This is a genomic window from Stenotrophomonas sp. TWI169 (genome assembly GCF_039674705.1).
Taxonomy (GTDB): domain Bacteria; phylum Pseudomonadota; class Gammaproteobacteria; order Xanthomonadales; family Xanthomonadaceae; genus Stenotrophomonas; species Stenotrophomonas maltophilia_P.
Genome location: NZ_JBDJOB010000022.1, coordinates 1 through 55,741 on the forward strand (window position 1 = coordinate 1; position 55,741 = coordinate 55,741).

Annotated in this window: 52 protein-coding genes and 1 pseudogene (1 of these 53 cut by a window edge); 32 read left to right on the forward strand and 21 right to left on the reverse strand. The window is 66.8% G+C overall.

What is annotated here, in order from left to right:
* The first annotated feature begins 191 nt into the window (after positions 1–191).
* Genes ABE543_RS15340 through ABE543_RS15365 form a run of 6 tightly spaced genes read left to right on the forward strand, consistent with a single transcriptional unit; the run spans position 192 to position 8,906 of the window.
* Positions 192–1,796, forward strand: a complete 1,605-nt coding sequence (locus ABE543_RS15340; RefSeq protein ID WP_053516886.1) for a glucoamylase family protein — start codon at positions 192–194, stop codon at positions 1,794–1,796.
* A 4-nt stretch (positions 1,797–1,800) separates the two neighbouring features.
* Positions 1,801–3,144, forward strand: a complete 1,344-nt coding sequence (locus ABE543_RS15345; protein WP_081279749.1) for a sugar ABC transporter substrate-binding protein — start codon at positions 1,801–1,803, stop codon at positions 3,142–3,144.
* Positions 3,141–4,022, forward strand: coding sequence for a sugar ABC transporter permease (locus ABE543_RS15350; RefSeq protein WP_065175483.1), 882 nt, complete (start codon positions 3,141–3,143; stop codon positions 4,020–4,022). The genes ABE543_RS15345 and ABE543_RS15350 overlap by 4 nt, the downstream gene beginning before the upstream one ends.
* The gene (locus ABE543_RS15355) at positions 4,019–4,855 is read left to right on the forward strand and encodes a carbohydrate ABC transporter permease (protein WP_053516890.1); all 837 of its coding nucleotides are present in this window, start codon (positions 4,019–4,021) and stop codon (positions 4,853–4,855) included. The genes ABE543_RS15350 and ABE543_RS15355 overlap by 4 nt, the downstream gene beginning before the upstream one ends.
* Positions 4,852–8,019, forward strand: coding sequence for a discoidin domain-containing protein (locus ABE543_RS15360; RefSeq protein WP_346475863.1), 3,168 nt, complete (start codon positions 4,852–4,854; stop codon positions 8,017–8,019). Before ABE543_RS15355 ends, ABE543_RS15360 begins: the two co-directional genes overlap by 4 nt.
* A 2-nt stretch (positions 8,020–8,021) precedes the next feature.
* Positions 8,022–8,906: an endonuclease/exonuclease/phosphatase family protein gene (locus tag ABE543_RS15365; RefSeq protein WP_346475864.1), complete on the forward strand. Its 885-nt coding sequence runs from the start codon at positions 8,022–8,024 to the stop codon at positions 8,904–8,906.
* Positions 8,907–9,017: 111 nt separating this feature from the next.
* Here the strand turns inward: ABE543_RS15365 and rne are convergent, their stop codons facing one another.
* Entirely contained in the window at positions 9,018–12,248 is a 3,231-nt protein-coding gene (gene rne, locus ABE543_RS15370) for a ribonuclease E (protein ID WP_277380879.1), read from the reverse strand.
* Between the two features lie 408 nt (positions 12,249–12,656).
* Here rne and ABE543_RS15375 point away from each other — a divergent pair, with 408 nt between their 5' ends.
* Complete coding sequence (locus ABE543_RS15375; RefSeq protein WP_065181953.1) at positions 12,657–13,631, forward strand: RluA family pseudouridine synthase; 975 nt, start codon at positions 12,657–12,659, stop codon at positions 13,629–13,631.
* A 147-nt stretch (positions 13,632–13,778) separates the two neighbouring features.
* Here ABE543_RS15375 and zupT read toward each other — a convergent pair whose 3' ends face one another.
* The 3 genes from zupT to ABE543_RS15390 all read right to left on the reverse strand — a co-directional run bounded on the left by zupT (position 13,779) and on the right by ABE543_RS15390 (position 15,445).
* The gene (gene zupT, locus ABE543_RS15380; RefSeq protein WP_111186415.1) at positions 13,779–14,588 is read right to left on the reverse strand and encodes a zinc transporter ZupT; all 810 of its coding nucleotides are present in this window, start codon (positions 14,586–14,588) and stop codon (positions 13,779–13,781) included.
* Between the two features lie 96 nt (positions 14,589–14,684).
* Complete coding sequence (locus ABE543_RS15385; RefSeq protein WP_053516898.1) at positions 14,685–15,098, reverse strand: energy transducer TonB; 414 nt, start codon at positions 15,096–15,098, stop codon at positions 14,685–14,687.
* Positions 15,095–15,445 carry a 4a-hydroxytetrahydrobiopterin dehydratase gene (locus ABE543_RS15390; protein ID WP_053516899.1) on the reverse strand — a complete coding sequence of 117 codons (351 nt, stop codon included), beginning with the start codon at positions 15,443–15,445 and terminating at the stop codon, positions 15,095–15,097. The genes ABE543_RS15385 and ABE543_RS15390 overlap by 4 nt, the downstream gene beginning before the upstream one ends.
* Before the next feature lie 90 nt (positions 15,446–15,535).
* Between ABE543_RS15390 and ABE543_RS15395 the strand changes: the two genes are divergently transcribed.
* Together ABE543_RS15395 and ABE543_RS15400 are read left to right on the forward strand one after the other, a co-directional pair.
* Positions 15,536–16,135 (forward strand): NfuA family Fe-S biogenesis protein, encoded by a 600-nt coding sequence (locus ABE543_RS15395; protein WP_065175480.1) that lies wholly within the window; start codon positions 15,536–15,538, stop codon positions 16,133–16,135.
* 10 nt (positions 16,136–16,145) lie between these two features.
* Positions 16,146–17,906 (forward strand): hypothetical protein, encoded by a 1,761-nt coding sequence (locus ABE543_RS15400; protein ID WP_346475865.1) that lies wholly within the window; start codon positions 16,146–16,148, stop codon positions 17,904–17,906.
* 121 nt (positions 17,907–18,027) lie between these two features.
* On the opposite strand, the gene ABE543_RS15405 is transcribed toward ABE543_RS15400, so the two are convergent.
* Together ABE543_RS15405 and ABE543_RS15410 are read right to left on the reverse strand one after the other, a co-directional pair.
* Positions 18,028–18,441, reverse strand: a complete 414-nt coding sequence (locus tag ABE543_RS15405; protein ID WP_065175478.1) for a barstar family protein — start codon at positions 18,439–18,441, stop codon at positions 18,028–18,030.
* Positions 18,438–18,896, reverse strand: coding sequence for a ribonuclease domain-containing protein (locus tag ABE543_RS15410; RefSeq protein WP_065175477.1), 459 nt, complete (start codon positions 18,894–18,896; stop codon positions 18,438–18,440). Before ABE543_RS15410 ends, ABE543_RS15405 begins: the two co-directional genes overlap by 4 nt.
* A 218-nt stretch (positions 18,897–19,114) precedes the next feature.
* Here ABE543_RS15410 and ABE543_RS15415 point away from each other — a divergent pair, with 218 nt between their 5' ends.
* Positions 19,115–19,726 carry a superoxide dismutase gene (locus ABE543_RS15415; protein ID WP_049458515.1) on the forward strand — a complete coding sequence of 204 codons (612 nt, stop codon included), beginning with the start codon at positions 19,115–19,117 and terminating at the stop codon, positions 19,724–19,726.
* A gap of 102 nt (positions 19,727–19,828) precedes the next feature.
* On the opposite strand, the gene ABE543_RS15420 is transcribed toward ABE543_RS15415, so the two are convergent.
* The gene (locus tag ABE543_RS15420; RefSeq protein WP_053516904.1) at positions 19,829–20,677 is read right to left on the reverse strand and encodes an endonuclease/exonuclease/phosphatase family protein; all 849 of its coding nucleotides are present in this window, start codon (positions 20,675–20,677) and stop codon (positions 19,829–19,831) included.
* Between the two features lie 164 nt (positions 20,678–20,841).
* Between ABE543_RS15420 and ABE543_RS15425 the strand changes: the two genes are divergently transcribed.
* Positions 20,842–22,407, forward strand: coding sequence for an oligopeptide:H+ symporter (locus ABE543_RS15425; protein ID WP_053516906.1), 1,566 nt, complete (start codon positions 20,842–20,844; stop codon positions 22,405–22,407).
* Between the two features lie 7 nt (positions 22,408–22,414).
* The gene (locus tag ABE543_RS15430; protein ID WP_053516907.1) at positions 22,415–23,041 is read left to right on the forward strand and encodes a rhomboid family intramembrane serine protease; all 627 of its coding nucleotides are present in this window, start codon (positions 22,415–22,417) and stop codon (positions 23,039–23,041) included.
* 55 nt (positions 23,042–23,096) lie between these two features.
* Here ABE543_RS15430 and ABE543_RS15435 read toward each other — a convergent pair whose 3' ends face one another.
* Positions 23,097–23,258 carry a hypothetical protein gene (locus tag ABE543_RS15435; RefSeq protein ID WP_164972342.1) on the reverse strand — a complete coding sequence of 54 codons (162 nt, stop codon included), beginning with the start codon at positions 23,256–23,258 and terminating at the stop codon, positions 23,097–23,099.
* A gap of 209 nt (positions 23,259–23,467) precedes the next feature.
* Between ABE543_RS15435 and ABE543_RS15440 the strand changes: the two genes are divergently transcribed.
* From ABE543_RS15440 to cfa, 3 genes are all read left to right on the forward strand, one after another.
* On the forward strand, positions 23,468–23,770 hold the full coding sequence (locus ABE543_RS15440) for a GNAT family N-acetyltransferase (protein ID WP_053516908.1): 303 nt from the start codon (positions 23,468–23,470) through the stop codon (positions 23,768–23,770).
* A 63-nt stretch (positions 23,771–23,833) separates the two neighbouring features.
* On the forward strand, positions 23,834–24,691 hold the full coding sequence (locus tag ABE543_RS15445; RefSeq protein WP_193396153.1) for a DUF3298 and DUF4163 domain-containing protein: 858 nt from the start codon (positions 23,834–23,836) through the stop codon (positions 24,689–24,691).
* A gap of 19 nt (positions 24,692–24,710) precedes the next feature.
* Positions 24,711–25,826: a cyclopropane fatty acyl phospholipid synthase gene (gene cfa, locus ABE543_RS15450; RefSeq protein WP_065175474.1), complete on the forward strand. Its 1,116-nt coding sequence runs from the start codon at positions 24,711–24,713 to the stop codon at positions 25,824–25,826.
* A gap of 111 nt (positions 25,827–25,937) precedes the next feature.
* Here the strand turns inward: cfa and ABE543_RS15455 are convergent, their stop codons facing one another.
* On the reverse strand, positions 25,938–28,106 hold the full coding sequence (locus ABE543_RS15455) for a M3 family metallopeptidase (protein ID WP_053516910.1): 2,169 nt from the start codon (positions 28,104–28,106) through the stop codon (positions 25,938–25,940).
* A gap of 117 nt (positions 28,107–28,223) precedes the next feature.
* Between ABE543_RS15455 and ABE543_RS15460 the strand changes: the two genes are divergently transcribed.
* Positions 28,224–28,715, forward strand: a complete 492-nt coding sequence (locus ABE543_RS15460; protein ID WP_346475866.1) for a glutathione peroxidase — start codon at positions 28,224–28,226, stop codon at positions 28,713–28,715.
* A 49-nt stretch (positions 28,716–28,764) separates the two neighbouring features.
* On the opposite strand, the gene ABE543_RS15465 is transcribed toward ABE543_RS15460, so the two are convergent.
* The 4 genes from ABE543_RS15465 to ABE543_RS15480 form a co-directional block, all read right to left on the reverse strand.
* A complete protein-coding gene (locus ABE543_RS15465) occupies positions 28,765–29,544 on the reverse strand; it encodes a ferredoxin--NADP reductase (protein ID WP_053516913.1) in 780 nt (259 codons plus the stop codon).
* A 79-nt stretch (positions 29,545–29,623) separates the two neighbouring features.
* Positions 29,624–31,474, reverse strand: a complete 1,851-nt coding sequence (locus ABE543_RS15470; RefSeq protein WP_346475867.1) for an ABC transporter ATP-binding protein — start codon at positions 31,472–31,474, stop codon at positions 29,624–29,626.
* A 120-nt stretch (positions 31,475–31,594) separates the two neighbouring features.
* Positions 31,595–32,044, reverse strand: a complete 450-nt coding sequence (locus tag ABE543_RS15475; protein ID WP_346475868.1) for a carboxymuconolactone decarboxylase family protein — start codon at positions 32,042–32,044, stop codon at positions 31,595–31,597.
* 36 nt (positions 32,045–32,080) lie between these two features.
* A complete protein-coding gene (locus ABE543_RS15480; protein ID WP_053516916.1) occupies positions 32,081–32,977 on the reverse strand; it encodes an RNA polymerase sigma-70 factor in 897 nt (298 codons plus the stop codon).
* A gap of 126 nt (positions 32,978–33,103) precedes the next feature.
* Here ABE543_RS15480 and ABE543_RS15485 point away from each other — a divergent pair, with 126 nt between their 5' ends.
* The 3 genes from ABE543_RS15485 (at position 33,104) to ABE543_RS15495 (ending at position 35,764) form a co-directional block, all read left to right on the forward strand.
* Positions 33,104–34,621 carry a fumarate hydratase gene (locus tag ABE543_RS15485; protein ID WP_065181962.1) on the forward strand — a complete coding sequence of 506 codons (1,518 nt, stop codon included), beginning with the start codon at positions 33,104–33,106 and terminating at the stop codon, positions 34,619–34,621.
* Between the two features lie 108 nt (positions 34,622–34,729).
* Positions 34,730–35,071, forward strand: a complete 342-nt coding sequence (locus tag ABE543_RS15490; protein ID WP_065181994.1) for a hypothetical protein — start codon at positions 34,730–34,732, stop codon at positions 35,069–35,071.
* Between the two features lie 57 nt (positions 35,072–35,128).
* Positions 35,129–35,764, forward strand: a complete 636-nt coding sequence (locus ABE543_RS15495) for a glutathione S-transferase family protein (RefSeq protein ID WP_065181963.1) — start codon at positions 35,129–35,131, stop codon at positions 35,762–35,764.
* A gap of 66 nt (positions 35,765–35,830) precedes the next feature.
* Here ABE543_RS15495 and arsC read toward each other — a convergent pair whose 3' ends face one another.
* From arsC to ABE543_RS15510, 3 genes are all read right to left on the reverse strand, one after another.
* Complete coding sequence (gene arsC, locus ABE543_RS15500; protein WP_111187118.1) at positions 35,831–36,172, reverse strand: arsenate reductase (glutaredoxin); 342 nt, start codon at positions 36,170–36,172, stop codon at positions 35,831–35,833.
* Positions 36,172–37,326 carry a phospholipase A gene (locus tag ABE543_RS15505; RefSeq protein WP_197600297.1) on the reverse strand — a complete coding sequence of 385 codons (1,155 nt, stop codon included), beginning with the start codon at positions 37,324–37,326 and terminating at the stop codon, positions 36,172–36,174. Before ABE543_RS15505 ends, arsC begins: the two co-directional genes overlap by 1 nt.
* Positions 37,327–37,446: 120 nt before the next feature.
* On the reverse strand, positions 37,447–37,932 hold the full coding sequence (locus tag ABE543_RS15510) for a DUF456 domain-containing protein (protein ID WP_193396158.1): 486 nt from the start codon (positions 37,930–37,932) through the stop codon (positions 37,447–37,449).
* A 236-nt stretch (positions 37,933–38,168) separates the two neighbouring features.
* Here ABE543_RS15510 and ABE543_RS15515 point away from each other — a divergent pair, with 236 nt between their 5' ends.
* Positions 38,169–38,378, forward strand: coding sequence for a cold-shock protein (locus tag ABE543_RS15515; protein WP_053516923.1), 210 nt, complete (start codon positions 38,169–38,171; stop codon positions 38,376–38,378).
* Positions 38,379–38,450: 72 nt separating this feature from the next.
* On the opposite strand, the gene ABE543_RS15520 is transcribed toward ABE543_RS15515, so the two are convergent.
* Positions 38,451–38,945 carry a glycine zipper 2TM domain-containing protein gene (locus ABE543_RS15520; protein WP_053516924.1) on the reverse strand — a complete coding sequence of 165 codons (495 nt, stop codon included), beginning with the start codon at positions 38,943–38,945 and terminating at the stop codon, positions 38,451–38,453.
* A 136-nt stretch (positions 38,946–39,081) separates the two neighbouring features.
* Entirely contained in the window at positions 39,082–39,516 is a 435-nt protein-coding gene (locus ABE543_RS15525; protein ID WP_065175471.1) for a hypothetical protein, read from the reverse strand.
* 79 nt (positions 39,517–39,595) lie between these two features.
* Between ABE543_RS15525 and ABE543_RS15530 the strand changes: the two genes are divergently transcribed.
* On the forward strand, positions 39,596–40,411 hold the full coding sequence (locus ABE543_RS15530) for a tRNA threonylcarbamoyladenosine dehydratase (protein WP_346475869.1): 816 nt from the start codon (positions 39,596–39,598) through the stop codon (positions 40,409–40,411).
* A gap of 35 nt (positions 40,412–40,446) precedes the next feature.
* Here the strand turns inward: ABE543_RS15530 and ABE543_RS15535 are convergent, their stop codons facing one another.
* Together ABE543_RS15535 and ABE543_RS15540 are read right to left on the reverse strand one after the other, a co-directional pair.
* A complete protein-coding gene (locus ABE543_RS15535; protein ID WP_065175469.1) occupies positions 40,447–41,220 on the reverse strand; it encodes a TatD family hydrolase in 774 nt (257 codons plus the stop codon).
* The gene (locus ABE543_RS15540) at positions 41,217–41,432 is read right to left on the reverse strand and encodes a DUF6116 family protein (RefSeq protein WP_053515346.1); all 216 of its coding nucleotides are present in this window, start codon (positions 41,430–41,432) and stop codon (positions 41,217–41,219) included. Before ABE543_RS15540 ends, ABE543_RS15535 begins: the two co-directional genes overlap by 4 nt.
* Before the next feature lie 162 nt (positions 41,433–41,594).
* Between ABE543_RS15540 and ABE543_RS15545 the strand changes: the two genes are divergently transcribed.
* From ABE543_RS15545 to ABE543_RS15595, 11 genes and pseudogenes are all read left to right on the forward strand, one after another.
* Positions 41,595–42,437 (forward strand): glycine zipper 2TM domain-containing protein, encoded by an 843-nt coding sequence (locus tag ABE543_RS15545; RefSeq protein WP_053515348.1) that lies wholly within the window; start codon positions 41,595–41,597, stop codon positions 42,435–42,437.
* A gap of 109 nt (positions 42,438–42,546) precedes the next feature.
* Complete coding sequence (locus tag ABE543_RS15550) at positions 42,547–43,089, forward strand: GNAT family N-acetyltransferase (RefSeq protein ID WP_053515349.1); 543 nt, start codon at positions 42,547–42,549, stop codon at positions 43,087–43,089.
* Positions 43,090–43,216: 127 nt separating this feature from the next.
* A pseudogene (locus tag ABE543_RS15555) lies at positions 43,217–43,846 on the forward strand (glutathione S-transferase family protein); the annotation flags it as partial.
* 117 nt (positions 43,847–43,963) lie between these two features.
* Positions 43,964–46,243, forward strand: coding sequence for a thiamine pyrophosphate-dependent enzyme (locus tag ABE543_RS15560; RefSeq protein WP_197600296.1), 2,280 nt, complete (start codon positions 43,964–43,966; stop codon positions 46,241–46,243).
* 3 nt (positions 46,244–46,246) lie between these two features.
* On the forward strand, positions 46,247–48,187 hold the full coding sequence (gene asnB, locus ABE543_RS15565; RefSeq protein ID WP_065181970.1) for an asparagine synthase (glutamine-hydrolyzing): 1,941 nt from the start codon (positions 46,247–46,249) through the stop codon (positions 48,185–48,187).
* Positions 48,188–48,252: 65 nt separating this feature from the next.
* Entirely contained in the window at positions 48,253–48,813 is a 561-nt protein-coding gene (locus ABE543_RS15570) for an NAD(P)H-dependent oxidoreductase (protein WP_053515357.1), read from the forward strand.
* A 348-nt stretch (positions 48,814–49,161) separates the two neighbouring features.
* A complete protein-coding gene (locus ABE543_RS15575) occupies positions 49,162–50,586 on the forward strand; it encodes a replicative DNA helicase (RefSeq protein ID WP_053515359.1) in 1,425 nt (474 codons plus the stop codon).
* Between the two features lie 219 nt (positions 50,587–50,805).
* A complete protein-coding gene (locus tag ABE543_RS15580; RefSeq protein ID WP_346475870.1) occupies positions 50,806–53,049 on the forward strand; it encodes a TonB-dependent receptor in 2,244 nt (747 codons plus the stop codon).
* Positions 53,049–54,638 carry an alkaline phosphatase D family protein gene (locus ABE543_RS15585; protein ID WP_346475871.1) on the forward strand — a complete coding sequence of 530 codons (1,590 nt, stop codon included), beginning with the start codon at positions 53,049–53,051 and terminating at the stop codon, positions 54,636–54,638. Before ABE543_RS15580 ends, ABE543_RS15585 begins: the two co-directional genes overlap by 1 nt.
* Positions 54,639–54,756: 118 nt before the next feature.
* A complete protein-coding gene (locus ABE543_RS15590) occupies positions 54,757–54,975 on the forward strand; it encodes a hypothetical protein (RefSeq protein WP_053515365.1) in 219 nt (72 codons plus the stop codon).
* On the forward strand, positions 54,975–55,232 hold the full coding sequence (locus ABE543_RS15595; RefSeq protein ID WP_346475872.1) for a hypothetical protein: 258 nt from the start codon (positions 54,975–54,977) through the stop codon (positions 55,230–55,232). The genes ABE543_RS15590 and ABE543_RS15595 overlap by 1 nt, the downstream gene beginning before the upstream one ends.
* A gap of 87 nt (positions 55,233–55,319) precedes the next feature.
* Here ABE543_RS15595 and lpdA read toward each other — a convergent pair whose 3' ends face one another.
* A protein-coding gene (lpdA, locus tag ABE543_RS15600; protein WP_053515369.1) for a dihydrolipoyl dehydrogenase crosses the window boundary here: on the reverse strand, positions 55,320–55,741 show its 3' portion. Its footprint extends 1,015 nt past the window's final position; only the last 422 of its 1,437 coding nucleotides appear in the window; the start codon falls outside the window, past its right edge; its stop codon occupies positions 55,320–55,322.

Here is a 55,741-nt window from a genome sequence, read left to right on the forward strand (position 1 = left end):
TCGCTTGTCGTCGGTGGGCGAGCGCGGACTGTGCAGGGCGCCCCTGCGCCCCCCCCCCCCCCCCCACTCCTGCGATGATCGCGCTGTCAGGCCACGTTCCCGTGGCTTTTTTAAATGTGTGGTTTGTAAACGATTTCAGATCATTGGACGTTATGCTTTCCCATCGATCAGTCCACCGGAGGAACCGCGCCATGCAGGCACGCCACCTGTTGTCCGCCGCAGCGATGACCCTGGCCATCGCCGCCTGCAAGCCGGCCCAGCAGGAGCCCGCCAAACCCCGGCCGCCGGTGATCCTGATCGAGGCCGATGCACCGCCGCGGCCGATGAAGCCGGAACTGCCGCCGCTGTTCGATGACATTGAACGCCGCACCTTCCAGTTCTTCTGGGACACCACCAATGAAGTGAACGGCCTGACACCGGACCGCTATCCGTCACGCCCGTTCGCCAGCATCGCCTCGGTCGGCTTCGCGCTCACCGCCTATCCGATCGGCATCGAGAATGGCTGGGTCAGCCGCAACCAGGCGATTGACCGCACGCTGACGACGCTGAAGTTCTTCCGTGACGTGCCGATGGGCCCGCAGCGCACCGGCAAGGCCGGCTACAAGGGCTTCTACTATCACTTCCTGGACATGCAGGAAGGCCGCCGCTACGACAGCTGGGTCGAACTGTCGTCGGTGGATACCGCGCTGCTGATGATGGGCGTGCTGTTCGCGCAGTCCTATTACGACGGCGATGATCCGCGCGAGAAGGAAATCCGGCAGATTGCCGATACCCTGTACAGGAAGATCGACTGGCCGTGGCTGCAGCAGCGCGCACCGCTGATCTCGATGGGCTGGTTCCCCGAAAGCGGCTTCATCGACCACGACTGGATGGGCTACAACGAGGCGATGATGGTGTACATCCTTGCCCTCGGCTCGCCCACCCATCCGGTCAGCCCCGACGCATGGACGGTGTGGACCCGGACCTACGACAACGACTGGGGCGTCTACCAGGGCCAGGAATACCTGTCCTTCGGGCCACTGTTCGGCCACCAGTACAGCCATGTCTGGATCGATTTCCGCGATATCCAGGATGCCTACATGCGCGAGCGCGGCAGCACCTACTTCCTCAACAGCCGCTCGGCCGCGTTGGCCCAGCGCGAGTACGCCATCGCCAACCCGATGCAGTGGAAGGAGTACGGTGAGAACGTGTGGGGACTGACCGCCAGCGATGGTCCGCAGAACACCACCCAGGAATATCGCGGCGAGCAGCGCCAGTTCCGCCACTACTCCTCGCGCGGCGCCGGCCTGCGCGAGAACTTCGACGACGGCACCATCGCGCCGACCGCGGCCGTGGCCTCGATCGTGTTCGCCCCGGAGCAGGTCATTCCGGCCACGCTGGAGATGCACAAGCGCTTCGGCGATTACATCTATTCCAGCTACGGCTTCCTGGATTCGTTCAATCCCAGCTTCAGCTACGACATTCCGATCAAGACCGGGCGCCTGGTGCCGGACCGTGGCTGGGTCGCCAGCGACTACATCGCCATCGACCAGGGCCCGATCCTGACCATGATCGCCAACTACCGCAACGACTTCGTGTGGGAAGTCATGAAGAAGAACCCCTACATCCGCAAGGGGCTGGAGCGCGCCGGATTCAGCGGCGGCTGGCTGGCCCCCGAGGGCTCGTTCCAGCCGCTGGAACTGCAGAAGGACGAGAAGGCTGCATCGGCGCGCGCGGTCGGCATCGCCGAGTCACGCGCGGCCGCCGCACAGGAACAGAAGAACAATGCCAACCGCACCACAGGCCAGGGAAAGTAACGCTGTGCAGAACTGGCTCCATCGCATGCGCCGCTGGGCGCTGCCGGCCCTGGCCGCGCTGGTCGTGGCGGGCTGCGCCCGTACCGAACCGGGCACCACCACCGTGCGCTTCTGGGCGATGGGGCGCGAAGCGGAAGTGGTCAGCGAGCTGATCCACGAATTCGAGGCCGAGAATCCCGGCATCAAGGTGGATGTGCAGAACATCCCATGGACCGCGGCGCACGAGAAGCTGCTCACCGCGTTCGCCGCCGATGGCCTGCCCGATGTCTGCCAGCTGGGCAACACCTGGGTTCCCGAATTCGCCGAGCTCGATGCGCTGACGCCGCTGCAACCGTTCGTGCAGCGCTCGGCGGTGGTCGACCCGAAGGATTACTTCCAGGGCATCTGGGACACCAACGTGATCCATGGCGAGCTGGTGGGCGTGCCGTGGTACGTCGATACCCGCCTGATCTATTACCGCAAGGACCTGCTGGCCAAGGCCGGTTACGACCACCCGCCGCGGACCTGGCAGGAGTGGAACGAACAGATGGCGGCGATCAAGCGGATGCAGGGGCCGAACCGCTATGCCGTGCTGATGCCGATCAACGAGTTCGAGCAGCAGCTGTCGCTGGCGCTGCAGCAACCCGATCCGCTGCTGCGCGACGACGATACCCGTGGCAACTTCTCAAGCCCGGGCTTCCGCCGCACGCTGGCTTTCTACGCCAACATGTTCGAGCAGGGCTGGGCGCCGAAGATGTCCGAGACGCAGATCTCCAATGTCTGGGATGAATTCTTCCGCGGCTTCAACGTGTTCTACATCTCCGGCCCCTGGAACATCCGCGAGTTCAAGAAGCTGCAGCCGAAGGCGCTGGAAGGGCAGTGGGGCACCGCGGCGTTGCCGGGCCCGGATGGCCCCGGTGCGGGCATCGCCGGCGGTACCAGCCTGGTGATCTTCCGCAAATCGCAGCAGAAGCAAGCCTCCTGGAAGCTGATCGAGTTCCTGTCGCGCCCGGAAATCCAGGCCCGTTTCCATTCGATCATCGGTGATCTGCCGCCGCGTCGCAGTGCCTGGGATGCACCGTCCCTGGCCGGTGATCCGCTGGCGGCGGCGTTCCGCGACCAGCTGGAGCGGGTCAGGCCGACGCCCAAGGTGCTTGAGTGGGAGCGCATCGTGCAGGAAATGCGCATCGTCACCGAAAAGGTGGTGCGCGGCGGGATGCCCCAGGACGACGCCGTGGCCGAGCTGGACCAGCGCGTGGACAAGGTGCTGGCCAAGCGTCGCTGGATGCATGAACAACAACGCCTGCAGGAGCGCGCGCCTTCGCCGACGCGCTCAAGCAGCACCCTGGCCGACGGGAGCGCGCAATGAAACGAACTTCGCTGGCCGGATGGATCTTCGCAGGCCCATCGCTGATCGTGCTGGGGGTGTTCTTCGGCCTGCCGGTCGCCTCGGCGCTGGCGCTCAGCGTCACCGACTTCGACCTGTACGCATTGGCCGACAGCAGCAACCTGCGTTTCGTCGGCCTCGGCAACTACATCGACCTGCTGCAGACGCCGATGTTCTGGAAGTCGCTGTGGAACACCAGCTACTTCGTGCTGATCGGTGTGCCGCTGTCGATCGGTGTGTCACTGGGCGCGGCGATGCTGCTGAACGCGCCTGCCGCGCGTTTCAAGGCGCTGTTCCGCACCGCGCTGTTCGCGCCGGTGGTGACCACGCTGGTGGCGGTGGCGGTGATCTGGCGCTACCTGTTCCATACCAGCTACGGCCTGGTCAACTACGGCCTGGGCCATCTGGGCATCAGCCCGATCGACTGGCTGGGCGATCCGAACTGGGCGATGCCCACCATCATGCTGTTCGCGGTGTGGAAGAACTTCGGCTACAACATGGTGATCTTCCTGGCCGGCCTGCAGGCGATCCCGCATGATCTGTACGAAGCGGCGCGGATCGACGGTGCCTCGCGCTGGAAGCAGTTCCTGCACATCACCCTGCCCATGCTCGGCCCGGTGCTGCTCGTGGTCGGAGTGATCACCGTCTCCGGCTACTTCCAGCTGTTCGCCGAGCCTTACGTGATGACGCGTGGCGACCCGCTGCAGAGCACGGTCAGCGTGCTGTATTTCATGTTCGAGGAAGGCTTCAAGTGGTGGAACCTGGGACGCGCCTCCGCGGTGGCATTCCTGCTGTTCCTGATCATCCTGGCGGTGACCACCGTGATGCTGCGCTTTGGCCGCAGGAGGCAGTTGGTATGAGTCGTGAAATCGGCCAGTCGCGCTGGCATCCGTGGTGGATCAACGGCGCGTTGCTGGTGCTGGCCCTGGTCAGCCTGGCGCCGCTGCTGTGGATGGTCTCGGTCTCGTTCATGCCGCAGGGCGAGGCCAGCCATTTCCCGCCTCCGCTGTTGCCCTCGCAGGTGACCACCCACAACTACCACGAGCTGTTCGCGCGTACCGGCATGGGCGGCAATTTCGCCAACAGCCTGCTGGTGTCGCTGGCGATCACGCTGGGTTCGCTGCTGCTCAATACGATGGCCGGCTATGCGTTCGCCAAGCTGAATTTCGTTGGCCGTGAGCGCCTGTTCCAGGTGTTGATGGCGGCGCTGGTCATTCCCGCCCAGGTGGCGATGCTGCCGCTGTTCCTGCTGATGAAGCAGCTGGGGCTGGTCAACAGCTTCGGTGGCGTGATCGTGCCGGCGCTGGCGAGCGTGTTCGGCATCTTCCTGGTGCGGCAGTACGCGCGGTCGATCCCGGACGAACTGCTGGAGGCCGCGCGCATCGACGGGGCAGGGGAGCTGCGCATCTTCTTCCAGATCGTGCTGCCGATGCTCAAGCCGGTGCTGGTGACCCTGGCGATCTTCACCTTCATGGGCGCATGGAACGATTTCATGTGGCCGCTGATCGTGTTGACCGATCAGGAGCACTACACTTTGCCGGTGGCCCTGGCCACCCTCTCGCGCGAACACATCATGGACGTGGAAATGATGATGGCCGGCGCGGTGGTTACCGTGGTTCCGGTGCTGGCACTGTTCCTGGTGCTGCAGCGGTACTACATCCAAGGATTGTTGCTGGGGAGCGTGAAGGGATGAAGGGTGCGATCGCCGTTGGACTGGGCCTGTTGTGGACCTCCCTGGCGATCGCCGCCCCTCCGGCGCTGCCGGCGCCGAAGGTGCTGGACGACTTCGACGATGTCAGTGCCTGGAAGCTGGTGCTGTCCGACCAGGTCAGCGGCTCGCTGCGCCCGGTCAGCGGCGCGGGTGGCGGCCGCGCGCTGTGCCTGGATTACGACTTCCACAACGTGTCGGGCTACGTCGGCATCCGTCGCGCGCTGGCGGTTGAGTATCCGGTCAACTACCGCTTCGGCTTCCAGCTGCGCGGTGATTCACCGGCCAATGATCTGCAGTTCAAGCTGATCGACGCCAGCGGTGACAACGTGTGGTGGGTCAACCGCCCCGGTTACAGTTTTCCCAGGTCGTGGACGCCGGTCGAGTACCGGCGTCGGCAGATCGACAAGGCGTGGGGGCCGTCGCCGGAGAAGGAAATGGCGCGCAGCGCCGCGGTCGAGTTCACGATCTACAGCAAGGTCGGCGGACGCGGCACGGTGTGCTTCGACAGACTGACCCTGCAGGGCCTGCCCGCACGGGACGAATCGCCGCTGCGGCCGGAGGTGATTGCCGACACCGCCACGGCGCTGCAGGACCGGATGGTGGACGGCAAGAGCGATACCTTCTGGATCAGCGGTGGGGTGAAGCAGCAGACCATCAGCCTGGACCTGCACAAGAGCCGCGAGATCGGCGGCGCGGTGATCGACTGGCTGCCGGACCTGCAGGCGACCCACTACACCGTGCGCACGTCCGTGGACGGACGCGACTGGCGCACGGTACGCGAGGTGACCGCCGGCGGCGGTGGCCGTGACTGGCTGGCGCTGCCGGAAACCGATGCGCGCTATGTGCGCTTCGACCTGCAGGGAGGTCCGAACTGGCGCTATGGCATTCGTGACATCACGCTCAAACCGCTGGACTTCGCAGCCACGCCCAATGCATTCCTGTCGTCGGTTGCCGCTGACCTCCCACGCGGTGCGGTACCGCGCGCGTTCGTGGGCGAACAGCCGTACTGGACCCTGCTGGGTCTGGATGGCGGCCAGCAACAGGCGCTGATCAGCGAAGACGGTGCGCTGGAGCCTGCCAAGGGCAGCTTCAGCATCGAGCCGTTCGTCCGCCTGGATGGCAAGCTGATCGCCTGGAGCGATGTGGCCATCACCCAGTCGCTGCAGGATCGCTACCTGCCCATCGCCAATGTCGACTGGGTGCATGAGAAGGTGGGGCTGGCGGTCACCGGATTCGTGCAGGGCACGCCCGAGCGTGCGCAGCTGATCGGTCGCTACCGCCTGAGCAATCCGGACAAGGTGGCCCACGAGTACACGCTGGCGTTGGCCATCCGCCCCTGGCAGGTCAATCCGCCAACCCAGTTCCTCAACACCACCGGCGGCTTCAGCCGCATCGACAGCCTCGACGTCGGCGAGCAGCTGGTCCGCATCAATGGCGAGCCACGCATCTACCCGCTGCAGGTACCTGATGCGCGTTTTGCCACCTCTTTCGATGGCAAGCTCGATGCCATGCACCTCGCCTCGGGCAAGCTGCCGGCGACGACCACGGTGAAGGACAGCACCGGCATGGCGTCGGGCGCGCTGCTGTACACGATCACCCTGGAACCCGGGCAAAGCCGCGAAGTGGCGGTGGTACTGCCGCAGACCGGTAGCTGGGCGCCGCAGGCCGTGGACGTGGCAAAGGCGCAGCAGCAGGTTGCCGACATGTGGCGTGCCAAGCTCGGCGTGGTGTCGCTGCAGGTTCCGAAGGCGGGCCAGCCGATGGTCGACACGCTGCGCACCGCGGTAGCGCACATGCTGATCTCGCGCGTCGGGCCAAGCCTGCAGCCGGGCACGCGCTCGTATGCGCGCAGCTGGATCCGCGACGGCGCGATGATCTCCGAAGGGTTGCTGCGCATGGGCCGCAGCGACGCGGTGCGTGACTACCTCAACTGGTATGCGCCGTTCCAGTTCGAGAATGGCAAGGTGCCGTGCTGCGTCGACGCACGTGGCAGCGACCCGGTGCCGGAGAACGACAGCCATGGTGAGTTGATCTACAACATCGCCGAGTATGGCCGCTACACCGGCGACAGCACGTTCATGGAACTGATGTGGCCGCATGTGCAGGGGGCCTATCAGTACATGGAGCAGCTGCGTGCCAGCGAGCGCACCGAGGAGAACCGTGCACGCAACCCGGCCTTCTACGGGATGATGCCGGCCTCGATCAGCCACGAAGGATACTCGGCCAAGCCGATGCATTCGTACTGGGACAACTTCTGGGCGCTGCGTGGCTACAAGGACGCTGCGCTGCTGGCGACCCAGCTGGGCAAGGTGGAGGCGATGCACATCGCCGAGTCACGCGATCAGTTCCGCGACGACCTGCAGGCATCGCTGCTGTCGGCCATGCAGCAGCACAACATCGATTACCTGCCGGGCTCGGCCGAGCTGGGCGATTTCGACGCGACATCGACGACCATCGCACTGGCGCCCGGGGGCGAGCAGGGCCGGCTGCCGCAGCAGGCCCTGGAAGCAACCTTCGAGCGTTACTGGAAGGAATTCGTCGCGCGTCGCGATGGCAAGCGCGAATGGAAGGACTACACGCCGTATGAGTGGCGCAACGTCGCCGCCTTCGTGCGCCTGGGCTGGCGCGACCGCGCCTGGCAGGCGACCGAGTTCTTCTTCAAGGACCGTGCCCCGCAGGCATGGAACCAATGGGCGGAAGTGGTCTCGCGGACACCGCGCAAGCCGTTCTTCGTCGGCGACCTGCCGCATGCATGGGTCGCGTCGGATTTCGTGCGCTCGGCGCTGGACATGTTCGCCTACAGCCGCGACATGGATGAGTCACTGGTGCTGGCCGGCGGCGTTCCAACGGCCTGGCTGCAGGGTGAGGGCATCGCGGTGCAGGGCCTGCGTACGCCGCAGGGGCAGTTGAACTACCGGTTGCGGCGCAGTGACAAGCTGCTGGTGCTGGAGGTGCAGCCCGGCCTGGTGCCACCGGCTGGAGGCGTCGTGCTTCCGTGGCCCTATGCGGGCGAACCGGGTGACGCCACCATCAATGGTGCGTCGGGTGAATGGATCGACCGCGAACTGCATGTGCACGAACTGCCGGCCCGCGTCGAGATCGAAGTGCCGGCGGCAGTGCGTCGCTCCGAGCGCAAGGGACAGTAAGCATGGGTAGGAAGGCATGGCGTGCGCGCGCGGCAGCGTGCGCACTGGGCATGGCGATCGCGCTGGCGCTGCCTGCCGCGGCGGTGGCGGACGTGCCACGGGCGGACGATGTGGACGCAGCCGCCCGCGCGCCTGGCATGGGCATGGTCACCTTCAACCTGCACCACGACCGCGAGGACTGGCCCAGCCGGCGTCGTACCATCCTGGCAGAACTCAAGCGCCTGCAACCTGATGCGATCGCGCTGCAGGAAGTGATCCAGCGGCGCAACGTGCGCAACCAGGCGCAATGGCTCGCCAGCCAGCTGGGCTACCGATACGTGTTCGTGTCCACCGATCCGGTCGGCGCGCCCAAGCGCTACGGCAACGCACTGTTGACGCGACAGCCGATCCTCGCCCAGGGCGAGCACCTGCTGCTGCCGCTGGACGACTACCGCACCGTGGCGCACCTGCGCATCGAGGTGGAGGGCCGGCCAGTCAACCTCTATGCAACCCATCTCAATGAGCGCAGCGATGAAAGCGGCAAGCGCATCCGGCGGACGCAGGTGGAGGATCTGCTGCGCTTCATCGCCGCAACGTCGGATGGCGCGCCGGTGGTGATCGCCGGCGACTTCAACGCACTGGTCGATGCGGGTGACCTGAGCGAGCTGCGCAGCCACTATGGCGACAGCTACGGCAGCGTGCATGTGAACACCGACCTGGCGGCTGTCAGCACCCTCAACCGGCATTACTACCCGGCGCCCTCGCGGATCGATCACATCTTCTTCCAGCAGGATCAGCTGGTTGCACGGGAGGCCAGGCTTCTGTTCGACCAGCCGGATGACAGCGGGCGCTGGGCTTCGGATCATTACGGCGTCTGGACGCGATTGCAGTTCGCGCCGAAACCCTGAACAACGACCCAGCGGCCTATCCCCGGTCGGCACGATACAGCCCGATGCACAAACAGAAACGGCGGGGATCATCGATCCCCGCCGTTCTGCTGTCACCCGATCAACGAGCGGTCAGTTGGCCGGCGGCGTGCGCTTGGCGGCCTCGTCGTCCTCTTCGTCAGCCTTGGCTTCGGCCGCCTGGGCGGCAGCATCGGCATGGCCATCCGCGACCGGGTCGAGGGTCGGCGTCACGACGGCATCGGCGACCGGTGCAGGGGCCTCCACCGACGGGGCTTCCACGGCCACCGGTGCGACCGGGGCTTCGGCAACCACGACAGGTTCGACGACCGGCTTCACTTGAACCACCGGGGCCGCCTCAACAGCCACCGGTGCGGTCTCAGGCACGGGCGCTGCCTCAACAGCCGCCGGCTTCGATTCCACGACGGGTGCAGGCTCGACCACGACCGGCTTCACGTCCACCACAGGGGCCGCTTCGGCCACGACCGGCGTTGCTTCGATCACCGGTGCGGCGTCCGCCGACGGGGTTGCCGCCGCCACGGGCTGTGCGGGTGTCGCGGCGTCGATGGCGTCGAGCATGCTGGTCTGCACCGGCGAGGGCGCCGGTTCTGCCTTGGCAGCGGTCTCGACCGGTGCCGGAGGCGCGGCGGTCACCGGCGCGGCGGCTTCAACCACGGCGCTGCTGACCACGGCGGCCGGTGCGGCGGCGACAGCGGCCGCAACGCGGGCCGGCTTCTCGCCTTCGACGATGGACGGCTCGGCGTCGTCATCGAAGTCGAACTCCGGCTGCGAGCGGGCGGGCTGGGTGGCTGCAACCGGTGCTGACCCGGCAGCGTGGTCGACACGCGGCTCGGCGCTGTCGGTGCTGTCGGCGTCATCGCCTTCGTCACCGTCATCCTGGTCTTCGCCCAGCGGATCGGTGCCGGCCGCATTCTCGGCACCACCACGGCGGCGGCGGCGGCCACCACGACGACCACGACGACGGCGGGTCGCGCCTTCGCCGGCCTGCTCGCCCGTGGTGTCGGCAGGTGCCTCTTCGCCCGTCACGGCAGCGGCGTCACCTTCAACGGCGGTGACAGGCGCGACTTCGGCCGGCGCCGCGGTTTCGACCGGCGGCTGTGCGACCACCGCCGCGACCGGCGCCGTAGCCTCCCGCGCGGTCACCGCAGCAGCGGTGATGGCACTGGCCGCCACCGCAGCGGACGCCGTCGCCGTGTCGGTCTGGGCTTCTGCGGCACCACGCTGCGGCTTCTCGGCCGGCTTGTCGCCGTCCTGCTGCGGACGTGGCTGCTTCGGCTGCTTGAGCTTCGGCTGCTGCTGCGGGTTCTGGCCCTGCTGCTCGTTGCGCGGCTTGTTCTGCTGCTGCGGCTGCTGGCCGTCCTTCTGCTTGCCCTGCGGCTGGCCGTTGCCGTTCGGGTTGCCATTGCCGCCCTGACGACCGTCCTTGCGCTGTTCGCCGCGATCCTTGCGGTTGCCGCCCTCCTTCTGCTGCTGCGCATTGCCGTTGCCGCGATTGTCGTCGCGACGGTCCTTGCGGTCCTTGTTGCGATCCTTGTTGCGCTCCCTGCGGCCACCGTCCTGCTGCGGCTGGCGGGCGGCCGGCGGCGCCGGGGCGGGTGCCGGCTCACCACCGAACACGCGCTTGATCCAACCGATCACGCCACCGCCGGTCGACGGGGCGGCGGGCGCAGCCACCACCGGCGCGGGTGCCGCGGCAGCCGGCTCCACTTCCTCACGCACCGGGGCGGGGGAGGTGTGCTTGACCTGGGTCACCACCGGCGGCGGGATGTTCAGCTGGCCCTTGGTGAGGGCGTGCACAGGCAGCTTGCGCGGAGTGCCACGCTGGTAGCTCGGACGGCTGCTTTCCTCGCCCAGTTCGTTCTCACGCAGGCGGGTGACCGTGTAGTGCGGGGTGTGCAGCTGCTCGTCGGCGACGATCACGATCGGCGCTTCATGGCGCTGTTCGATTTCGCGCAGCGCGCTGCGCTTCTCGTTCAGCAGGTAATTGGCGATCTCCACCGGCGCCTGCACCAGCACCTGCCCGGTGTTCTCCTTCATCGCGTGCTCTTCGGCCACGCGGATGATCGACAGCGACAGCGACTCGACGCTGCGCATGCGGCCGTGGCCATCACAGCGCGGGCAGACGATCTGGCTCGATTCGCCCAGGCTCGGGCGCAGGCGCTGGCGGCTCATTTCCAGCAGGCCGAAGCGCGAGATGCGGCCGACCTGAACGCGTGCGCGGTCGTACTTCAGCGCGTTGGCCAGGCGGTTCTCGACCTCGCGCTGATGCTTGTTGGAGGACATGTCGATGAAGTCGATCACCACCAGGCCGCCCAGATCGCGCAGGCGCAGCTGGCGGGCCACTTCCTCGGCCGCTTCCAGATTGGTCTGGAAGGCGGTGTCCTCGATGTCGCTGCCCTTGGTCGCGCGCGAGGAGTTCACGTCGACGGCGGTCAGTGCTTCGGTCTGGTCGACCACGATCGAGCCGCCCGACGGCAGGCGCACGTTGCGCTCGTAGGCGCCTTCGATCTGCGATTCGATCTGGAAGCGGTTGAACAGCGGGATGTCGTCCTTGTAATGCTTGAGCTTGCGCAGGGTCTGCGGCATCACCTGCTGCATGAACTCCCTGGCGTGCTCGTACATCTCCTCGGTGTCCACCAGGATCTCGCCGATGTCGGCGCGCAGGTAGTCACGCAGGGCGCGCACGATCAGGCGCGATTCCTGGTAGATCAGGAACGGGGCCGGCTTGCTCAGCGCCGCCTCGGCGATCGCCCGCCAGACGCTGAGCAGGTAGTCCAGATCCCACTGCAGCTCTTCCGCATCGCGGCCGACGCCGGCGGTACGGATGATCACGCCCATGTCGTCGGGAATGTTCAGCTTGTCCAGTGCGTCCTTCAGGGCAGCCCGGTCTTCGCCCTCGATGCGGCGGGAGACGCCGCCGGCACTTGGCGAGTTCGGCATCAGCACCATGTAGCGGCCGGCCAGGGAGATGAACGTGGTCAGGGCGGCGCCCTTGTTGCCACGCTCTTCCTTGTCGACCTGGACCACCACTTCCTGGCCTTCCTTGAGCAGCTCGCGGATGCCGGCCTTGTTGTGGTCGACACCGGCCTGGAAGTAGTCGCGGGAGATTTCCTTCAGCGGCAGGAAGCCATGGCGGCCACCGCCATATTCGACGAAGGCGGCTTCCAGCGAGGGCTCGATGCGGAAGATCCGGCCCTTGTAGATGTTGGACTTCTTCTGTTCCTTCGACGGCTGCTCGATGTCGATGTCATACAACGACTGGCCATCCACGATGGCAACACGCAGCTCTTCAGCCTGCGTGGCGTTGATCAGCATTCGCTTCATTGTTGCGTTCCTCGCAAGCGGCTACCGCGCGGAACGCCATGGGGTTTCGCCTCTGGATACGGCTCGCCCCCCATTCGCGCAAGCGCGGGGAGGGGGGCTTGGGTTTCCAGCGCTACGACACCACGGCAGGCCGCGGGAGCGCTTCACTCATATGGTTTTTGGGGTGTTGCAGGGCCGCAGGCAGCTGTCAGCCAGGCTGGAGCGCCACGCGGGACATGTTCAGCACGGTTGCGTGTCAGGCATCCGGCGATGGCCGGGAAGGCCGGTGAGCCGCTAACATGGCCGCCCCGCGGGCGGTGGTCGCGCACTGTGCCGGATTCGTCGGAAGCTGGGCTTCTGGCCCTGAGTAACTTCCAACGAAATCAATCCCTTATCTCGCCCCCCGAGTGTAACAGAATAAACAGCCTGATGACCGCCCAAGACCCCACCAAGCCAGCTGGCGACAAGCCATCCGTGCGCATGATCACCGTTCCCGCCGACCGCGCCGGCCAGCGCCTGGATAATTTCCTGCTCGGCCAGCTGAAAGGGGCCCCGCGCAGCCTGGTCTACAAGCTGGTGCGCAGCGGTCAGGTGCGGGTCAATGGCGGCCGCGCCAAGGCCGAGCGCAAGCTGGAGGCGGGCGACGAGGTGCGGGTGCCGCCGGTCCGTCTCACCGAGGAGGGAGACAAGGCTGGTCCTCCCGAGTCGTTCATGCGCCGTCTGGAACAGGCCATCGTCTTCGAGGACGCACGGCTGCTGGCGCTGAACAAACCCTCGGGCGTGGCCAGTCATGGCGGCAGCGGGATCAGCTTCGGCGCCATCGAGACCCTGCGCGCCCTGCGCCCGGGCCAGACGCTGGAACTGGTCCACCGTCTCGACCGCGATACGTCGGGCCTGCTGGTGGTGGCCAAGAAGCGCTCGGCGCTGAGCGAGCTGCAGGCGCTGCTGCGTGAAGACCATGGCGCCGGCATCCGCAAGCGTTACCTGACCCTGCTGACCGGACGCATGCCCGACGGGGTGATGACGGTGGACGCGCCGCTGCACGTGGGCCTGCGCCAGGGCGGTGAGCGACATGTCCAGGTCAATGCGATCGGCAAGGAATCGATCAGTCATTTCCGCGTGCTGGAGCGGCGTGGGGGCCATTCCTATTGCGAGGTGCGCATCGAGACCGGCCGGACCCATCAGATCCGGGTGCACGCCCAGCATCTGGGGCATGCGGTGGCCGGTGACGACAAGTACGGCGATCCTGCGGTGAACAAGCGGCTTCGTGAGCAGATCGGCCTGAAGCGGTTGTTCCTGCACGCGGCCTCGCTGGAGTTCGCGCTGGACGACGGCAAGACCCCCTACGTGCTGAACGCTCCGCTGGCGGATGAGTTGGTCGAGGCGCTGGACCGCCTGCGCTGACGGCGGTTCGGCGGCGCCGGGCGCTTGGTCGGCACCGTCGCTTCCCTGCGATGAGGGGCTTGTCGCTTTCTTTGCTCGTGCAAAGAAAGCAACCAAAGAAACACGCCGCCAGCCGCGAGGGGGCTCAGCCCGTTGGCCGCAACCCGCTCACCACTTGAACAGCACCAGGCTGACCGCCAGCGTTCCCATGCCTGCAACCAGGCCGTACACCGTTTCGTGACCCTTGGCGTAGCGCTTGGCCGCCGGCAGCAGTTCGTCCAGGGCCAGGAACACCATCACGCCTGCGATCAGGCCGAACACCCAGCCGAACGTGGCGTGCGACAGCGACCCGGACAGCAGCCAGTAGCCCAGCATGGCCCCCACCGGCTCGGCCAGGCCCGACAGCAGGCTGGCGCCGAACGCATAGAGCTTGTTCTGGGTGGCGAAGTACACCGGGACCGCGATTGCGATGCCCTCGGGAATGTTGTGGATGGCGATGGCGAAGGCCAGCGGCATGCCCACCGACGGGCTTTCCAGCGTAGCGAAGAAGGTCGCCAGCCCTTCCGGGAAATTGTGTGCGGTGATCGCCACCGAGGTCAGCAGCGCGACCCGCTTCAGGTACTCGCGGCTGTTCTCGCGGAACGCAGGGTCCTGCTTGTCCAGGCTGTCGTGCGGATTGGGAATGAAGTGATCGATCAGCACGATCACGATCACACCGGCCAGGAACGCCAGCGTGCCGTAGGTGAAGCCGGTGCGCTCGCCATAGGCCAGGGCGAACGACGCGATGGACTTGTTGAGGATCTCCGACAGCGACACGTAGACCATCGCGCCGCCGGCGAAGGCCAGGCCGAACGCCAGCAGGCGCGGGTTGGGGCGGCGCGAGAACAGCACCAGCAGGCTGCCGATGGCGGTCGCCAGGCCGGCCGCGAGGGTGACCGCCAGCGCGATCCAGATGTTTTCGGGGGGGATCTGCAGCATGTACCGACGCGGTCCTGGTCAACAGACAACCGCCCCGGGCACTGCCGGGGCGGCAAGGGCGAGGCGGGCGTCGGCTGGCCTCGTCATGGTGTGCGGTCAGCCGCCGCGGCGCAGGCGCTCTTCCACCGCGAAACACTGGTCCGGCTTCGGCTGCGGCGGGTTGAAGCTGACCGGCACCTGGATGGTGGCGGGCACGGCCTGGCCGTTGCGGGTGGCGGCCTTGAACTGCCAGCCCTGCACGGCATTCCTGGCCAGCTCATCCAGCTGCGGGTTGCCCGCGCCGCTCAGCAGAGTCACTTCGCTGGGCTTGCCGTCGGTGCCGATGGTCACCTTGAAGGTGCTGGTGCCGCCCGTACCGGTACAGGCCAGCTCGAGCGGGTACTGCGGCGGCGGCGTCTTCACCGCAGCCACCTCGGTCGGCGGCGGCACGGGCGGCGACGGCTCGGAGGCGCCACAGCCGGCGAGGCCGGTCACGGCGATCAGGGACAGGCTCAGCACTCGCACATTCATGGCAGTTGCTCCGTGAGGGCCGATGTCTTGGCCGCGCAGATGAAGTCGTTCTCGCTCAGGCCGCCGACGTCGTGGGTCGAATAGCGCACCACGGCGCGGTCGTAGTGCACGCCCAGGTCCGGGTGGTGATCCTCGTGGTGGGCGATCCAGGCCAGTGCATTCACAAAGGCCATGGTGGCGTAGTAGTCCTTGAAGCGGAAGGTGCGCAGCAGCGCCTGGCCGCCTTCGGCCAGTTCCCAGCCGGGAATCTGCGGCAGCAGCTCGGCCAGGCGGGCCTCGCCCAGCTTGTGGTCGCTGCCTTTGCGCGGCACGCAACGGGCCTGGGCCAGTGGAATCAGGTCGGCCATGGGAATCTCCACCTCGTGTTGACTGAACAATGCGCCGGACGGTGTATAAACCGAATGAGCGGTTGACACTTACTTGGCTAGAATAGCCTGATGATCCAGATCTCCGACACTGCCCAGACCCATTTCCGCAAGCTGATCGAACGCGAGGGCGCGCCCGGCATGGGCGTACGCCTGAGCGCGGTTGATCCCGGCACTCCGCGTGCCGATGCGCGGCTGGAATTCGCCGAACCCTCGGACCTGCACGGCGACGAGTGGGCCGTGGACTGCGACGGGTTCACCCTGTATGTCGACGCCGGCAGCGTCGGCTGGCTCGATGGCGCGGAGATCGACATCGTGGCCGGCGCGGCAGGTGCCCAGCAGTTGACCATCAAGGCGCCGCGCATCAAGGGCGAAGCGCCCGGGGAGGCCGCGTCGCTGGTCGAGCGTGTGCACTGGGTGGTGGAGAATGAAATCAATCCACAGCTCGCCTCCCATGGCGGCAAGGTCGCAGTGCAGGAAGTCTCGGCCGAGGGCGTGGTGCTGCTGCGTTTCGGTGGTGGCTGCCAGGGCTGTGGCATGGCCGATGTGACCCTCAAGCAGGGCATCGAAAAGACCTTGATGGGCCGGGTGCCCGGCGTGACCGCAGTGCGCGACGCGACCGACCACGACAGCGGCCACGCACCGTACATCCCGCGCGGCAACGCCGCCTGATCGCCGACGCGTGCCGCTGCCCAGAGCCGAGCAACTCATCGACCTGCTGCTGGCGCGCCAGCAGCAACCGATCATCCTGGAGAAGAACACGCGCCTGCCTTATGGCTGGGCGCTGTGGCTGCGCTCGCTGAGCCCGTTGCCACGCCCGTTCCATGCCCGCGAGGTGATCGCGGTGCTGCTGCCCAGGCCTCTGCCGGGACGCCCCGGGACGCTGCCGGCGCTGCCCCGCTGGCAGGCGCTGCGGCGCCTGTTGTGGCAGGAGTGGGAGCCGGCGCCGCGTGACCAGCGCTGGATGCGCTGGACGTCGGCCGTCGCCAGTGCATTGCTGCACCTGCTGTTCTTCCTGCTGCTGCTGTGGGTGGCGGTGATCCGCACCTCGGTGCCTGCCGAGCAGGGATCCGACGGTGAGCGCGTGCAGATCGAGTTTGTCGGCCGCGCCAGCCAGGAGGGCGGAGGCGACCAGCCCGGCGCCGAATCGGCTGCAGCAGCTGCAGCCGGCCGCACGGCTGCAGGAGACGCGGCAGGATCGGCAACTGCGCCGCAGCCGCGACCGGTCGCGGCGCGCCCGCAGCCATCCCCTGCTGCGGCCCCCGCTGCCGCCAGTACGCCTCCGCAAGCCATGCCGACCGAGCCGGCCCCACCGGCCACGCCGCCGCCTTCGCCGGTCCAGGCGACCGACGTGGCGCAGGCCACGACCGATTTCGTGGTGCCGCCGGTCAGCGTGCCGCGCACCGAAGTGAGCATCGTGCCGCGCGACACAACGCCCAGCGTACGCGAGCGCAGCGTGCAGCCGCTGGAGGCGCCGCCCACACCGCAAGCGCTGCGCACACCGGATGTGCAGGTGAGGGTGCCGCAGATCCGCCAGCCGCAGGTGCAGGAACGTGAGGTGGCCATCGTGGAGACACCCGTTGTGGCTCCGGCGGTGCGCGCAGCGGAAGTACCGATCCGCGTTCCGCAGCAGGATGTGCAGGTGCGCGAACGCGAAGTGCAGGCGGTTGTCGATCCGCAGGTGCGGATGGCGCCGATCGCAGGCCGTGAGCCTGCAGTACGGGCGCCCGCGGGCCGCGACGTGCAGGTGCGCGAACGTGAGGTGGCGTCTGCACCGGTCGCTTCGCCTGCGCCTTCCAGTGGCAGTGCCGCAACCTCCGCCCCCGCAGCCCAGGGCAGCGCGGCTGCGGTGAGCAGTCCCGCGGCGCGCCCATCAGCCGCCGCCACGACACCGGCACAGGCCGGTGCCCGCCCGACGCCGACCCCGGGCAACTGGGCTACGCCGGCCCGGGGCGACGACTGGGGGGCCTCGGATCGCACTCGTGATGGCGCCCGCAGCGGCGCCGCGCAGGCGAGCAGCGCGGGCCGGGGCAACGGCCTGTTCAACGCCGACGGCAGCGTGCGTGTACCGGGGCAGGACGGCCCCGGCAATGCGGAGCGTGGCGCTCCCGGGGGGGACAACGACGGCTGGAGCAAGGAACGCATCGCCCAGTCGGGGACATGGCTGAAGCGACCGCCCTACGACTACACGCCCACCTCGTTCGACAAATACTGGGTGCCGCAGGAGTCGCTGCTGGCCGAGTGGGTGCGCAAGGGCGTCAAAGCGATGGAGATTCCGCTTCCCGGCACCAGCACCCGGATTTCCTGCGTCATCTCCATTCTGCAGGCGGGTGGCGGCTGCGGCCTGACCGACCCGAACATGCAGGACCAGCCGGCCGTGGCCCGGCCGCCGCCGGATATCCCGTTCAAGAAGGAACTGCAGGAAGACAATGGGAGCCGCTAGCGGCTCCCATTGTCCACGCATGTTTCCTTATCCCCGCGCCGTTGGCGCGCCCCCTTTGAACAACAAGGGGGCTCTTCGCCGGAACCATTGCGGGCGGCCGGCCTTGGTCGGCGTCGCCCCTTTACTCGCTCTGTGACAGGAACACCCAGAACGGCACGTCGCGGCCGACCCAATCCCGGCTGGCTTCGTCCAGCACGTCGAGCAGGGTGTCGAAATCCTTGGCTGCGCCAGCGCGCAGCGCGTCGACATCCGCCAGGAACAGCGCATAACCGCTGGCCGGCAGCCACTGCAGGTCGCGAAGATTGTCCGACAGGGCATCCCAGTTGCCGCCGAAACCGGCCGGGAAGTCCAGCTGCGCGGACAGCCGCGCCAGCAGGGTGCGCTTGTCGGTCACGCCCTCCAGATCGATGCGGATCACCTTCAGGCCGGCATCGCGCATGGCCGCGGCAAGCGCGCCGATGTCCGCGCTGTCGATGGCATACACGCCGGCGTTGTTGATGTCGTGCAGGCCGAGGCCGAAATCATCGTGGCTCATCGAGCGTCTCCGGGGGATGGAACGGTGAAGCTGCGGAATGAGCCGTAATGGTCATCGGTGTAGTACCACGCCTCTGCTGGATCGCCGCCCGTGACGATGCGGCGTGCCCCCCGGTTGCCCGCACCGGGGGTGTCGACCGTGTACTCGCGGTAGTAGCCACGCGGCCGCTGCGGCAGGCGCTGCTCGCGGTTGCCGAAGGTGCTGCCATCCTGGCGGTGCGGGAAGGGCCCGCCCCGCTGGATCAGGGTGATGGTCTGGCGTGCTTCGGCGGGAAGGAAGGCGGGCAGGCCGCTGCGTGCGCCATCGCCGTGTGCCGGGGTGGGGGCAGTCCGGGTCGGGGCGCCCTGCAGGTCCGGCGCGAACTGCGGTGCCGGCGGCCGCTGCATGACGTGGTTGACGACCAGGCCGAGCAGCAGCAGGGCGATGGCAGTGATCAGCAGCCGGGGGTTGCGCATGGGCACGAACGGGTGAGGGTGGTGCATGCACTGTAGCGCCTGTGCGCTGCACGCTGCATGAGGAACCGCCGCGTCACCGCTGCGTAACAATTGCCGGCATGCTCACCGGCAGGACGCAATTTCCTTTACATCCCCCTTGGTAATCTAGTGGTCTGTCCCCATCATTCACCGCGCTACACCCGACACCGTCGGGTGCCCTCGCAATCAGGAGATGCATCATGGCCTATACCCTGCCCAAGCTGTCCTACGCCTACGACGCGCTGGAGCCGCATATCGACGCGGCGACGATGGAGATCCATCACACCAAGCATCACCAGACCTACATCAACAACGTCAACGCGGCGCTGGAAGGTACCGAGTACGCTGACCTGCCGGTGGAAGAGCTGGTGAAGAAGCTGAAGTCGCTGCCGGAGAACCTGCAGGGCCCGGTGCGCAACAACGGCGGTGGCCATGCCAACCACTCGCTGTTCTGGACGGTGATGGCGCCGAACGCGGGCGGCAACCCGGTGGGCGACGTGGCCAAGGCCATCGACAAGGACCTGGGCGGTTTCGACAAGTTCAAGGACGCCTTCACCAAGGCGGCGCTGACCCGCTTCGGCAGCGGCTGGGCATGGTTGAGCGTCACCCCCGACAAGAAGGTCGTGGTGGAAAGCACCGGCAACCAGGACAGCCCGCTGATGGAAGGCAACACGCCCATCCTCGGTCTGGACGTGTGGGAGCACGCGTACTACTTGAAGTACCAGAACCGTCGTCCGGAATACATCGGCGCGTTCTTCAACGTCATCGACTGGAACGAAGTCGAGCGCCGTTACCAGGACGCGATCGCCTGAAGGCGGTGACGGGATGACATGAGAAGGCCGGGGGAGACCCCGGCCTTTTTGTTTGCCAGCTTCTGGACGTCGGGCGGGACCTGGTGGGTGCCGAGGGCGGGCCTATTCCGCGGTGGCCGTATCGCCCTGCAGGCGCAGGGTGGCCATCATCCCCAGGCGCAGTCCAGGCAGCTCGCCGTCGGCCGGCAGCAGGATGGGCTGCTGGCGGATGCCGCCGAAATGCTTGACCTGGAACAGCACATCCAGACCGTGACCGCTGGCGCCGCCGGCACCGGAGGCTGACGCTTCCGCCCGGCCGCCCGGGCTGCGCCGGGCCGGCTGGAAGCCCGGCGTAGCGCGCACCAGTTCCACCGTGCCGGCGGAAAAATCGCCTGCGATCACACTGGGCAGGCCTTCTGCGGTCGCGCTGATCCAGGCCATGAGATCGCTGGTCTGGTGCTGGCGGGCCGCCGCTTCATCCGGCTCCGGGCGCAGGCGGGTCACGTAGACATTGACCAGGGCCTCGCCCAGCCGCAGCCGCATCATGCCCGCCGCGCTGAACGTACCGGGCGGGTGCAGCAGGGTCACGCCATCCTCGCTGACCGGCAGCCGCGTCAGCATCGCATTGCCGTGCCGCAGCGGCTGGCTGGGCGGGTCGGCCGTGACGAAGTCGCAGCTGTAGCGCAGCCGGTTGGCCAGCCAGCAGGCCGGGTTGCGCCCCTGCTGCTGCCGTACCTGCTGCACCGAGATGACGTCCGGCTGCAGCTCGGTCAACAGCTGCGCCACCTGTTCGCGGCGTTGCTTCCACTGCGCATCGTCCCGCCCGGGCAGTTCCAGGGCCGCCACGGTCAGCTGCCGGGCCTGCGCGTCGAGGGTCGCGGTGTCCGCGGCCTGTGGCCGCGCCGGTGCCGGCAATGCAAGCAGCAACAGGCAGCAGCCGAGCAGGGGGCGGACGAGGACGAGGGCGCGCATAACGATAAGTTTACGCTTTTGTCGTGCAGGTGCCGTGACTTCCGGCAGGGCACCGGCACCGCCTGCCATGGATCGGCGGCGCTGTCATGCAGCCCCGCAGCGTGCTTCCAGCCCGCAGGTTCCGGTAACCTTGCGGCTTTCGCTTTGCAGGAATGCCTTACAGGATGAGCCACGACGCAGTCGCCCCCATCGCCGGCCAGGGAAAGATGCCGCGCCAGATCCCGTACATCATCGGCAATGAGGCCTGCGAACGGTTCAGCTTCTACGGGATGCGCAACATCCTCGTGCAGTTCCTGATCACCTCGCTTCTGCTGCAGGAAATCACTGCGGAAGGCCGTGCCGGTGAAGCCAAGGACATCATGCACAGCTTCATGATCGGCGTGTACTTCTTCCCGCTGCTGGGCGGCTGGCTGGCCGACAGGTTCTTCGGCAAGTACCACACGATCCTCTGGTTCAGCCTGGTCTACTGCGCCGGCCACCTGTGCCTGGCGCTGTTCGAGAACAGCCGCCAGGGCTTCTTCCTCGGCCTGGGCCTGATCGCGCTGGGTGCCGGTGGCATCAAGCCGCTGGTGGCCTCGTTCATGGGTGACCAGTTCGACCAGAGCAACAAGCACCTGGCCAAGCTGGTGTTCGATGCCTTCTACTGGATCATCAACTTCGGCTCGCTGTTTGCGTCGCTGCTGATTCCGCTGGTGCTGAAGAACTGGGGCCCGCAGTGGGCGTTCGGCATTCCGGGCATCCTGATGTTCGTGGCGACCTTCGTGTTCTGGCTTGGCCGCAAGCGCTACGTACTGGTGCCGCTGCCGCCGAAGGACCCGCATTCGTTCGCCAACGTGGCGCGCACGGCGCTGACCGCGCGGGTGGCGGGCCAGGGCCGTCCGGGCCTGGCGATCGCCGTGGCCGGCCTGGTGCTGGCGGTGGCATCGTTCGGCCTGGTCGGCTCGTTGGGCATCGTGATCTGCCTGTGCCTTGCGCTGGTGGCGATTCTGGCTGGTGTCGGTGGCGGCACCTGGCTGCAGCTGGACCGCGCCCGCGCGCACCATCCGGCCGAAGCCGTGGAGGGCGTGCGTTCGGTGCTGCGCGTGCTGGTGATCTTCGCGTTGACCACGCCGTTCTTCTCGCTGTTTGACCAGAAGGCCTCGACCTGGGTGCTGCAGGGACAGCAGATGCAGATGCCGAGCTGGTTCACCGCCTCGCAGATGCAGGCGCTGAACCCGCTGCTGGTGATGATCCTCATCCCGTTCAACAACCTGGTGCTGTACCCGGCCCTGCGCCGCTTCGGCTTCGAGCCGACCGCGCTGCGCCGGATGACCGCCGGCATCGCCTTCAGCGGCCTGGCCTGGATCGTCGTCGGCAGCATCCAGGTGGTGATGGATGGCGGCAATGCCATGTCGATCTTCTGGCAGATCCTGCCGTACGCGCTGCTGACCTTCGGTGAGGTCCTGGTGTCCGCGACCGGCCTGGAGTTCGCCTACAGCCAGGCGCCCCAGGCGATGAAGGGGGTGGTGATGAGCTTCTGGAACCTGACCACCACCATCGGCAACCTGTGGGTGCTGCTGTCCAATGCGGCCGTACGCAACGAAACGGTGACCCACCAGATCGCAGGCACCGGCTTGAGCGAGGCGGCCTTCCTGATGTTCTTCTTCGCCGGCTTCGCCTTCATCGCGGCGTTGGCCTTCGGTTGGTACGCGAAACGCTATCGTATGGTCGACAACTACCGCGCTGCCTGAGCCTGACATGACCCCCGTCAATCTGCTGTTGATCGCCATCACCGCCATCCTGTCATGGAGGGCGTTCAACCACCGCGCGCTGGCCGACCGCCTGATCCTGTGGCCACCGGCCATCGACCGCCACCGCCAGTACGACCGGTTGGTGACCTATGGATTCATCCACGCGGACTGGTCGCACCTGATCTTCAACATGATCACCCTGTTCTTCTTCGGGGGATTCATCGAGAGCGTGATGGTGCAGCTGACCGGCAGCTACCTGACCTATCCGGCGTTCTACATCGGCGCGCTGGTGGTCTCGATCCTGCCGAGCTACCTGAAGAACCAGAAGAATCCGAACTACCTCAGCCTGGGGGCTTCGGGTGCGGTGTCGGCGGTGCTGTTCGCCTTCATCCTGATCAAGCCGTGGTCGATCATCCTGGTGTTCTTCATCCCCGCACCGGCCATCGTGTACGCCGCGTTCTATGTCGGCTACAGCATCTGGATGGACAAGCGCGGCGGCGACCGCATCAACCACAGCGCGCACCTGGCCGGCGCGGCATTCGGCGTGATCTTCATGCTGGCCATGCAGCCGAGCATCTTCACCCACTTCCTGCGCGAACTGTCCAACCCGACCTTCCGCCTGGGCGGCGGTTGAGGGCCTGGGGTCGGATCCGCTGGATCCGACCCCGGGGCAGGGCCCCCGCTCGTGGTCAGGCCCGGGTCTGCTGGCCGTAGGTGTCCAGCAGGCGGGCGAAGACTTCCTCGCCGATACGCTGGAAGGCCTGCTCGTCGGTCTGGCCTTCCACGGCGAGCTGGAGCAGGCCCTCCAGCAGGGCGCGGTCGGTATCGGAATGGGAATCGCTGGGGTGCATCGGGGGCCTCCACGGCAGTCGCACGGTCTACGGTCGCAAGGGCCGTGCCAGCGTGGCCGGACCCCTCCGCAGGCGATAGCGGCCGCGGGCGCTCCAGCTTTAGGGTCGCAAACTGACGTGGAGGGCCTGGACTTGCCCCTGTTCAGGCTTCACGCGATCATGGCGCCCGGCTGCGCACCATCCACGCAGTCGCCGCAGGAGACAGTCCCATGGCTTCGGTCACGCCCCCCGGTCTGGCCTACGAGGTCGATCACGACCAGGCCAACCATCGCTTCACTGCCCGTGTGCGTGGACAGGTGGCGGTGCTCGATTACCAGATCAAGCGCAGACGCATGGTCATCACCCACACCGAGGTGCCCGAGCCGATCGCCGGCCGGGGCATCGCCGGCGAGTTGACCCGGGTGGCGCTGCGGTTCGCGCGGGAGCAGAAGTACAAGGTCGTGCCGGCGTGTGCCTACGCCGAGGCATTCCTGCAGCGGCATGAGGAGTATCACGACCTTCTGGCGGGATGACGCCAGCGGGCTACGCTTAAGCCAGGGCGGGCGATGATGGATGAACATGAACAGGGGATCCCGATGAAGATTGGAAACAACCGGCTGCTGCGCGGAAGCGTGCTGGCCGGTGTGGCAGGCGTGCTGTTGCTGGCGGGCTGCCAGCGTGAAGCCGAAACCCCGGCACCGGTGGCCGACGCGGCGCCGGCGGTCGATGCCTCCGCCACGGGCGAGGCGCCCGCTGCGGAAGCACCGCTCGACCTGCGCGACGTGATCGAGAACAACGAACGCGAGGTGGTGGGCATCAGCTATCCGGCAGGCATCGACCGTTATCCGGGCCTGGCGCGTGCGCTGCAGGACTACGCCACCACGGCCCGCAGCGAGCTGCAGCAGGCGCTCGATGGGCTGGGCAATGACAAGCCGACCATGCCCTACGAACTCTCGCTGAGCTTCGAGAAGGTGCTGGAGACGCCGCAGCTGGTGGTGGTGAGTGCCGATGGCAGCCGTTACACCGGCGGCGCCCACGGCGAACCCCTGGTGGCACGTTTCGTCTGGCTGCCGGAGCAACAGCAGATGCTCAGCGCCGACAAGCTGGTGACCGACAGCAAGGGCTGGAAGGCGATCAGCGATTTCGTCGCGGACCAGCTGCGCGAGCGCGTGGCGACACGCCTCAGCGGCGAGGACATGGAGCCGGCCGAGCTGCAGGAGTCGCTGCGCAATGCATCGCGCATGATCGCCGATGGCACCGGCCCGCAGCCCGACAATTTCAGCCAGTTCCAGCCGCTGACCGACGACAAGGGGCAGATCACCGCGCTGCGCTTTGTTTTCCCGCCCTACCAGGTGGGTCCATACTCGGATGGAACGCAGACCGCCGATGTGCCGGCGGCGGTGCTGTTGCCGCACGTGGCCAAGGATTACGTGGAGCTGTTCGCACGCGGTTGAGCGCAGACGAGGAGGGGGCGTGGATACAGGGTTGCAGGAGCGGGTCAGCGGCCTGCTCCACGAAGCCGGGGTCCGCATTGGCGGCTCCCGGCCACAGGACATCCAGGTACATGATCCGAGGTTCTTCGCACGGGTCATGGCGCACGGTTCGCTCGGCCTGGGCGAGAGCTACATGGATGGTTGGTGGGACGCCAACGTCCTGGACGAATTCCTGGTCCACCTCATGCAGGCGCATCTGGACGAACGGGTGCACGGCTGGCGGGAAGTGGCCGACGCGCTGAAGGCGCGCCTGTTCAACCTGCAGGCCGGGCAGGGAAGCTACGAAGTCGGCCGTCGCCACTACGATCTGGGCAACGATCTGTACCAGGCGATGCTGGGTCGGCGCCTGGTGTACAGCTGTGGCTACTGGCGGCAGGCCGATGACCTGGACGCTGCACAGGAAGCCAAACTGGACCTGGTCTGCCGCAAGCTGGGATTGCGCCCGGGCCAGCGGGTGCTGGATATCGGCTGCGGTTGGGGTGAGGCCCTGAAGTTCGCTGCCGAACGCTATGGAGTCAGCGGGGTCGGTGTAACGATCTCGCAGGAGCAGGCGGAATTCGCGCGCGAGCTGTGCGCCGGTCTGCCGATCGAGATCCGCCTGCAGGACTACCGCGCGCTGGACGAACCCTTCGATGCGATCTTCTCGATCGGCATGTTCGAGCACGTCGGTGACAAGAACTACCGCAGTTTCTTCGAGGTGGCGCGGCGCTGCCTGTCGCCACGTGGCCTGCTGCTGCTGCACAGCATCGGGACCAACGTGTCGCGGCATCGTACCGATCCGTGGATCGCGCGCTACATCTTTCCCAACTCGATGCTGCCCTCGGCGGCGCAGATCAGCAGGGCGTTCGAGGGGCGGTTCGTGCTGGAGGACTGGCACAATTTCGGCACCGACTACGACCTGACCCTGCAGGCGTGGCGGCGCAACGTGGAGGCGGCCTGGCCACGGCTGGATGCGCGCTATGACGAGCATTTCCGGCGGATGTGGCGCTTCTATCTGGCCGGTTCGATGGCGACCTTCCGTTGCCGGCACGCGCAGTTGTGGCAGCTGGTGCTGTCGCCGGAAGGTGTGCCGGGAGGCTATGTGGCGCCGCGATGAAGCCAGAGCGGGGTCAGATCCCTTTCGCAGAAAAGGGCTCTGACCCCAATCACAACGAAAAAACCGCCCGGTTTCCCGGGCGGTTCTGTTTTCAGCTCAGCGTACCGGCGATCAGTTGCCGGTGCCGGTCAGGCCACGCTTCTCCAGCAGCGGTTCGATCTGCGGCTCGTGGCCGGCGAAATCGCGGAACAGCTGCATCGCGTCGACGCTGCCGCCACGCGACAGCAAGGTGGCGCGGAAGTGGTCGCCGTTCTTGCGGCTCAGGCCACCGTTCTCGCGGAACCACTTCTGGGTGTTGGCGTCCAGCACTTCCGACCAGATGTAGGCGTAGTAGCCGGCCGAGTAGCCGCCCATGATGTGGCTGAAGTACGGGGTCTTGTAACGCGGCGGAACCGGTGCGTAGTAGATGCCGTCCTTCTCCAGCGCGGCGCGCTCGAAGGCCATCACGTCCTTGGCGGCCGGCACCTGGTCCGGGCCGATCTGGTGCCAGCGCTGGTCCAGCATGGCCGCACCCAGGTACTCGGTGGTGGCGAAGCCCTGGTTGAACTTGGCCGCAGCGATCACCTTGTCCAGCAGTGCCTGCGGCATCGCCGTGCCGTTCTGGTAGTGCTTGGCGTAGTTCTTCAGGATGGCGCTGTCATCGGCCCACATCTCGTTGACCTGCGAGGGGAACTCGACGAAGTCACGCGGCACCGAGGTGCCCGAGAAGTACGGGTACTTCACGTTCGAGAACATGCCGTGCAGGGCGTGGCCGAATTCGTGGAAGGTGGTCGTCACCTCATCCCAGGTCAGCAGGGTCGGCTGGCCGGCCGGCGGCTTGGGGATGTTGAGGTGGTTGGCCACCACCGGCTTGAAGCCGGTCAGCTTCGACTGCGAGACATACGAGTTCATCCATGCCCCGCCGCGCTTGGAGGCACGGGCGTACGGGTCGAACAGGAAAATCGCCAGCTGGCTGCCGTCGGCGTCGAACACGTCGTAGACGGTGACATCATCGTGATAGACCGGCAGGTCGGTGCGCTGCTTGAAGGTGAGGCCGAATTCCTGGTTGGCGGCGAAGAACACGCCGTTCTCCAGCACGTTCTTCAGTTCGAAGTACGGCTTCAGCTGCGACTCGTCGAAGTTGTACTTGGCCTGGCGCACCTTCTCGCTGTAGAAGGCCCAGTCCCACGGCTCCAGCGCGAACGTCGGCTTGCCCGCGGCCTTCTGCTCCTGGTCGATCATTGCCTGCAGGTCGGCCGCTTCGCGCTTGGCGTTGGCCACTGCGGCCGGGGCCAGCTTGCCCAGCATCGCGTTGACCGCCTCAGGGGTCTTGGCGGTCTGGTTGGTCAGGTTGTACGCAGCGAAGTTGGCAAAACCCATCAGCTTGGCCTTGTCGGCACGCAGCTGCATGATGCGCGAGACGATGGCGGTGTTGTCGAACTCGCCGCCGCGGCTGCCACGGCTGACCGATGCTTCGTAGATCTTCTGGCGCAGGGCGCGGTTGGCCAGGTTGGTCAGGGGCGGCTGGCCGGTGGTGTTGAGCAGGGTGATCACATACTTGCCATCCAGGCCACGGGCCTTGGCGGCTTCGGCGGCGGCGGCGATCTGCTCCCTGGACAGACCATCCAGTTCCTTCACGTCATCGACGGTGATCGCCGAAGCGTTCACTTCTGACTGCACGTTCTGGCTGAAGCGGGTACCGAGGTTGGCCAGCTCGGCGTTCATTTCCTTCAGCTTCGCCTTGTCCGCGTCAGACAGCTTGGCGCCGGCGCGCACGTAGTTGTCATAGTACTTCTCGACCAGGCGCACGCCTTCGGCGTCCAGACCCAGCTGCGTGCGGGTGTCATACAACGCCTGGATGCGCGCGAACAGCTTGCTGTTCAGGGCGATCGCATCGCTGTGCGCGGCGAACCTGGCCGAGTAGTCGGCCTGCAGCTTCTTGCGGGTGTCGTTGGTGTCCGCGCCGACCAGGGCGAAGAACACGGTGGTCGCGCGGTCAAGGATGTCACCGCTCTTTTCCAGGGCGATGATGGTGTTGTCGAAGGTCGGCTTGGCCTTGTTGTTGGCGATGGCCTCGATTTCCTTCAGCTGCTGCGCCATGCCGGCGTCGAAGGCCGGAGCGAAGTCGCTGTCCTTGATCTTGTCGAACTGCGGATAGTGCAGTGCCAGCGGGCTTTCGGCGAAGAACGGGTTGGCCTGCTGTGCGGTGGTGCTGGCAGCCGGGGTGGCGGCGCCGGCGGAATAGGCGGGCAGGGCAAGGCCGAGGGTCATGGCCACGGCAAGGGCAAGGCGGGTGGTCAAGGCGGTACTCCGGTAAGGCAGACAAGTGCCCGAGGTTAACCCGGGGTAATGGGATCGGGCTTGTGTCGAAAGGCATGGGCGGGGATACCATCGGAACCCCCATTGCGGAGATCTGCCATGACCACTGCGTTCGATTTCGGTTTCACCGACCTGGACGGCCAGCCGCAGGCCCTGGAGCAGTACCGCGGCAAGGCGCTGCTGCTGGTCAACGTGGCCAGCAAGTGCGGTTTCACCCCGCAGTACGAGGGACTGGAGGCGCTGTGGCGCGAGTACGGCCCGAAGGGCCTGGTGGTGATCGGCTTCCCCTGCGACCAGTTCGGCCACCAGGAACCGGGCAATGCCGAGGAGATCCGCAGCTTCTGTGCGCTGACCTATGCAGTGGACTTCCCGCTGTCGGAGAAGATCCAGGTCAACGGCGACGGTGCACACCCGCTGTGGAAGTGGCTGAAGTCCGAGAAGACCGGCCTGCTGGGGCTGAGCGCGATCAAATGGAACTTCAGCAAGTTCCTGGTCGGACGCGACGGGCAGGTGCTGAAACGCTACGCGCCGACCGACAAGCCGGAAAGCGTTCGCGGGGACATCGAGAAAGCGTTGCAGTCCCGGCAGTAAGGGCTGCCGCCTCCCGCGGCAGCGCCGGACGCAGGCCCGGCGCTACGGGTCACTTCTCGACGAAGGCGCGCTCGAACACGTAGTGACCCGGCTGGCCGATGCGCGGGGAGACCTGGAAGCCACGGGCGTCGAGCACCGTGCGCAGGTCGGCCAGCATCTGCGGGCTGCCGCAGATCATCGCGCGGTCATTCTCCGGGCTCAGTTCCGGCAGGCCCAGGGTGCGCTGCATTTCCCCGCTTTCCATCAGCGAGGTCAGGCGCCCCTGGTTGGCGAACGGTTCGCGGGTGACGGCCGGGTAGTACAACAGCTTGTCGCCGATCATCTCGCCGAGGAACTCGTGCTCACGCAGGTCCTTCTCGAAATAGTCGCGGTACGCCAGGTCCTTCTCGTAGCGCACGCCGTGGCACAGGATCACCTTCTCGAAACGCTCGTAGGTCTCCGGGTCCTTGATGATCGACAGCCAGGGCGCCAGGCCGGTGCCCGTGCCCAGCAGGTACAGGTTCCTGCCGGGATGCAGATCGCTGATCAGCAGGGTGCCGGTGGGCTTCTTGCCTACCAGAACCTTGTCGCCGGGCTTGATGTGCTGCAGGCGCGAGGTCAGGGGGCCGTCCTGCACCTTGATGCTGAAGAACTCCAGCTGCTCTTCCCAGTTCGCGCTGGCGATGGAGTAGGCGCGCAGCAGCGGCCGGGCGTCGGTTTCCAGGCCGATCATCACGAACTGGCCGTTCTCGAAGCGGAAACCGCTGTCGCGGGTGAGGGTGAAGCTGAAGTAGGCATCGGTCCAGTGGCGGACCTCAAGCACCGTTTCGGCGCCGAAAGCGGAAGACATGGGCGTATCTGTTGGAAGTCGTCGGGGTAATTCTATCTCAAATGAGACAGGTTCTCATTAGGCGGAACGAGAGGCGTTCTCAGCGGTAGCCGGCGGCCTGCAGCTCGAACAGCTCGGCGTAGCGGCCGCCCTGGGCCATCAGCTGCTCGTGGGTGCCGCTGGCCTCGATCCGGCCATCGGCCAGCACCAGGATGCGGTCGGCCATGCGCACCGACGAGAAGCGATGGGAGATGAGTACGGCAGTGCGATTGTCCGCCAGTTCCCTGAACCGCTGGAATACCTCGAACTCGCTGCGCGCATCCAGCGCTGCGGTCGGCTCGTCCAGGATCATCACCTGCGCATTGCGCATCCACGCGCGGGCGATGGCGATCTTCTGCCACTGCCCGCCGGAGAGGTCCACGCCCTCCTTGAAGCGACGCCCGATCAGCTGGTCGTAGCCGCGTGGCAGCGACTCGATCACTTCCTGGGCCATGCCCCGGCGCGCGGCATCGGCAACCCGTTCCCGGTCCGCCATCGCCTCGACCTGGCCAACGCCGATGTTCTCGCCGGCGCTCAGGTTGTAGCGCACGAAGTCCTGGAAGATCACCCCGAGATTGGCGCGCAGGTCATCCAGGTCATAGTCGCGCAGGTCCCGGCCGTCGAGCAGGATGCGCCCCTCGTCGGGCTCGTACAGCCGTGCCAGCAGTTTGACCAGTGTGGTCTTGCCGGCACCGTTCTCGCCGACCAGTGCCAGCACTTCGCCGGCATGCAGCTGGAAATCGAGGTGGCGGACGGCCCATTGCTCGGCATCGGGATAGCGGAAGCCGACGTTCTCGAACACGAAGCCCTGGCGGATGGGTTGCGGCACGGCTGCGGCGCCCTCGCGCGAATGGATCTCCGGCTGGATCTGGAAAAACGAGAACAGATCGTCCAGGTACAAGGCCTGGCTGGCCACCTGCGAGAAGCCGATCAGCAGGCCCTCCAGCAGCTGGCGCAGGCGCAGGAAGCTGCCGGCGAGGAAGGTCAGGTCGCCGATCGAGAAATCGCCGCGCACCGTGCGCCAGGCGATGTAGGCGTAGGCGGTGTAATAACCCAGCGTGCCCAGCGCGGCCAGCAGGGTGCCCCACAAGGCACGGCGCCGGGCCAGCGCGCGGTTGGCCTTGAACAGCGCTACCGACAGGCTCCTGTAACGCTCCACCAGGAAGCGGTGCAGGTTGTAGATCTTCACTTCCTTGGCCGTCTCCACGCTGGCGCCGAGCTGGCGCAGGTAGTCGAGCTGGCGGCGCTCGGGCGTCCATTGGAAATTCAGGCTGTAGCCGGCGGCGTTGAAGTGCGATTCGCCGATGAAGGCAGGCACCAGGGCCAGCGCCAGCAGCAGGATCAGCCACGGCGCGTAGACCAGCAGGCCCACCGCCAGGCTGACCACCGTGATGGCGTCCTGCACCTGGCCGAACAGCTGGCTCATCAGGTTCATCCGGCCCATCGTCTGGCGTCGTGCGCGGTCCAGCTTGTCCTGCAGGTCCGGATCCTCGAAGTCCTCCAGATCCAGCGTTGCGGCGTGCTCCATCAGCCGGATGCTGGTGGCGTTGGCGAACAGCTCCGACAGCAGGGCATCGGCGTAGGCCACCATCCGGCCCAGCAGGTCGGAGACGATGGCCAGGCCCAGTTCCAGGGCCAGCAACCCGAGCAGCGGATTGAGCAGGCCGCTGGCCAGGGCCTCGCCCAGCGGCGGAAAGCCGGCGTCGTGCCGGCTCAGCTGCAGCGCGCTGTCGATGATCAGCTTGCCCACATACAGCATGGCGACAGGCAGCAGGGCACGGATCAGGCGCAGTCCCAGGCTGACCAGGGTCAGTGCGGGGCTGGTCTTCCACACCAGCCGCAGGAACGGTGGCACGTTGCGCATCGCATTGAAGCGCTGGCGCAGGCTGGGTTTCTTTTCGGTTGAAGGCATGTCGCCATTGTGCGCGCCGGAGCCGTGGCGAAGGCATGAATGCGACGCCCGCAGGGAGCGTGCGCGTCAGCGCGCCACCGGTGCGGAGCCGCGCTGCGCGAGGCCCCGCATTCTTGTGGATCAGGGCAGCGGCGGCAGCAGGCCGGCGCCGAGGCGGTTCCAGGCGTTGATCACCGCGATGCCCATGCTCAGGTCGCTGATGCCCTTCTCATCGAAGTGCGGTGCCAGCGCATCGAACGCTGCCTGCGATGGCGCGGCGTCGGTGAGCCGGGTCAGGGCCTCGGCCCAGCCCAGCGCAGCGCGCTCACGCGCATCGAAGAAGCGGCTTTCGTGCCAGGCGGGCAGGGTGTCCAGCTTGCGCGGCTCGATGCCACTCTTGCGCAGCGCCGTCCCGTGCATGTCCATGCAGTAGCTGCAGCCGTTGAGCTGCGACACGCGCAGGAACACCAGTTCCATCAGGGTCGGATCGATCGAACTGTCATGCACTGCCTGGCTGGTATCGAGCAGGCCCTTGAAAGCCTTGGCGGCCAAGCGGGTATAGGGAACGCGGGGTGAGGCGGGGTTGGACATCGTGGGCTCCACGGCGGCCCCGATGGCCGCCTTCCCTTACCAGGACGCCGCCGCGTCTGCGTGCGTGACAACCGCGGGCAGTTTTTCCGGATTGAGCACGCTGTACAGGCGCGCGATGCGGCCATCGATCACCTCGATGGTGGTGACCGAATGCAGGCGATCGCCGTCGAAGCCCAGGATCGCCGGCTCGCCGTTGACGTAGCCCAGCCGGGCCGGGTGCGTGCCGCCGCGGCGGGCAATGGCCCAGAACAGGCGGCCGATGCGTTCGGCACCCCGCAGCGGGCGCACCGCTGCGGTGACCACGCCGCCTCCATCGGAGACCATCAGGGCGTTGGCATGCAGCAGGGCCTGGATCGCCTCGCTGTCGCCACGCTGCGACGCATCCATGAAGCGTGCCAGCAACTGCCGGTGCTGGCCGGCGTCGGCATTGAATCGCGGCCGGCCGGCCTGCAGCCGCTGCCGGGCCCGGTGCACCAGTTGCCGGCAGTTGGCCTCGCTGTGGCCGATCAGGTCGGCGATCTCGCGATAGTCGTGGTCGAACGCTTCCTTCAGCAGGAACGCGGCGCGTTCCTCCGGGCCGAGCTGTTCAAGCAGGGTCAGGAAGGCCACCGATACATCATCGGCCAGGGCATGCAACTGGGCCGGGCCGGGCGCCGGGTCCGGCTCCAGGGTTACCGCCATCGGTTCAGCCAGCCACGGGCCCACGTAATGCGCGCGCTCGCGCTTGGCCGCACGCAGACGGTCCAGTCCCAGGCGCGTGGTGGTGGTGACCAGCCATGCCTCGGCATCTCGGACGCTGGCCGGGTCGGCGCCGGACCAGCGCAGCCAGGCGTCCTGGACGACGTCCTCGGCGTCGGCGCGGCTGCCCAGCAGGCGGTAGGCGAGGGCCATCAGGCGCGGACGGTGGGTCTGGAAGGCGGTTTCGGCGTTCATGCGGGCAAGGACGCCGCAGCGGGCAGGCGCGTGACAAGGGATCTGACCCCACAGACTCTACCCGCAGCCGGGGAGGGGGTAAAATGGGCGGATTACCCCCGCCAGCCTCGAGCAAGCGAGCAAGCCGTGACATCGATCAAGCAGGAAGACCTCATCCAGTCCATCGCCGACGCGCTGCAGTACATCTCGTACTACCACCCGGTCGACTACATCAAGAATCTCGCCGCTGCCTACGAGCGCGAGGAGTCGCCGGCCGCGAAGGAGGCGATGGCCCAGATCCTGATCAATTCGCGGATGTGCGCCGAAGGCCATCGTCCGATCTGCCAGGACACCGGCATCGTCACCGTGTTCCTGGAAATCGGCATGGATGTGCGCTGGGACGACGCCACCATGGGCGTGGAAGACATGGCCAATGAAGGCGTGCGCCGGGCCTATCTGCATCCGGACAACAAGCTGCGTGCTTCGGTGCTGGCGGATCCGGCCGGCAAGCGCATCAACACGAAGGACAACACCCCGGGCGTGGTCAACGTCAAGGTCGTGCCGGGCAACAAGGTGGATGTGATCGTGGCCGCAAAGGGTGGCGGTTCGGAAGCCAAGACCAAGTTCGCCATGCTCAATCCGTCCGACTCCATCGTCGACTGGGTGCTCAAGACCGTGCCGACCATGGGGGCCGGCTGGTGCCCGCCGGGCATGCTGGGCATCGGCATCGGCGGCACCGCGGAGAAGGCCATGCTGCTGGCCAAGGAAGCGCTGATGGAGCCGATCGACATCACCGAGCTGCAGGCCCGTGGAGCGTCCAACCGGATCGAAGAGCTGCGCCTGGAGCTGTACGAGAAGGTCAATGCGCTGGGCATCGGCGCCCAGGGCCTGGGTGGCCTGACCACGGTGCTGGACATCAAGATCAACGATTACCCGACCCACGCGGCCAACCTGCCGGTGGCGATGATCCCGAACTGCGCCGCGACCCGCCACGCGCACTTCACCCTGGATGGCAGCGGTCCGGTGATGCTGGATCCGCCGTCGCTGGAGGACTGGCCGAAGCTGACCTACGACGCCTCCAAGGGCACCCGGGTGGACCTGGATACGATCACCCCGGAGGAGGTGGCCAGCTGGAAGCCGGGCCAGACGCTTCTGCTCAACGGCAAGCTGCTGACCGGCCGCGACGCCGCGCACAAGCGCATGGTTGACATGCTCAACAAGGGCGAGGAACTGCCGGTCGATCTGAAGGGACGCTTCATCTACTACGTCGGCCCGGTTGATCCGGTGCGCGATGAAGTGGTCGGTCCGGCCGGCCCGACCACGGCAACGCGCATGGACAAGTTCACCCGCCAGGTGCTGGAACAGACCGGTCTGCTGGGCATGGTCGGCAAGGCCGAGCGCGGCCCGGCTGCGATCGAGGCGATCCGTGACAACAAGTCGGCGTACCTGATGGCGGTCGGTGGCTCGGCCTACCTGGTGTCCAAGGCGATCAAGGCGGCCAAGGTGGTCGGGTTCGCCGATCTCGGCATGGAAGCGATCTACGAGTTCACCGTGCAGGACATGCCGGTGACGGTGGCGGTCGACTCCACCGGTGAATCGGTGCACAAGACCGGCCCGCGCGAATGGCAGGCCCGCATCGGCAAGATTCCGGTGGTGGTGGAGTAAGCGCGGCACACGCTTGGTGGCAAACGGCGCCTGTTGGCGCCGTTTGTCGTTTAACGAGCCGGCACGGAACATCTGCTAGTTTCCATGCGACTCGAACCGGGAACGTTCATGCCGCTGTTACGGAACTTCGCGCTTGCCGGGCTGTTCGCACTGGTCGGCTGCAGCAGCACCTCCTCCTCGTATGAAGGAGCGGATTTCAGCGCATCGGCGCAATGCCGCATGCAGTGCCAGGCCAGCCATCGCAGCTGCATGGCGCAGGCGGACAGCCTGGGCAGTCGGCAGAGCAGCTGCGAACAGCAGATGGCTCCGGCTGCCGACAAGCGCTGCAAGGACATCGCCAATGCCGATCTGCGCCGCTCGTGCGAACTGAAGGCGCATGACTGCACGCTGCGGCAGCCGATGATGAGCTGCGGCGAACGTCGCGACACCTGCATGAGCAGCTGCGGTTGAGCAGTGGCCGCCGGGCGGGCGCATAATCGCTGGCTCCACCCGCAACGGATCCCGCGCATGAGCACCACCCTGTATGGTTCGTCGAGTACCGCTTCGCTGGTCGTGCACTGGCTGCTGATCGAACTGGGCATCGAGCACGAACTGGTGCTGCTGGATTTCGACAGGCGCGAGCACAAGGCGGCGGACTACCTGGCGTTGAATCCGGCCGGGAGGGTGCCGACCCTGAGGATCGATGGCCTGCTGTTGACCGAGGCAGCGGCCATCGCGCTATACCTGGCCGACCGCCATCCCGAAGCGGGGTTGCTGCCGGCCGTGGGCACGCCCGCGCGGGGCGAGGCCTATCGCTGGATGTTCTGGTGCGCCAACACCCTGCAGCCTGCCTATCGTGCATGGTTCTATCCGCACGAAGCGGCGGGCGAGGCCTGCGTGGAGGCAACGCGTGCGATGGCCCGGCAGCAGCTGGAGGCGGCCTGGCAGCATGTGGCGGCGCACCTGCAGGCGCACGGGCCTTACCTGCTGGGCGACGCGCCCAGCGTGGTCGATTTCATGCTGGTGATGCTGATGCGCTGGTCGCGCAACATGCCCCGGCCCACTGACACCTGGCCGGTGCTGAAGGCGCACGCAACCGCGCTTAAAGCGCGCCCCGCCTTCGCGGAAGTCTATCGACGCGAAGGCATCAGCGACTGGCGGTGATCGCCGGCGTTGAGCCGAGCGCGTGCCGCCGGGCATGGCCCGGCGCTGCCGGGTGGTGCGTCCGGGCTACAGGATCTCCAGCACCGTTTCCGGCGGGCGGCACAGGCGCGTGCCCTTGGCCGTGCGCACCACGGGCCGGTTGATCAGGCGCGGGTGCGTCGCCATCGCCGCCAGCAGGGTCGCCTCATCGGCCCCGGCCAGCGCCAGACCGGCAAACTCCGGTTCCTTGCTGCGCACCAGGTCGGCGGCGGCCAGCCCGGATTCGGCAAGCAGCTGGCGCAGGGTCGCCACGTCGGGCGGTGCCTGCAGGTACTCGATCACCTCCGGCTCGATGCCGGCGTCGCGGATGAGCTTCAGTGCGCCGCGCGAATTGCTGCACGCCGGGTTGTGCCAGATCGTCACGCCCATCAGAACCATTCCAGCAGCGACACGCCCACGCCCACGTAGGTGGCCTTGTGGTTGTAGTCGATCAGGCTTTCGCCGTATCCGTCGAAGACCTGGATGTGGCCGCGCAGCAGGTTGCTGATCGGGAAACCGTAGTCGAGCTGCAGGGCGCCATGCGAACGGTCGCCGGTACGCAGCGAATGGCGCGCCATCAGGGACACTTCGTGGCCATTGCGGTTCCAGATCAGGGTCGCGTCGCCGCGGCCCATGTAATCCTCGATGTCCGGGTTGTTGTCATCGCTGCGCGTTTCGGGAATGCGGTACCAGGGCCGCAGCACCAGCGCCCAGTTCTCGCGGTCCAGCCCGACGTTGAGCATCACCCGGTTCCAGCTGCGCGAAAGGGGATCGGCGCGGCCGTTGGACTGATGGTTGAGGCTGATGCCGGTCATGCGTCCGCGCCAGCCACCAATGGAGTAGCCGTTGCGGAACACCATCATCACTTCCGGCTCGTAATTGGTCTCGCGGAACGGGCGCGAATTCTCGGCGTTGTAGGCCTGCCAGCGCGAGCTCTGGGTATAGCCGGCCCAGATGTCGCCGTTGTCGCCGAACAGGTTCTCGGCGATCTTGGTCTTGAAGCTGATCTGGAACTTCAGCTCGGCACTATCCAGCGCCTGCGGCTCGGTCACGCTGTTGGCCGGATTCGGCGACTGCGGCATCTGGTTCTTGTCGCTGGTCCAGAACGCCGGCAGCAGGTACACCGGCTTGTAGGCCCGCAGCTGGAACGGTCCCAGCTTGGAGTCTTCCGCCAGCTCCCAGCGGCTGTCCAGCAGGGAACCGCGGCCTGCATTGGCCAGGGCGCTGTCGTCCGGGGCGGGGCGCAGCACATCGCTGACCCGCGCCCGCAGGTTCTCTTCGCCCTGGCTCAGGCGGGCGGCGCGACGCTGTTCGCGCAGCGCCTGCGCGGCCTGCTGCGCGGCGGCATCGGCTTCGGCAGTGGCCGGAGCGTTACGGCCGAACAGGCGGTCGTAGCACGACAGTCGGGCGGCGTCGGTTTCAATGGCCGCGCAACCGGCCGGCGTGGTGGTCGTGGCAGGCGCGATTTCCTGCGCGGCCAGCGGCCCGCTGGCCAGGGCAAGCGCCAACGGCGCCAGACGGGGGAACAACGGCGGGAGGGTCATTGCAGCAGGCCCTTCGGGATGACTACGGGAAGACGCACAGTGTGGCGGCTGCCCGCAGCAACGGCCAGCCCCATGGAGTTATGCCCGGCGCAGGTGTGCGCGTGGCGTGAAGATCGTTCGTTACAGGAACCAGGCGAACGCGAACAGGCCCAGCATCGCGATGACCATCGCCAGTTTCAGCGCCAGGCCCAGCAGGATGCCCAGCCAGGTGGCGAGTCCAACCTTGGTCGAGCGGCCCAGCTCGCGCGTGTGCCAGTACTCGCCCAGCAGAGCGCCGATCAGCGGGCCGGCGAACAGGCCGATGGGCATGAAGAACAGACCGGCGATGCTGCCGATGAAGGTGCCCCACAGCGCCTTGCGGCTGGCCCCGACACGCTGGGCCCCGACCACCGTGGCCAGCACATCGGCCAGCAGTGAAAGCAGGGTCAGCACGCCCAGTACCAGCAGGGTCGGCCAGCCGACATGGGTGAAGCCGTCGGCCCACGCCGCCAGCAGCAGGCCGACGAACACCAGCGGGATGCCGGGAAGTGCCGGCAGGACGATGCCGGCTATACCAACCAGGACAAAAATGACCGCTAGCAGATACAAGATGAATGAGAGGCCCATGCTGTCCCGTATGGTTGTCTTTTTGGGGTTGACAGTGAAAGATTTTGCCAGTTGCTTTTTCGTTTTGGCCGGGTTAAGTTGCAGTCGCTGAGCTTGGCAAGGTCACCGTGGATCGTGGCCTGATGAAGCAAGATCTTCCCGATCCGCTGCATCGATGCACCTCGCTTCCCCCTTGCTTGTCAGCCGCCCACAAGGCGTTTCCAACAACAAGAGAGAGTCATCAGGGAGTTAGTGAGATGTCCGAACGCGAGAACGGTACTGTCAAGTGGTTCAACGATGCAAAGGGCTTCGGCTTCATCAGCCGTGAAAACGGCGAAGACGTGTTCGTGCACTTCCGCGCCATCCAGACCCAGGGCTTCAAGAGCCTGAAGGAAGGCCAGAAGGTCACCTTCACCGTCGTGCAGGGCCAGAAGGGCCTGCAGGCCGACGCCGTGCAGCCGATCTGACCGGTCTGCAGCCGTCACATGAAAAAGGCCCGCGCAAGCGGGCCTTTTTCTTTGTCCGGGGCCGGCAGCGGATCAGCGCAGGATCACCCGGCCGTTGACCACGCGAACGTAGGTGTTTTCGCGGATGCCGCCCAGATCACGCTGGTTGACGACGATGGTGCGTCCGTCATCCATGCGCACGCTGATGTCATACGTATCGCTGGTCACGTTCTTCTGGATCTGGTTGCCGGCCAGCGCGCCACCCACGGCACCCGCCGCTGCGGCGATGTTCTTGTTGCCGCGGCTGCCGCCGGTGTGGTCGGAGATCTCATGGCCGGCAACCGCACCCACAATGCCGCCGAGGATCGCGCCGGTCGCGCTGGGCGCAGTGCGGCCGGACTGCACGGTGTTGATGCGGGTGACGATGCCGCAGTCGGCGCAACGGCCCTGGTTGTAGCCGGAGTTGTTGCCGTAGCCGCCGTTGTTGTACCCATTGTTGTAGCCGCCGCCGCCGTAACCCGGCGAGGTGGCGCAGCCGGCCAGGGCGAGGGTGGCGATGGCACTGGCGGCGATGAGCTGGATCTTCATGGGGCGTCTCCTGGCCGTGAAGGCGGATGTGTTGGGTGGTACTGCGTCATGCAGCAGGGTGCGCGAATCGTCTCCTTTCCAACGTGAACAAGACGCCAATCAACGCCGCCATGACCGGCTGCGGGATGAACGCTGTTCAACGGAAATCCTGATGGCAGGCGCGGCAGTCCGCCTGCAGCGTCTGCACCACCTGGGCCAGCGCGGTGCAGTCTGCCGGTGGCGTCGCCAGGGCGGCATTGAGGCCGGCGCGGTACTGGCTGGCATGCTGCTGGAACTGCGCGCTGTCCTTCAGGCCGGGGAAGGCCAGGTCCAGGTCGTTGGAGAGCAGGCGCAGCGTCTGCAGGCGCGGCACGCTGTCGGCCAGGCTGCAGCGGTTCTGCTGTTGAGCCTGCTGCAGCAACTGGGATTGCCGCTGCATCACCTGCATCAGGCTGTCCGGGAAGGGGTCACGGCGGGCCTGCAGGGCGCGGCCGACCATCACCGTGGCGATCAGGCCGATCAGCAGACCCAGCGCGAGCACGAACAGGTAGCGATAGGCGGAAGACGGCGGGCGAGGGGGGCTGGCGTTCATGGCGGGCTCTCCGGGTGTGCAACGGTAGGTTCGACCCGGCGTGCTGTGGACGCCGGCCGCTGCACGTTAAAATAGACCGATGAACGAACAGGTCAAACAACGCTTCGCCGGCATCGAACGGCTGTATGGCGTGGGTGCGCTCGAGCGCCTGCAGGGCAGCCGCGTAGTGGTGGTCGGCATGGGCGGGGTCGGCTCGTGGGTGGTCGAGGCGCTGGCGCGCTCGGCGGTCGGCCATCTCACCCTGATCGATGCGGACGACATCTGCGTGTCCAACACCAACCGGCAGCTGCCGGCGCTGGAGGGCAATTACGGGCGCAACAAGGCCGAAGCCATGGCCGAGCGCTGCCGGGCGATCAACCCGGAACTCGATGTCGACGCGGTGCAGGCGTTCCTGACCACCGCCAACATGGCGGAACTGCTTGATCGTCGCTTCGATCTGGTGATCGATGCCTGCGACAGCTTCCGGGTCAAGGTGGAGACCATCGCCTGGTGCCGCCGCCGCAAGCTGCCACTGCTGACGGTCGGCGCCGCGGGTGGCCGCACCGATCCGACCCTGGTACGCATCCGCGATGTCTCGCGCACCGAGCACGACGCGATGCTGGCGCTGATCCGCAAGAAGCTGCGCAGCGAGTTCAACTTCCCCAAGAACGCCAAGCGTTACTTCGGCGTGCCGGCGGTGTACTCGCTGGAGAACGTGAAGTATCCGCAGGCCGATGGCAGTGTCTGCGGCCTCCGTCCCAACCTGGGGGCGGACGCTGCGCTCAAGCTTGATTGCGGCGCAGGGCTGGGGGCAGCCACCCATATCACCGGTGCCTTCGCCTTTGCCGCCGTCGGCAAGGCGCTGGAAATGCTGCTGGAGCCGAAGAGGGTCAAGTCCGAATCCGTTGAGGCTTGACCGGTAGCGCCGGGCCATGCCCGGCGAAACGGCGATCAGGCGGCCGGCAGCGCGAACAGCCGCCGCGCGTTGTCGGTCGTGGTCCTCGCTACCGTCTCCAGGTCGGTCTGCCGCAACGCCGCGACGTGGCGCGCGATGATCGAGAGGCGTGCCGGCTCATTGCGCTGCCCACGGATGGCCGCGTCGGGCTGATCGGGCGCGTCCGTTTCCAGCAGCAGCTGCTCCAGCGGCATCTCCCGGACCAGCCGTTGCAGGCGCTGTGCCCGTTCGTAGGTCAGGGGGCCGCCCAGACCCAGCAGGAAGCCCTGCCGATGCAGCTGTGCCGCCTGCTCCGGGCTGCCGGAGAAACTGTGCACCACGCCGCGCAGGCCACCGATGCGGCGGATCGCTGCGATCACCGCATCTACGGCCCGACGCGCATGCACGATCACCGGCAGGTCGAAGTCGCGCGCCAAGCGCAGCTGGCCGGTGAAATAGGTCTGCTGCGCCTCCGCATCCAGGCCTTCCACGAAATAATCCAGGCCGCATTCGCCGATCGCCCGCGGACGCTCACGCTCGATCCATTCCCGCAGCAGCGGAAGGTGCCCGGCACGATGCTCGGCAAGAAACATCGGATGCAGCCCGTACGCGGGGTACAGGCCGGGTGCCTGCTGGCAGACCTCGCGCAGCTTCGGCCAGCTGGCGGCGGTGACGGCCGGCACGACCTGGAACTGCACCCCGGCCGCGCGCGCGCGCTCGATCACGGCGGCACGGTCGGGGTCGAACTCGCCTGCATCGAGATGGCAATGGCTGTCGACCAGCACGCTCAGCGCTGCTCCAGCGGTGGCGGCGTGCGGGTGCCGCGGCTCTTCCAGTTGGCCAGCAGCAGTGTGCCCAGGCCCAGCACCAGCTCATCGACGAAGGGAAGCGGATCGGGAATGAACAGGGTCAGCGCGAACAGCCCTGCCGTGAGCTTGAACAGCGTGGGGTAGCGCAGCCGGCGCGCCCATTGCAGTACCGGCAGCAGCATCGGGTTGGCCATGGCGGGATCCTCCTGGTGAATATGCGAACGCTACCACGGGCCCAGCATTTCCCGATGCTGAATGGGTTACGGCGACGAGCAGGAAATGTGGAGATTCCGTTCAGGGAGGCCGTGCTGCAATCTGTGCCGAGAACGTTGCGGACGGTCCGCAAGGAGCAGGTCATGAAAAGCACAACTACAACTGTCCTGGTCGCAGCGGGCGCGCTGCTGGTGGGTGGTATCGCCACGGCCGCCTTCATGAAGAGCGGCAACCCTTCGCCGGATTCCATCAGCGCCGGCGCCCCCAACGGCGAATCGCGCCTGGCCGATGGCAGCGGCACCGACGATGGTGCGCGTGGCAACCAGCTCGATGCCACCGCGCCGCGCGGCCTGGAGTATGCCGATGTGCTGAAGGTCGACCCGATCACCGAAAAGCAGAAGGCGTACGCCACGGTCATCGGCACCGACGCGGTGCGCGAGACCTCCACCACCCAGACGCCGCACGAGGTCTGCCAGGATGTGGTCGTGCAGGAACGCCTGCCCGAGCGTGATGGCAACGTCGGTGGCACCGTCGCCGGCGCGGTGATCGGTGGCCTGCTGGGTAATCAGGTTGGCGGCGGCAATGGCAGGAAGGCGGCGACCGCAGCCGGTGCCGTGGCCGGCGGCCTGATCGGCAACCAGGTGGACAAGCGCCATGTCGGTGGCCGTGTGGTCAACCGCACCGAGCGCCAGTGCCACACCGAGACCGCCACCTCCGAGTCGAGCCGTGTCACCGGCTACAACGTCACCTATCGCAACGAGGACGGCACCACCGGCACCATGCGCATGGCCAGCAAGCCCGGCAACCGCATCGCCATGGGAACCAACGACGTGGTCAAGGGTTACAACGTGACCTACCGCTATGATGGTGCCGAGAAGACCGTGCGCATGGACAACAAGCCAGCCAGCGATCGCCTGCCGGTGGTCGATGGCCAGCTGGTCACGCAGACAGCGGCAGCCGGCGCCACGGCACCGACCCGCCAGTAATCCTGCCGCTGCAGCGGACAGGCGACAGGCCGGCTTCTGCCGGCCTGTCTGTTTTTGTGGCCGGGTGACATTTGCGATGATGGCGCTCCGTCATCGCCCTGGAGTCGGCATGAGCATCTTCGACCTGCGCCTGGAAACCGAGCGCCTGATCCTGCGCCCACCGCATCGCGAGGATTTCGAGCCCTATCTGGCGTTCTGCGCGGATGAAGAGGTGATGCGCACGCTGGGCGGAGTACAGCCACCGTCAGTGGCATGGCGTGGATTCTGCAGCCTGGCTGGCGCGTGGCAGTTGTTCGGCTTTTCGATGTTCAGCGTGATCGAGAAATCCAGTGGTGAGTGGGTCGGTCGCATGGGGCCCTGGCAGCCACAGGACTGGCCGGGCACCGAGGTCGGCTGGAGCATCCGGCGTGCCAGCTGGGGCAAGGGCTACGCGCCGGAGGCGGCGACCGCTGCGATCGACTGGGCATTCAACGCACTCGGGTGGGAGGAGGTGATCCATACCATTGCCGAGGACAACGAGAATTCCCGTGTCGTGGCCCGCAAGCTGGGCAGTACGCTGCTGCGCATGGGCGAGCTGCCGCCGCCGTACCAGGGCAAACCGATGCAGATCTGGGGGCAGTCGCGCCAGCAGTGGCAGCAGCGCGTGCGCTGAGGGGCCCGACGGGCTGCATCCAGCGGCGGGCTGCGCGGTGGGCATGCTGCACCCGCGCTTGGCATCGGCGGGCGCGCTTGCCAGACTGCGCGCAACCGGTCGTTGGCCGGGTCTCCTGGAGCAGGCAATGGTGGAAGAACGCGTTCCGTTGACGGTGCATGGCATGTCCGTTTCAGGCAATTGCCACAAGGTGCGCATGCTGCTGGAACACCTCGGCAGCCGCTATCGCTGGGTGGAGGTGGACAGCGCCCATGGCCAGACCCACACGCCGGAGTTCCTGGCATTGAATCCCAATGCGAAGGTGCCGTTGATCGTGCGCGAGGACGGCCGCGTGTTGACCGAATCGAACGCGATCCTGTTCTGGCTGGCCGAGGGCACGCCCTACCTGCCCGGCGATGGCTGGGAGCGGGCGCAGGCGTTGAGCTGGATGTTCTTCGAGCAGTACACGCATGAACCCTGCGTGGCGGTGGCCCGTTTCATCCGTGGCTGGACGCCGGCCGATTCCCCGCGGCGCGCCGAACTGCCGCGCCTGCAGGAGCGCGCCAGCACCGCACTGGCGGTGATGGAACAGCACCTGCGGCAGTCGCCCTGGTTCACCGGCCGCAGTTATGGCATCGCCGATATCGCGCTGTTTGCCTACACCGACGTTGCCAGCGATGGTGGCATCCGCCTTGATCCGTTCCCGCAGGTGCAGGCCTGGCTGCAGCGGGTCCGGGCGCAGCCGCGGTTCGTGCCGATGCCGGCCGTGGGCGCGGTGGTGCTGGCGCGATTCACCGGGGTGGCCTGTTTCCATGGGGAGCGTGGGGCAGGCCGCCTGGGGGGGAAGCCGGCCTGCCCGCGCCACGCTACGCAACAACGACACGGAGGGTGTTCGATGTTCGCTGTGGTTCCAGATCCCATTCCCGCGCGCATGCGCGGGCTCAACCGCGCCGAAGTGTGCGACGTCAATTTCCTGGAGGCGGTGCGCGGCTGGCGGGGCACGCCACGGCCACGGCCCGCGCCGCACGCGCCGATCCTGCCAGGCAGCACGCTCAGCGCGGCGGCCTTTGCCGACCTGTTCGATTCGCAGCTGGCCAGCCGCCAGCTGGACCTGATGGCACGCGTGCTGCGCGTGCAGAACAAGGTCTTCTACACCATCGGCTCGTCCGGACACGAGGGCAATGCGCTGTTGGCGCGGGCCTGCCGGCACACCGATCCTGCGTTCCTGCACTACCGCTCCGGCGCCTTCATGGCCGAGCGCGCGCGGCAGGTGCCGGGCATGGATCCAGTGCGCGACGCGGCACTGTCGTTCGCCGCCAGCGCCGACGATCCTGCCAGCGGAGGCCGGCACAAGGTGTGGGGCAGCCGGCCGCTGTGGGTGTTGCCACAGACCTCGACGATCGCCTCGCACCTGCCCAAGGCGCTGGGCACTGCGTTGGCCATCGAGAGCGGCAAGCGCCTGGGCCAGCCGTTGCCGATTCCGGCCGACAGCATCGTGGTCTGTTCCTTCGGCGACGCCTCGGCCAATCACGCCACCGCACAGACGGCGTTCAACACCGCCATGTGGTCGGCCTACCAGAAACTGCCGGCGCCCATCCTGTTCGTCTGCGAGGACAATGGCCTGGGCATTTCGGTGAAAACACCGGAGGGATGGATCGCCGAGCGCTTTGGCGGCCAGCCGGGACTGGACTACTTCTTCGCTGACGGGCTGGATCTGGCCAGCGGCCACGCGCAGGTGCAGGCCGCGGTCGAGCATTGCCGGACGACCCGCAGGCCGACCTTCCTGCACCTGCGCACCACGCGGCTGATGGGGCATGCCGGTACCGATTTCGAGGTGGAGTGGCGCGCGTTGCCGGAGCTGTGTGCGGCGGAGGCGCAGGATCCGCTGCTGCGCTCGGCGCAGATCGCGATGGAGTCGGGCTGGATGGATGCCGCGGCCGTCGAGGCGGCCTATGAAGCGATGCGTGTGCGCTGCATGGCGGCCGCCGCCGACGCCGAGCGCCAGCCGAAGCTGCAGTCCCTTGAGCAGGTGATGGCACCGCTGGCGCCCTATACACCTGCAGCGGTGCACGCCGAGGCCCGGCGCGCGGTCGCGGACGAGGCGCGACTGTCGCTGTATGGCGGCGCCGACGCATTGCCGGAGCGGCAACCGCCGCGTCATCTGGCCATCCAGATCAATCACGGACTGCAGGAACTGCTGTGCAAGTATCCGCAAAGCCTGTTGTTCGGCGAGGATGTGGCGCAGAAGGGAGGCGTGTACACCTTGACCCGCGACCTGCTGCGTCGTTTCGGCCCGCGTCGGGTGTTCAACACGCTGCTGGACGAGACCATGATCCTGGGCATGGCGCAGGGGCTGGCCAACATGGGCATGCTGCCGATCCCCGAGATCCAGTACCTGGCCTACCTGCACAATGCCATCGACCAGATACGTGGCGAGGCGTGTTCGCTGCAGTTCTTCTCCAATGACCAGTTCCGCAACCCGATGCTGGTGCGGGTGGCAGGGCTGGGCTACCAGAAGGGATTCGGTGGCCATTTCCACAACGACAATTCGATCACCGCCCTGCGCGACATTCCCGGCCTGGTGGTGGGCTGTCCCTCGCGTGGCGACGACGCCGTGATGATGCTGCGCACGTTGGCGGCGCTGGCCCGGGTGGATGGCCGCGTGGCGGTGTTCCTGGAGCCGATCGCGCTGTACATGAGCAAGGACCTGCACGAGCCGGGTGACGGCCAGTGGCTGTTCGACTACCCGCAACAGGGCCAGGCGCTGCTGCCGGGGGAGGGCCGGGTGTATGCCCCCGAGGCGCAGGATCTGGTGATCTACACCTATGGCAATGGTGTGCCGATGGCGCTGCGTGCCGCGCGGGTGATCGACCAGCAGCTCGGGTGGCAGGTGAGGGTGGTTGACCTGCGCTGGCTGGTGCCGCTGGACGGCGGATTCATTGCCACCCAGGCGGCCACGGCGCGGCGCGTGCTGGTGCTGGACGAGGGGCGTCACAGCGGTGGCGTGGGCGAGGGGGTGGTCACGGCCCTGGTCGAGGCCGGCTTCGGTCACCTGCCGCTGCGTCGGGTCTGCGGCGCCGATACCTATACGCCGCTGGCGGGGGCAGCAATGTTCGGGCTTCCAAGCGACAATGCGGTGATTGGCGCCGCCCTCGACCTGGCGCAGGAACCCTGATGCATGTGTGGATTGGCGGGAATGCTGTTGCCGGCACCGATGGTGCCGGCCGAGGAACTGCAGGCACAGGCCCTGGCCATGGGCCAGGCGCTGCACCATCGCGGGCCGGATGATGGTGGCACCTGGGTCGATGCCGCTGCCGGGATCGCACTGGCGCACCGCCGGCTGAGCATCCTCGATCTGTCCCCGCTGGGCCACCAGCCGATGGCATCGTCCGACGGCCGCTATGTGATGGCCTACAACGGCGAGGTCTACAACTTCGCGGCCCTGCGCGCCGAGCTGGAGCCGCTGGGCCATGCGTTCCGTGGCCACTCCGATACCGAGGTGCTGCTGGCTGCGATCCTGCAGTGGGGCCTGGAAGACACCCTGCAGCGCTGCAACGGCATGTTCGCCATCGCTCTGTGGGACCGCAGCGAGCAGTGCCTCTGGCTGGCCCGCGACCGGGTCGGCAAGAAGCCGCTGTACTACGGCTGGGCCGGTGACGCGCTGGTGTTCGGTTCCGAGCTGAAGGCACTGTGGCAGCATCCAGCGTTCGACAACGATATCGATCGGGATGCGTTGACGCTGCTGTTGCGGCTGGATTACATCCCGGCGCCGCACAGCATCCATCAGCGCTGCTACAAGCTGATGCCCGGCCGGGTGCTGCGGGTGGATGCGCCGATGGTTGCCGCCGGAGCCGGCGCGCACCGGCCGGAGCAGGCGCAGCGTCCGTACTGGGACGCGCGTGCGCGCATGCAGGCCGCACTGGCTGCACCCTTCCAGGGCCGCATCGAGGAGGCCGAGGAGCAGCTTGATGCCCTGCTGCGCGACGCCGTGGCGTTGCGCATGGTCGCGGACGTGCCCGTCGGCGTGTTCCTGTCCGGGGGGACCGATTCGTCGCTGGTGGCGGCGCTGATGCAGGCGCAGAGCAGGCAGCCGGTGCACAGCTTCAGCATCGGCTTCCAGGATTCAAGCCACGATGAGGCACCGCTGGCCAGGGAACTGGCCGCGCATCTGGGCTGCGACCACACCGAGCTCTACGTCAGCGGGGCCGACGCACTGGCGGTGGTGCCGCAGTTGCCGACGATGTTCGACGAGCCTTTTGCCGATGCCTCGCAGGTGCCGACCGCGCTGGTGGCCCGGCTGGCAAGGCAGGGGGTGACCGTGGCCTTGTCCGGCGATGGTGGCGATGAGCTGTTCTTCGGCTACACCCGCTACGTGCGCGCGCTGCGCAACTGGCAGATGCTGGGTCGCGTGCCGGGCCCGCTGCGGCGCTGGATGGGTGCCCGCGCGCAGCAGCAGGGCGAGGCATCGCGCACGGGAGGCCTGGCGGCGCTGCTGGCCGAAACCGGCGCCCGCGGCATCGGCGATGTATACCGCAACCGCATTTCGCGCTGGCGTGACCCGGCGGCGGTGGTGCCCGGTGCGCAGCCGGCTGGCAGCTTCTATGACCTGGCCGATCCGCTGCACGGCGCGGGCACGCCGGCAGACGCGATGATGCTGGCCGATTTCGTGACCTACCTGCCTGATGACCTGCTGTGCAAGGTCGACCGCACTTCGATGGCGGTCAGCCTGGAGGCGCGTGCGCCGTTGCTGGACTGGCGGGTGGCCGAGTTCGCCTGGTCGCTGCCGCTGGGCTTCAAGCGCAGTGAAACGACCAGCAAGGTCCTGCTCAAGCGCGTGCTGGGCCGATACGTCCCGCACGCGATGGTGCACCGGCCCAAGCGTGGTTTCGGTGCGCCTGTCAGCGACTGGCTGAAGGGCGACCTGCGGCCGTGGGCCGACGATCTGCTGCAGCCTTCGCGGCTGGAACGCGAAGGCGTGCTGTCGGCGGCCGCGGTGCAGCCGCTGTGGCAGCAGTTCCTTGGCGGCCAGCGCAAGTGGCACACGCATCTGTGGAACGTGCTGATGTTCCAGGCATGGCAGGCCCACTGGCGCCAGGTCCGGGCCAGCATCAGCGGCTGACCTTCACTGCCTGGAAAGGGGACGGTGAATAGGATGGGTTTCCCGCACCATGAGGAGTCCGTCCGATGTCCGTACCCACCATCGCCGTGTTCGTCGGAAGCCTGCGCCGGGAGTCATGCAACCGCCGGCTGGCCCATGCACTTGAAAAGCTTGCCGGCGACCGGGCCCGGTTCCAGTACGTGCAGATCCGCGACCTTCCCCTGTATGACCAGGATTTCGACGCCGATTACCCGCCATCGTGTGTCCGCCTGAAGGAGCAGGTGCGTGCCGCCGACGCCGTGCTGTTCGTGACACCCGAATACAACCGTTCGGTGCCGGGCGTGCTGAAGAACGCCATCGACATCGGCTCGCGCCCCTATGGCGACAGCGCATTCGCAGGCAAGCCCGCTGCGGTGATCGGTGCGTCCATCGGCCAGATCGGCACCGCGGTGGCCCAGCAGCACCTGCGCAACAGCCTGGCCTTCCTCGACATGCATGTGCTCGGCCAGCCGGAGGCGTTCATTCATTTCAAGGACGGCCTGATCGACGCCGACGGTACGATCCACAACGACGCCACGCGGGAATTCCTGCAGGGGTATGTGGACCGGTTCCTGGCGCTGATCGCAGTGCACGTGAAGGGCGATTGAGACGTATGGGGTCAGAGCCCTCTGCGTTGCAGAGGGATCCGACCCCAGCCACATCCGGGGTCGGATCCCGGCGCGCAGCGGCGGGCTCTGACCCCACTTGCAGCTGAGCGGGCCAGAGCCCGTACGCTGCACGGAATCCGACCCTGGCCGGCTGATCTGCGATAATGACGCACTCGGGCGTCGCACGGGCGCCCGTCGCAGGCAGTGCGACGCCTCCGCGCCATTCTGGCCAGGCTCCGGCGGATATCCCCCGTTCTTCCACGGCTTATCCACAGGCTTGTCCATGGCCGCCAGGGTCGGCGCATGCCTACACTCGTCTGGCCCCACTTTTGCAGGAAACACCGCCGCATGTCCGCCCGTCCCGGCTTCCGTTCCAACCGCAGAGACCGCGGTGATGGCTTCGAACGCGATGATTCGCGCATCGACCAGCTGCGGGTGCCACCGCATTCGGTGGAGGCCGAGCAGGCGGTGCTGGGTGGCCTGATGCTGGCACCCGAAGCGTTCGACCGGGTCAACGACCAGCTGACCGAGACCGACTTCTATCGCCGCGATCATCAGATGATCTACCGCGCGATCCGAGAGCTGTCCGAGCGTGACCGACCCTTCGATGCGGTGACGCTGGGCGAATGGTTCGAATCGCAGGGCAAGCTGGAGCTGGTAGGGGATGGCGCTTATCTGATCGAACTGGCCAGCACCACGCCGTCGGCGGCGAACATCGCTGCCTACGCCGAGATCGTACGTGACAAGGCGGTGCTGCGGCAGCTGATCCAGGTCGGTACCGACATCGTCAACGATGGTTTCCAGCCGGAAGGCCGCGACAGCAGCGAGCTGCTGGCGTCGGCGGAAAAGAGCGTGTTCGCCATTGCCGAGCAGGGCGCACGCGGGCGTACGGATTTCGTCGCCATGCCCGGCGCGCTGAAGGATGCCTTCGAGGAACTGCGCAACCGCTTCGAGAACGGCGGCAACATCACCGGCCTGCCAACCGGCTACAACGATTTCGACGCGATGACGGCCGGCCTGCAGCCGACCGACCTGATCATCCTGGCCGCGCGCCCGGCGATGGGCAAGACCACCTTCGCGCTGAACATCGCCGAGTATGCGGCGATCAAGTCGAAGAAGGGCGTGGCGGTGTTCTCGATGGAAATGTCCGCATCACAGCTGGCGATGCGACTGATCTCCTCCAATGGCCGGATCAACGCGCAGCGCCTGCGTACCGGCCAGCTGGAAGATGAGGACTGGAGCCGCGTCACCAGCGCGATCAAGATGCTGAAGGAAACCAAGATCTTCATCGACGACACGCCGGGCGTATCGCCGGAAGTGCTGCGCTCCAAGTGCCGCCGCCTCAAGCGCGAGCACGACCTGGGCCTGATCGTGATCGATTACCTGCAGCTGATGAGCGTGCCCGGCAACAGCGAGAACCGCGCGACAGAAATCTCGGAGATCTCGCGTTCGCTGAAGGGCTTGGCCAAGGAGCTGAACGTGCCGGTGATCGCACTTTCCCAGCTCAACCGCTCGCTGGAAACGCGTACCGACAAGCGCCCGGTGATGGCTGACCTGCGCGAATCGGGCGCCATCGAGCAGGACGCGGACATGATCGTGTTCATCTACCGCGACGACTACTACAACAAGGAAAACTCACCGGACAAGGGCCTGGCCGAAATCATCATCGGCAAGCACCGTGGTGGCCCGACCGGTTCGTGCAAACTGAAGTTCTTCGGCGAGTACACGCGTTTCGACAATCTGGCCCACGATTCGGTCGGTTCGTTCGAGTAGGGCTGCCGGCCGCGGGCCGGCGATCTCCTTCTGTTCTGCAAGAGCCGGGCGCGTGCCCGGCTCTTTGCGTTGGTGCGCGCGCAAGGCGCGTACCTTGCCGGGCGATGGTCACATGACGTGTAACTGACATGTAACTGGGCCTTCCTACCATGCCGCCGCTGTCCTCCCACTTCCGACGCCCGTCGCTGGCGTCCAGCGCGTCCAAGGAATCCGCCTCCCATGCCGTCCCACGCTCCGCTCCGCCGCAATCTGCTGGCTCTGCTGGTCTGTGCCTCGCTGCCGTCGCTGGCGGCCGCTGAAACCGCCCCCACCTCCGATGCACCGTCGGCGACCACCCTCGATTCGATCTCGGTGATCGGCCGCGGCGAAGCGCGCCAGGTGCAGCGTGTCACCGCCGAGGACATGAAGGTGCTGCCGCCGGGCGCGAATCCGCTCAAGCTGCTGGCCAGCAAGCCGGGCGTGCATTTCGAGTCGGGTGACGCCACCGGTGCCTACGAGTGGTCGACCAGCATCAGCCTGCGCGGCTTCAACCAGAACCGGCTTGGCTACACGCTGGACGGCATTCCGCTGGGCAACATGAGCTACGGCAACAGCAACGGCCTTCATGTCAGCCGCGCGGTCATCAGCGAGAACCTGGGCGGTGCGGAAGTCTCCACCGGCATCGGCGCGCTGGGGACGCCGTCCACCAGCAACCTGGGGGGCGTGTTCCAGTTCTATTCGATCGATCCTTCCACCGAGTACGGCGTGGTGCTGGCGCAGGGCTTCGGCAGCGACAACGCGCGGCGCAGCTATGCCCGCCTGGAGACCGGCGAGCATCAAGGGTTTGCCGCGTACCTGTCCGGCGTGTACTCCGAAGGCGACAAGTGGAAGGGGAAGGGCTCGCAGGAGCTCAAGCAGTTCAACGGCAAGGCCGTTTACAACTTCGGCGTGGACAGCAGGATCACCGCGCTGTTCAACGCATCACGCCGGGTCGAGGCGGACTACCAGGATCTGTCGCTGGAGATGATCGACCGCCTGGGCTGGAACTGGGACAACTACGCGCCGGACTGGGACCGCGCGCTGGCCGCGGCACGCGGGCAGTTCAGTGGCGGCGTCAACAGCCCCTGGGATGCGTACTACTCCGGTCATGGCCTGCGCAACGACGATATCTCCAGCGTCGCCGGCGACTTCGGCCTCAACGAAGCGATGCGCCTGAAGGTCAATGTCTACAATCACAGCAACCGCGGGCAGGGCCACTGGTTCAGTCCGTCCAATCCCTCCAATCCGGGCACCGCGCGCGAGATCCCGATCTCGATCCGCACCACCGAGTACGCGATCGACCGTACAGGCGTGACCTCCGCGTTCACCTGGAACGTCGGCGGGCACGAGCTGGAAGCCGGCCTGTGGTACGAGGACAACGGCCACAGCGTGCAGCGCAACTTCTACTACATCGATGGCCCGATCACCGATGACTTCTTCCTGCGCAATCCGGACCAGCGCGTGTGGCGCCAGCTCTACACCACCATCACCCGCCAGTTCTATGTGCAGGACCGCTTCCGCCTGTTCGACGACCGCCTGACGGTGGACATCGGCGCGAAGTCGCCGCACACCCGCACCCGCGTCCGCACGCCGCTGGGCAGCTATGCCAACAACAGCAGCCTGACCTCCAGCAAGGGACTGCTGCCGCAGGCCGGCTTCAATTTCAAGCTCAACGAAGGCAATGAAATCTTCGGTTCGTTCGCCAGGAACATCGCCGCCTATGCGCTGGGCGTGGGCAGTCCGTTCAACGTGCCGCAGCAGGCCTTCGATGCCAGTGCACGCAACCTCAAGCCGGAGCAGTCGCGCACGATCGAACTGGGCTGGCGCGGCTACGGGCAGGGGTATGAGGCGTCGGTCGCCGTGTACGACGTGAAGTTCGACAACCGCCTGCTTGCCATCGCCCAGTGCGTGGGCATCCTCGGCTGCCCTGCGTTGTTCTCCAACGTCGGTTCGGTGACCAGCCGCGGTGCCGAGGCGACCCTGCAGCTGAAGCCGGTGCAGGACGTCACCTGGTCCAACGCGCTGTCGTGGAACGACAGCACCTACGACGACGACTACGTCAACAACGGGGTGGTACCGACCCGCGGCAGGAAGACCGTGGATACGCCGGAATGGATGTTCGCCAGCACCCTGGCCTGGACGCCGGGCCCGTGGGACATGCGCCTGTCCGCCAACCATGTCGGCAAGCGTTACGTGACCTATACCAATGACCTGTCGGTTCCCAGTTACTGGCTGGTCAACGCCTCGGTGGCTTACGATTTCGGCTCCCTGGGGCCCGCGCAGAACCTGACAGTGGCAGTGAACCTGACCAACCTGGCGGACAAGCGTTACCTGTCTTCGATCAACACCAACGGCACCTATGCCGCAGATCCCACGCGCAGCCTGGCGACCATGCAGGTGGGGGCGCCGCGGCAGGTGATGGCGACGGCGACCGTGCGCTTCTGATGCAGCGGCCCTTGGATCCGGAGCACCGTCGCCGCCTGCTGCGCATGGCGTGGCAGGGCACGGGGGTGGCGATCGCACTGGCGGCGATGCCGGGGCTGGCCACGGCAGGCCCACGGCCACGTCTGGGCCGCGATCCGTTCACCCTCGGCGTCGCCGCCGGCGATCCGGATCCGCAGGGGGCGGTGCTGTGGACACGGCTCGCCCCCGATCCGCTCAACGGCGGTGGCATGCCGCCGCGGGCGGTGCCGGTGCGCTGGTTCGTGGCCGAAGATCCCGGCATGCTCCGTCCGGTGCAGCGTGGCGTCGCCGCAGCGGTGCCCGAGCTGGCGCATTCGGTGCACGTGGAGATCAATGGCCTTCGTCCCGGCCGTGACTATTACTACCGTTTTGCCTGCGACGGTGATGAGGAAAGCACGGTCGGCCACTTCCGCACCGCGCCGCTGCCGGACGCGCGGCTGCAGCAGCTGCGCCTGGCCCTGTGCACCTGCCAGGCCTGGAACAGCGGCTACTACCCGGTACTGCGTGATATCGCGCGGAGCGATGTCGACCTGGTGCTGCATGCCGGCGACTATCTGTACGAGTACAGTCCACTGCAGAACGCACGCGGCCGCACACTGGATGCGGAGCGATTCAGCGGCGAGACCGTCAGTCTGCAGCGTTATCGCGACCAGTACGCGCTGTACAAGCTCGATCCGGACCTGCAGGCAGCGCACGCCGCGCACGCCTTTGCGGTGATCTGGGATGACCATGAGGTGCAGAACGACTATTCCGGCGTCCATCCTGAAAAGGACAGCGTGCCGGTGGAGGACTTCATCGTCCGGCGGGCCGCTGCCTATCGCGCCTTCTACGAGCACCTGCCCATGCGCAGCGCTCCGGCCGGCAACGGTGGCCTGCGGGTGCACCGGCGCCTGCGCTACGGCGACCTCGCGCAGCTGAGTCTGCTCGATTGCCGCCAGTTCCGTCCGGCCAACCCCTGCGGCGTGGGCGAGTCACCGCGCTGCGAGGCGGCACTGGACCCGCGCATGAGCATGCTCGGGTCCGGCCAGGAGGCGTGGTTCGCGCAGTCGATGGCGGCCGCGCGGGGCACGCGCTGGAATGTGGTGGTGCAGCAGCTGCTGATGGCGCAGCTGCGGCTGGACGGCGGCACCCCGCGCGAGCGGTTCTGGAACGATGCCTGGGATGGGTATCCTGCCGCGCGCAACCGGTTGCTGCAGGCGCTGCAGGCAGGCGGGCAGGGCAATGCGATCGTGCTGGGAGGCGACTGGCATTCCACGTTCGTCAACGATCTGAAGCTGGACTTCGATGCGGCCGATGCTCCCGTGGTGGCCACCGAGTTCATCGCCCCCGCCATCAGCAGTGGCGGAGACGACACACCGTATGGCCCTTACTACGGACCGTCGATTCCCCTGAATCCGCACATCCGCTATTTCGACGGCGACCGCCGTGGCTGGTGGAAGCTGCAGCTCAACCGGCAGGCCGTGGATGCGGAACTGCGCTTGGCCGACAGCGTGCTGCGTACCGATGCCGCGGTGCGGACCGCCGCGCGTTTCCAGGTCGCCCACGGCCGCCCGGGGGCGGTGCAGGTATAGCGGCTGCGTTCCGGGTTTCATCGCGCCCTGCCGGGTTTCGTCGCAAACCGTTTGCTCCCTCCGGGGCAGGGCGGCACTGTGGTCGCAGGCGGCAAGGGGCCGCTGCAAGGAGACCGTGATGAAGACCCTGTTCGCGCTGGGCGTGTGGTGCCTGCTGTTCGTGCTGTGCTGGCCGTTGGCGATCCTTGCCCTGATCGCCTGGCCGTTCGTGTGGCTGCTGAGCCTGCCGTTCCGCCTGGTCGGCATCACGTTCTCGGCGCTGTTCGCTTTCCTGCGCGCGCTGTTCATGCTGCCGGCACGCCTGCTGGGTGGCGGCCGCGGTCCGGTGGCTGCGTGATGACGCCGGCCATCGCGGTACTGGTATTGGCGCTCGCGGCGCCGGCCCCTGCCACGCCCGCGACACCGCCCTCCGCCTGGCTGGAACGCCAGCAGACCGCCGCTGCCGACGAAGCGGATGCTGCGGCGGCCAAGCCCGCCAAGCCTGACAGGCCCAAGGAACGCTGCAGGGTGGTGAAGGAATGGAAGGTGGGTGAAACCGTGGTGCAGCATCGCATCTGTGACGATGCACCGGAGCCGCCTGCTGGAAAGGTGTAGCGCCGGGCCCATGCTCGGCTCCACATCAGAAGGCCAAACAAAAAAACCCCGCCGAGGCGGGGTTTTCCTGTCATGCCACCGGGCCGATCAATTGGCCTTGTGGATGGCGCGCTTGCTGACCGCCATCGCCGCGTCGTGGACCACTTCCGACAGCGACGGGTGGGCGTGGCAGATACGGGCCAGATCATCGGCCGAACCGCTGAACTCCATGGTCAGCACGCCTTCGTGCACCAGCTCGGACACGTTGGCGCCGACCAGGTGCATGCCGAGGATGCGATCAGTCTCGGCATGCGCCAGGATCTTCACGAAACCTGCCGGCTCGATCATTGCCACGGCACGGCCGTTGGCGGCGAACGGGAAGCTGCCGGCCTTGTACGGAATGCCTTCGGCCTTCAGCTGTGCTTCGGTCTTGCCCACCCAGGCCAGTTCCGGCTCGGTGTAGATGACCCACGGAATCGTGTCGAAGTTGACGTGGCCCGGCAGGCCGGCGATCAGTTCGGCCACGGCGA

Excerpts from the sequence above, each read along its gene's own strand:
- ABE543_RS15570 (WP_053515357.1), top strand. The coding sequence starts at position 48,253 with ATGTCCGTACCCACCATCGCCGTGTTCGTCGGAAGCCTGCGCCGGGAG.
- ABE543_RS15355 (WP_053516890.1), top strand. The coding sequence starts at position 4,019 with ATGAGTCGTGAAATCGGCCAGTCGCGCTGGCATCCGTGGTGGATCAAC.
- ABE543_RS15390 (WP_053516899.1), bottom strand. The coding sequence starts at position 15,445 with ATGGCCGACCTGATTCCACTGGCCCAGGCCCGTTGCGTGCCGCGCAAA.
- arsC (WP_111187118.1), bottom strand. The coding sequence starts at position 36,172 with ATGGGCGTGACGATCTGGCACAACCCGGCGTGCAGCAATTCGCGCGGC.
- ABE543_RS15415 (WP_049458515.1), top strand. The coding sequence starts at position 19,115 with ATGGCCTATACCCTGCCCAAGCTGTCCTACGCCTACGACGCGCTGGAG.
- ABE543_RS15435 (WP_164972342.1), bottom strand. The coding sequence starts at position 23,258 with ATGCACCCCAGCGATTCCCATTCCGATACCGACCGCGCCCTGCTGGAG.
- ABE543_RS15575 (WP_053515359.1), top strand. The coding sequence starts at position 49,162 with ATGTCCGCCCGTCCCGGCTTCCGTTCCAACCGCAGAGACCGCGGTGAT.
- ABE543_RS15420 (WP_053516904.1), bottom strand. The coding sequence starts at position 20,677 with ATGCGCGCCCTCGTCCTCGTCCGCCCCCTGCTCGGCTGCTGCCTGTTG.
- ABE543_RS15385 (WP_053516898.1), bottom strand. The coding sequence starts at position 15,098 with ATGAATGTGCGAGTGCTGAGCCTGTCCCTGATCGCCGTGACCGGCCTC.
- ABE543_RS15470 (WP_346475867.1), bottom strand. The coding sequence starts at position 31,474 with ATGCCTTCAACCGAAAAGAAACCCAGCCTGCGCCAGCGCTTCAATGCG.
- ABE543_RS15495 (WP_065181963.1), top strand. The coding sequence starts at position 35,129 with ATGAGCACCACCCTGTATGGTTCGTCGAGTACCGCTTCGCTGGTCGTG.
- ABE543_RS15580 (WP_346475870.1), top strand. The coding sequence starts at position 50,806 with ATGCCGTCCCACGCTCCGCTCCGCCGCAATCTGCTGGCTCTGCTGGTC.
- ABE543_RS15405 (WP_065175478.1), bottom strand. The coding sequence starts at position 18,441 with ATGAGCCACGATGATTTCGGCCTCGGCCTGCACGACATCAACAACGCC.
- ABE543_RS15375 (WP_065181953.1), top strand. The coding sequence starts at position 12,657 with ATGACCGCCCAAGACCCCACCAAGCCAGCTGGCGACAAGCCATCCGTG.
- ABE543_RS15440 (WP_053516908.1), top strand. The coding sequence starts at position 23,468 with ATGGCTTCGGTCACGCCCCCCGGTCTGGCCTACGAGGTCGATCACGAC.
- asnB (WP_065181970.1), top strand. The coding sequence starts at position 46,247 with ATGTGTGGATTGGCGGGAATGCTGTTGCCGGCACCGATGGTGCCGGCC.
- ABE543_RS15520 (WP_053516924.1), bottom strand. The coding sequence starts at position 38,945 with ATGAAGATCCAGCTCATCGCCGCCAGTGCCATCGCCACCCTCGCCCTG.
- ABE543_RS15465 (WP_053516913.1), bottom strand. The coding sequence starts at position 29,544 with ATGTCTTCCGCTTTCGGCGCCGAAACGGTGCTTGAGGTCCGCCACTGG.
- ABE543_RS15540 (WP_053515346.1), bottom strand. The coding sequence starts at position 41,432 with ATGGCCAACCCGATGCTGCTGCCGGTACTGCAATGGGCGCGCCGGCTG.
- ABE543_RS15445 (WP_193396153.1), top strand. The coding sequence starts at position 23,834 with ATGAAGATTGGAAACAACCGGCTGCTGCGCGGAAGCGTGCTGGCCGGT.
- ABE543_RS15515 (WP_053516923.1), top strand. The coding sequence starts at position 38,169 with ATGTCCGAACGCGAGAACGGTACTGTCAAGTGGTTCAACGATGCAAAG.
- ABE543_RS15595 (WP_346475872.1), top strand. The coding sequence starts at position 54,975 with ATGACGCCGGCCATCGCGGTACTGGTATTGGCGCTCGCGGCGCCGGCC.
- ABE543_RS15525 (WP_065175471.1), bottom strand. The coding sequence starts at position 39,516 with ATGAACGCCAGCCCCCCTCGCCCGCCGTCTTCCGCCTATCGCTACCTG.
- ABE543_RS15395 (WP_065175480.1), top strand. The coding sequence starts at position 15,536 with ATGATCCAGATCTCCGACACTGCCCAGACCCATTTCCGCAAGCTGATC.
- ABE543_RS15475 (WP_346475868.1), bottom strand. The coding sequence starts at position 32,044 with ATGTCCAACCCCGCCTCACCCCGCGTTCCCTATACCCGCTTGGCCGCC.
- ABE543_RS15340 (WP_053516886.1), top strand. The coding sequence starts at position 192 with ATGCAGGCACGCCACCTGTTGTCCGCCGCAGCGATGACCCTGGCCATC.
- ABE543_RS15550 (WP_053515349.1), top strand. The coding sequence starts at position 42,547 with ATGAGCATCTTCGACCTGCGCCTGGAAACCGAGCGCCTGATCCTGCGC.
- ABE543_RS15480 (WP_053516916.1), bottom strand. The coding sequence starts at position 32,977 with ATGAACGCCGAAACCGCCTTCCAGACCCACCGTCCGCGCCTGATGGCC.
- rne (WP_277380879.1), bottom strand. The coding sequence starts at position 12,248 with ATGAAGCGAATGCTGATCAACGCCACGCAGGCTGAAGAGCTGCGTGTT.
- ABE543_RS15410 (WP_065175477.1), bottom strand. The coding sequence starts at position 18,896 with ATGCGCAACCCCCGGCTGCTGATCACTGCCATCGCCCTGCTGCTGCTC.
- ABE543_RS15490 (WP_065181994.1), top strand. The coding sequence starts at position 34,730 with ATGCCGCTGTTACGGAACTTCGCGCTTGCCGGGCTGTTCGCACTGGTC.
- ABE543_RS15430 (WP_053516907.1), top strand. The coding sequence starts at position 22,415 with ATGACCCCCGTCAATCTGCTGTTGATCGCCATCACCGCCATCCTGTCA.
- ABE543_RS15505 (WP_197600297.1), bottom strand. The coding sequence starts at position 37,326 with ATGACCCTCCCGCCGTTGTTCCCCCGTCTGGCGCCGTTGGCGCTTGCC.
- ABE543_RS15530 (WP_346475869.1), top strand. The coding sequence starts at position 39,596 with ATGAACGAACAGGTCAAACAACGCTTCGCCGGCATCGAACGGCTGTAT.
- ABE543_RS15560 (WP_197600296.1), top strand. The coding sequence starts at position 43,964 with ATGTTCGCTGTGGTTCCAGATCCCATTCCCGCGCGCATGCGCGGGCTC.
- ABE543_RS15585 (WP_346475871.1), top strand. The coding sequence starts at position 53,049 with ATGCAGCGGCCCTTGGATCCGGAGCACCGTCGCCGCCTGCTGCGCATG.
- ABE543_RS15510 (WP_193396158.1), bottom strand. The coding sequence starts at position 37,932 with ATGGGCCTCTCATTCATCTTGTATCTGCTAGCGGTCATTTTTGTCCTG.
- ABE543_RS15360 (WP_346475863.1), top strand. The coding sequence starts at position 4,852 with ATGAAGGGTGCGATCGCCGTTGGACTGGGCCTGTTGTGGACCTCCCTG.
- ABE543_RS15365 (WP_346475864.1), top strand. The coding sequence starts at position 8,022 with ATGGGTAGGAAGGCATGGCGTGCGCGCGCGGCAGCGTGCGCACTGGGC.
- ABE543_RS15350 (WP_065175483.1), top strand. The coding sequence starts at position 3,141 with ATGAAACGAACTTCGCTGGCCGGATGGATCTTCGCAGGCCCATCGCTG.
- ABE543_RS15545 (WP_053515348.1), top strand. The coding sequence starts at position 41,595 with ATGAAAAGCACAACTACAACTGTCCTGGTCGCAGCGGGCGCGCTGCTG.
- ABE543_RS15460 (WP_346475866.1), top strand. The coding sequence starts at position 28,224 with ATGACCACTGCGTTCGATTTCGGTTTCACCGACCTGGACGGCCAGCCG.
- zupT (WP_111186415.1), bottom strand. The coding sequence starts at position 14,588 with ATGCTGCAGATCCCCCCCGAAAACATCTGGATCGCGCTGGCGGTCACC.
- ABE543_RS15590 (WP_053515365.1), top strand. The coding sequence starts at position 54,757 with ATGAAGACCCTGTTCGCGCTGGGCGTGTGGTGCCTGCTGTTCGTGCTG.
- ABE543_RS15425 (WP_053516906.1), top strand. The coding sequence starts at position 20,842 with ATGAGCCACGACGCAGTCGCCCCCATCGCCGGCCAGGGAAAGATGCCG.